Origin of the sequence: Mesorhizobium sophorae, assembly GCF_002270415.1 — a bacterium.
Classification (GTDB): Bacteria; Pseudomonadota; Alphaproteobacteria; order Rhizobiales; family Rhizobiaceae; genus Mesorhizobium; species Mesorhizobium sophorae.
This window is the reverse complement of record NZ_NNRI01000011.1, coordinates 1-57,671: the sequence shown is the minus strand read 5'-3', so window position 1 is coordinate 57,671 and position 57,671 is coordinate 1. Positions and strand designations below refer to the sequence as shown.

Here is a 57,671-nt window from a genome sequence, read left to right as displayed (position 1 = left end):
GGATTGTCGGAACAGGCTTCTTCGCCGACCACCATCGCCGAGGGATAGCGCTTGCGCAGCGTGGCGGTGATGAGGCGCTCGGCATTGACGTCGGCCTCGGTCACCAGGTCGGCGGCCGAGGTCTTCTGCCGGATGTCGCCCTCGCCCAACCTGCGAAAGCGCGGCATGATCTCGACCTCTGCCGCCTCGGCCAGAATGCCGGCCAGCCAGTCGATCGCGGTGTCGTCAAATGTCATTGGAAACATCTTGCCTGGTGGTGAGGGTGTCGTTGAGAGCGGCGAAGTCGAACAGTTTTCTGTCGAGCAGGTGCGACGGCCTGGTGTTGGACAGCGCGCGGATCATGGTGTCCTTGCGGCCGGGCATGCGCTTTTCGATATCCTCGAGCATCGCCTTCATTGCGTTGCGCTGCAGGCCTTCCTGACTGCCGCAGAGATCGCAGGGAATGATCGGGAACCGCATCGCCGCGGCGAACTTCTCAAGGTCGGTTTCGGCGCAGTAGCTCAGCGGCCGCAGCACCATGACGTCGCCCTCGTCGTTGAGCAGTTTCGGCGGCATGGCAGCGAGACGGCCGCCATGGAACAGGTTCATGAAGAAGGTCTCCAGAATGTCCTCGCGATGGTGGCCAAGCACCAGCGCCGAGCATCCCTCTTCCCGCGCGATGCGATAGAGATGGCCGCGCCGGAGACGCGAGCAGAGCGAGCAATAGGTGCTGCCCTCGGGCAGCTTGTCGGTGACGACGGAATAGGTGTCCTGATACTCGATCCGGTGCGGTATGGCGTGGCTGTCGAGATAGTCCGGCAGGATGTGTTTGGGGAAATTCGGCTGGCCCTGGTCCAGGTTGCAGGCCAGCAAATCGACAGGCAAAAGCCCGCGCCATTTGAGATCGAGCAGCACGGCGAGCAGCCCGTAGGAATCCTTGCCGCCCGACAGCGCTACGAGCCAGCGCTGGCCGGGCTTGACCATCGAGAAATCCTCGATCGCCTGACGGGTGAGACGCAGCAGCCGCTTGCGCAATTTGTTGAACTCGACCGAGGACGGCACATCGGCAAACAGCGGATGGAACCCGCCTTCGCCGTCGGCAATCGGTTCAAGCGTTTCGATGTCTGGCAGCATGTTCATGGCATGTCGCTTTCGGTGGACACTTTGTTCGGAGCAATTCCGGGCGGAAAACCGGTTCCCACTTTTCCTGGAATTGCTCGGAGCGCCCGGATTAGCGGACATGGCAGACAAAGAAAAGGCCGCCTCGACGGGCGGCCTTTGGATGGTGTCGCAAAATGCGTCGCTTAGCGCGAATAGAATTCGACGACCAGGTTTGGTTCCATCTGCACGGCGAACGGAACGTCAGCCAGGCCGGGAATGCGCGAGAAGGTCGCGACCATCTTGTTGTGATCGGCTTCGATGTAGTCCGGCACGTCGCGTTCGGCCAAGCCCACCGATTCCAGAACGATGACCAGCTGCTTCGACTTTTCGCGGACTTCGACGACGTCGCCCGGCTTGCAGCGGAACGAGCCGATGTTGACGCGCTTGCCGTTGACGTTGACGTGGCCGTGGTTGACGAACTGTCGGGCGGCGAAAATCGTCGGCACGAACTTGGCGCGGTAGACGACCGCGTCGAGACGCGACTCGAGCAGGCCGATCAGGTTCTCGGAGGTATCGCCCTTGCGGCGATCGGCCTCTTCATAGACCTTGCGGAACTGCTTTTCCGAAACGTCGCCATAGTGACCCTTCAGCTTCTGCTTGGCGCGCAGCTGCAGGCCGAAATCGGAAAGCTTGCCCTTGCGGCGCTGACCATGCTGGCCGGGGCCGTATTCACGCTTGTTGACCGGGGACTTCGGGCGGCCCCAGATATTTTCGCCGAGACGGCGGTCGATCTTGTACTTCGCGGATTCGCGCTTGCTCATCGCATTCCCTTTTCAAAACAACACACCCGGAACCTCATGGTCCGGGTGAAGGAAACGCGCCCTCCTCTGGCCCCCGTTTTCGAGACCTGACAGGGTTTTCCCACGCAACGCGGCGGAAAACCCACGGGACACGTCATTTCAAACAAGATCGGAAACGACTAGGCATCCCGATCTTGCGCATACAAAACAACACCGGACATCGCTGCCCGGTGGTTGTGACGGCTGGTTAAACCGAGATTCATCCGGTGTCAAGCTTGTGACTGGCATAGGGCCCGGCGACGAGATACCCGTTTTCCCGCGTAGATGCAGTGCACTTTGGTGCAGCTTCCAGACGACACGCGACCAGGGTCAGCTGTCCGACTTCTTTTCCGGCAGTCCCTTGCGCTTCGTCTCGGCGAACTCCTCGAGCTGCTTTTCGCTCATCGATTCATACATTCCCTTCGAAGCGCCTTTGATCTCGCTCTTCTTGGTCTCGCCGCGCTTGGCCGACAAAGCGGCGCCGGCGGCTTTCTGCTGGGCTTTCGAGGTGGCTGGCATGGCTGTTTCTCCCTTTATTGCCTGGGAGAAAACGCAACGGCCCCGCCAATGTTCCTGATATCAGGCGACCGTCAGCCCGAACCCCTGCATCAGCCGGCTGGTGGCGAAATCCACCTTGCCGGAGGTGAAGACCGCAATGTCAGGCTCACCCACCGGCAATGGCCCGTCGACCGGCGCCAGCAGCGACATGGCGCGGCGGGCGATCGCTTCGGCCGGATCGATCCAGTCGACCGGCCAGGGCGCGGTCTTGCGCATGCGATTGGCCAGGAACGGATAGTGCGTGCAGCCGAGCACGACGATGTCGGTGCGGGCGCCGCCCTTCTCGACGAAGCAGGGCGCGATCTCCTGGCGGACGATCTCCTCGTCGACGAACCCCTCGCGCATGTAGATTTCCGCCAGCGGCGCCAGCCGGTCCGAGCCGACGAGCCGCACATGGCATTTCTGCGCCCATTTGCTGATCAGGTCGCGCGTGTATTGACGCTTGACCGTGCCGGGTGTCGCCAGCACCGAGACGAGGCCTGAGCGCGTGCGCTCGGCGGCCGGCTTGATCGCCGGCACCGTGCCGACAAAAGGGTGACCGGGAAATTTCTCGCGCAACGCGTCGATCACCAGTGTCGATGCGGTGTTGCAGGGGATGACCGAAATCTCGGGCTGGAATTTTTCCAGCAGCGCGCCGAACAGGCCAAGGATATGGGCGTTGAGGGCCGGCTCCTCCCAGGCGCCATAGGGGAAGGCGGCATCGTCGGCGACATAGACAAAGCGGCGGTCGGGCATCAGCACGCGCGCCTCGCGCAGCACGGTGAGGCCGCCGATGCCGGAATCGAACATCAGGATCGGCCGCTCAGTCATTGTCGGTTCCCTTTCCGCCGAGCGGCGGCATGTCGTCGTCCTTGCCGGTGCCGTCTGCCTTGCCTGCGAGGCGATCGCCTTCCGCCTTGCGGGCGCGCGCCACGGCCGCCGGCAATCGTCTTGGATCGTCGCCCGGGGAACCCTCGCCACGCGGCATCGCCGGTGAAAACCTGTCCAGCGACGAAATGATACCGCGCAGCACCTTCAGCTCCGGCTCGGCGAAACCGGCACGCGTCAGCACGGCGCGCAGATTGTCGACCATCTTCGGCTTCTTCGGCGCGGGGCGGAAATAACCGCGCGCTTCCAATGCGCCTTCGAGATAGGCGAACAGCCCGTGCAACTCTTCCTTGCTTGCCGGCTTCATGTCCGGGCCCGAAAAATTGGTTTTGGTCTCGTCTTCCAGGCCGGACTTCATCCACTCGTAGGACATCAGCAAGGCCGCCTGGGCGATGTTGAGCGAGGAGAAATCGGGATCGACGGGGAAGGTGACGATCTCGTCGGCAAGGCCGACCTCGTCATTGTAGAGGCCGAAGCGCTCGCGGCCGAACAGGATGCCGGTGCGCTGCCCCATTGCGTGACGGGTCCGGAGCACCCTGCCCGCTTCCACCGGGCCGCGCACGGATTTGAAGCCGTCGCGCTGCCTGGCCGTGGTCGCGAAAACAAAGTTCAGATCGGCGAGCGCCGAGGCCAGGTCGTCGAACACTTTCACGGCGTCGATGACATGGTCGGCGCGGCTGGCGGCCGCGCGCGCCTTCTCGCTCGGCCAACCGTCGCGAGGGTTGACCACGCGCAGTTCCGACAGGCCGAAATTGGCCATGGCACGAGCCACCATGCCGATGTTCTCACCGAGCTGCGGCTCGACGAGGATCATCGCCGGGCCAGCGGTCATGAGGCCGCGCTGAAAGTCCGTTCCTGTCATGTGTTCCTGGTGATTGCGTCACGAAGTCTCCGCGTCCTGCCACATCGATGCGGCTTTTTGAAGAGTTGTCGACCGCTTGGCCGACAAATAGCCTTGTGCCGTCCCCTCGAGAGATTGGCGGGATGTGGCATCGCACTCGTGCTCTCAGCCAAAAGGCATCCGACCTCGTTGCTGCGTGATGGCTCGACCTGGCGCCTCAAACCGCCGGCAAATGGAAACTGGGGTGCTCGCTGTTGCTATTGACGATATTTCCCATTTTTAGAAATCATCTACGATCCGAATGCATATTTATTTACGATGACGCATCGCGTCGGTGGAAAATCAAATTAGAAAAAGGTAATCTCCCGCCCGCTTGGGTTTTCAATGTGTATCGACGGTTGGTATTTCGAAGATGGAGTGTGTCCTGCACGCTCCCGTCATTTATTTATGCCCCAAGCATTTCGACACGGGTTTCCATGGCCGACGAGGGCGTTGGCCAGATCCAGGAGGGGCAAATGAAAATCGTACGGTTTTTCCTTTCACTCGCCGTGTTGCTTGCAGCGTCAATCTTCCTGATCGCGCCAGCTTCGGCGCAAGCGACACGCACGTGGGTTTCCGGCGTTGGCAACGACGCCGATCCGTGCAGCCGGACCGCACCTTGCAAGACGTTTGCCGGTGCCATCTCGAAGACAGCGACGGCCGGCGAGATCAACTGTCTCGATCCGGGCGGCTTTGGCGCGGTCACCATCACCAAATCCCTCACCATCGACTGCAGAAACACTGAAGCCGGTGTGCTTTTTACGCTCGGCACGAACGGCATCATCGTCAACGCCCCCGCCGGCTCGATAGTGCATCTCCGCGGCCTCGATCTAGACGGTGTAGGCACAGGCGCCGACGCCGTGCGTATGCTTGGTCAAGGTCAACTGCATATCGAGGACTGCAACATAGAGCGGGTGACCAGCAATGGCGTCGAATTCGCCGCCAACGCGAACAGCGAACTCTACATAAGCAACACGCGGATAGCTGAGGCAGGCGCCGAAGGTGTTCTTATCAAATCGTCCGTGGCTGCTGGTATCAACGCCATCCTTTCAAGAGTGGAAATCACCAACAGCGGCAGCGGCATTCTTATCGACGGCACGGGCAACACCGTGGCCATGAACCTGACGCTGACCAACAGCCTGATCAGCGGCAACACCGGCAACGGCGTGGTGGTCAAATCCGTCGCAGCGGCATCGCCGGTGCGCGCGACGATTACCGGCAACACGATCAGCGCCAATGCCGGCGCCGGCGTCAACGCCAACGGTGCGGCTGCCAGCGGCAACGGAAGCGCCATCGCCTTTCTCGGCGGATCGACGATCTTCGGCAATGTCACCGGGGTCAGCAATACCGGGAGCGGCGCCGTCCAGTCGTTCAAGAACAACATGATCGCCGGCAACGTAACCGACGGCACACCGCTCACCGCCTTCCCGGGCCCTGGCGGTACGCCGCTGCAATAAGCGACGACAGCCTGCGCGGTAGCGTGAACAAAGGCGATGCCGGCTGCCCTCAAGGGATAGGCGGCATTGCCTCTTTGTTCCCGACTGCCATAGCAGGAGCCTGCGTCTTCCGCTGCCCGGTTGCACCGCTCGACCTGGCGGCCCAAGCCGTCGACAAATGGACCCGCCCTGTGCTCGGTGCCGGCATTGACGATATTTTCCATTTGTAAAAATCATCAACGATCCGAATGTATATTTATTTACGATGACGCGTCGCGTCACTGGAGAATCAAATTAGAAAAAGGTAATCTCCCGACCGCTTGGGTTTTCAAAGTGTATCGACGGTTGGTATTTCGAAGATGGAGTGTGTCCTGCACGCTCCCGTCGTTTATTTATGCCCCAAGCATATCGACACCGGTTTCCATGGCCGACGAGGCGTTGGCCAAATCTAGGAGGGGCAATTGAAAATCTTACGGTTTTTCCTTTCACTCGCTGTGTTAGCTCTGGCGTCAGCCTTCCTGATTGCGCCAGCTTCCGCGCAAGCGACGCGGACGTGGGTTTCCGGCGTTGGTGACGACGCCAATCCGTGCAGCCGAACCGCACCGTGCAAGACGTTTGCCGGTGCCATCTCGAAGACGGCTACGGCTGGCGAAATCAACTGTCTCGACCCGGGTGGCTTTGGCGCGGTCACCATCACCAAATCCATCACCATCGACTGCAAAACGACGGAAGGTGGTGTGCTTGCGTCCCTCGTGAACGGCATCATCGTCAACACGCCCGTCGGCTCGGCGGTGCATCTTCGCGGCCTCGACATAGACGGTGTAGGCAATGGCCTCGACGGCGTGCGGATGGTTGGGCAGGGTCAGCTGCATATCGAGGACTGCAACATAGAGCGGATGGGCGGCAACGGCGTCGAATTCGCCGCCAACGCCAACAGCGAACTCTACATAAGCAACACGCGCATAGCCGAGTCAGGCGCTGAAGGCGTTCTCATCAAATCGTCCGTGGCTGCTGGTATCAACGCCATCCTTTCGAGGGTGGAAATCACCAACAGCGCCAGTGGCATTCTTGTCGACGGCACCGGCAATACCGTTGCCATGAACCTGACACTGACCAATAGCCTTATCAGCGGCAACACCGGCAACGGCGTGGCGATCAAGTCCGTCGCCGCGGCATCGCCGGTGCGTGCGACGATGACCGGTAACACGATCAGCGCCAATGCCGGCAGCGGTGTCAACGCCAACGGTGCCGCTGCCAGCGGCAACGGAAGCGCCATCGCCTTTCTCGGCGGATCGACGATATTCGGCAATGTTACCGGGGTCAGCAATACCGGGAGCGGCGCCGTCCAGTCGTTCAAGAACAACATGATCGCCGGCAACGTAGCCGATGGCACGCCGCTCACCGCCTTCCCGGGCCCTGGCGGTGCGCCGCTGCAATAAGCGACCGCCGCTTCCGCGGCAGCATGAAACAGGCGATGCCGGCTGCCCATCAGGGGCAGTGCGGCATCGCCTTTTTTTGTTCGATTGCCAGAGCGGTTCCCCGTTTCACGGAAACGCCGAACCGCTCTATCTTTTTGTTTATCGCAATTCCCTGAGGGAAAGCGCTACGCGCTTTTCCCGAGAAAATCGCTCCACACTTTTCCTGGAATTGCTCCGGCAGCAGCCTGCGTCTGCATCGTCCCGGTTTGCACCGCTCTGATCGCTTTGCTATAGGCGAAGTCCCTACTCTGGCGAGGTCTGCCCCGCCATCACCCAACTGTTGAACGAGGCATTCTTTCCATGGCGAAGATCAAGGTGGCGAACCCGGTCGTCGAACTCGACGGCGACGAGATGACCCGCATCATCTGGCAGTTCATCAAGGACAAGCTGATCCACCCTTATCTCGACCTCAAGCTTGAATATTATGACCTCGGCATCGAGCACCGCGACGCCACCAACGACCAGGTGACCATCGATTCGGCCAACGCCATCAAGAAATACGGCGTCGGCGTGAAATGCGCGACGATCACGCCCGACGAGCAGCGCGTCGAGGAATTCAAGCTGAAGAAGATGTGGAAGTCGCCGAACGGCACCATCCGCAACATCCTCGGCGGCACCATATTCCGCGAGCCGATCATCATGAAGAACGTACCTCGTCTGGTGCCCGGCTGGACCAAGCCTATCATCGTCGGCCGTCACGCCTTCGGCGACCAGTACCGTGCCACCGATTTCCGCTTTCCCGGCAAGGGCAAGCTGACGATCAAGTTCGTCGGCGAGGACGGCAAGGTCATCGAGCACGATGTCTACGATGCGCCGGGCGCCGGCGTCGCCATGGCGATGTATAATCTCGACGATTCCATCCGCGAGTTCGCCCGTGCTTCGCTGAACTACGGCCTGCTGCGCAACTATCCGGTCTATCTCTCGACCAAGAACACCATCCTCAAGGCCTATGACGGGCGCTTCAAGGACATCTTCCAGGAAGTCTATGAGGCCGAGTTCGAGGCCGAGTTCAAGTCGAAGAAGCTCTGGTACGAGCACCGGCTGATCGACGACATGGTGGCGTCCAGCCTGAAATGGTCCGGCGGCTATGTCTGGGCCTGCAAGAACTATGACGGCGACGTCCAGTCCGATACCGTTGCGCAAGGGTTCGGTTCGCTTGGCCTGATGACCTCGGTGCTGATGACACCGGACGGCAAGACGGTGGAAGCCGAAGCCGCGCACGGCACCGTCACCCGCCACTACCGGCAGCACCAGAAGGGCGAGGAGACCTCGACCAATTCAATCGCCTCGATCTTTGCCTGGACGCGCGGCCTCGCGCACCGCGCCAAGCTCGACGACAATGCCGAACTGAAGCGCTTTGCCGAGACACTGGAAAAGGTCTGCATCCAGACGGTCGAGAGCGGTTTCATGACCAAGGACCTGTCGCTGCTGATCGGCCCCGACCAGCCCTGGCTCTCGACCACCGGCTTCCTCGACAAGATCGACGAGAACCTGCAAAAGGCGATGGCCTGACCAGGCAAGACCCGGGAGGGGTATATGGGCAAGCCCGTCGTCTACGGCGCGGACTACAGCGTCTATGTGCGCATCGTGCGGCTCGTGCTCGAGGAGAAAGGCATCGACTACGGACTTGTGCCGGTCGATGTCTTTGCCGCCGAGGGCATTCCCGCCTGGTATTTCGAGCATCACCCGTTCGGCCGCATTCCGGCCTTCGAGCATGACGGGTTTCGCCTTTTCGAGACGAGCGCGATTGCGGGCTATGTCGACGAAGCCTTTGACGGGCCGGCGCTGCAGCCGAAGGATCCGCGCGGCCGTGCGCGGATGAACCAGTTCATCGGCATGCTCGACGCCTATGCCTATCGGTCGATGGTCTGGGATGTCGCCGTCGAACGGTTGGAGAAGGAGGCGCCCGACGAGGCGCTGATCGCAAACGGGCTTTCGCAGGCGAGCAAGGCGCTTCAGACGCTCTCCGCATTGAAAGTGCGAGGGCCATGGTTGCTTGGCGACCAGCTGACGCTGGCCGATCTGGATGCGGCGCCGATCATCGGCTATTTCGTCAAGGTCGCCGAAGGGCAAAAGCTGCTCGCCCAGTTCCCCGAGATCCAGGCCTGGTGGGACCGGATCGCTGCCCGTCCAAGCTTTGCCGCGAGCGGTCCTGCGGCCTGATCAGCCTGCGCCTGCTGTTCAATCCGGCCGGTTGTTCATTTCGGCCGCCGTTCATTCCGGAAGATAGATTTCCGCCTTCATGAAGGTCTTGGCGCGACCCAGGATCAGCACGCGATCGCCGGCCAGTTCACACAAGAGATGCCCGCCGCGCTGTGAGCACTGGAAGGCCGACAGGTGGGTCTTGCCGAGTTTTTCAGACCAGTACGGCACCAGCGTCGCATGAATTGAGCCGGTCACCGGATCCTCGGGAATGCCGGCTCCGGGAACGAAATAGCGGGAGACGAAGTCATGCGTTTGGCCGCGCGCGGTAATGACAAGGCCGAGCGGGTGAAAAGCTTCGATCCTGAGCAGATCGGGAACGAAGGACCGGACGGATTGCTCGTCGGCAAGCTCGACGAACAGGTTCTCAAAATTGCGAAAGCCCGCAACCGGATGCGGCGACAATATCTCCTGCAGCGCCAGCATGGTTTCGCCATCGACAGGCTGCGGCGGAAAGCATGGCAGATCGAGCTGGTAGGCGCCTTGCCGCTGAGAGACCCGCAACTCGCCCACTCGCGTGGAAAAGGCCATGTCATCGGCCACATCGTGTTGCGAGGCCAGCACATGCGCGGTCGCCAGGGTGGCGTGTCCGCAGAAGTCGACTTCATGAACCGGTGTGAACCAGCGCAAGTCCCACCCCTTGCCGTTCGGCCGCGCAAAGGCGGTTTCGGCGAGATTGTTCTCGTTTGCGATCGCCTGCATCACCTCGTCCGCCAGCCAGTCCTGCAAGATGAGGACGGCAGCGGGGTTGCCCTGAAAGGCGCGCTCGGCAAAGGCATCGACCTGGTACATGGTCAGCGTGGGCACATCATCCTCCAAAAAGACTGATCGCCGGCCGGGCGACCATCAGCCAAACGATGGCAAGCACGGCAGCGAAAGCCGGAAAGCCGCAAGCAAACCAGATGCGAAAAAGGCGCTTTTCCTCGACGGGCAGCGGTCGATTTTCGACGGCCGCCTGTCGCGCCAGATTTCGTATCCGAATCTGGATCCAGACCACCGGCAGCCAGAACAGACCCGTCACGACATAAAGCAGCAGCGACAGTACAATCCAGCCCTCGGACAGCGGCCACCCCAATGCCCGAGCAAGCAACACGCCGGAGATAGGCTGCACGACGACCGCGGTTGCCGTGAATATGGTGTCGGCGACGACAACCGTGCCCGCGACATGGGCGACGAGCTCGGCGCGACCGGTGCGCTGTGCCATCAGCATGAAGAAGGCGATCCCGGCGCCGGTGCCGAAGAGAACCGTGGCGCCAATGACATGCGTCCAGCGCAGTATGTCGGCCCAGAGGTTCATCGCTCGTCGAGGACCGCCAGCGCCACAAGCACCAGGCACAGCATGGGGATCGTCTTGACCAGCGGCCCCAGCGGCGCGAGCCATAGATCGGGAACGAGAAGCGTCGACGCCGCCAGATAAAACAGCGTGACCGCAATCATCGCCAGCAGCGCTGGCCGTGCCAAAGGTCGGACCAGAACCGCCGCGCCGGCAAGGATATCCGCAGCACTGCCGGCAAGAACAGACATGTCCGCCAAATTCGCCGACACGCCGCGTGAAACAAGAATGGAAGCGGCCTCGTCTTGCCGGATCAGGCCGATGATGCCCGAAGCAAGCCAGAACAGGGCCAGGCAGCCGAAGATGACGGGTTTTGCCAGCCAGAGGCGCGCGAACCATCGCTCCTGGATATGGGCCGGCATGGCGGCCAGCGTTGCTTCCAGCGGCTGCAGCGGACGGCCACAAATCTGGTTCCATGGCCCGGCATTGCCGGTCACGCCACGCGCCAGCGCGGCAAGGGCTGCGCTGCGCAAAGGCGATCGCCAGCCAAGGAGGCCGAGGCCATCGGCGGTCGCGGCAGCAAGACGGCCGACAACGGCCGGCACCGGTACGACCTTCGCCTGCGGCAGGCCAAGCCATGCCCGAAAGGCCAGGAGAACATCGGCGAGCGGCCTGGCCTGCACCTCGACGAGATCGACAGCAGTACGGGGCGGCAGCGATCCGGCGACCGCGCGCGAGACCGCTTCAGCAACGTCGGTGACCGCCACGGTCTGGATCGGCTGGCGCGACATGACAGCAGGGATAAAAGCGGGGAAAGCCGCAAGGGCGCGCAAAAGGGCTGTCCCGCCATAGGCGGCGGGCGCGATCACCAAACCCGGGCGCAGGATCGTCCACTCCAGCGAAGAGCTTGCGACAGCCCTGTCGCCCTGCGCCTTGCTGTTGAAGAAAGGGTCGGTGGAGGAGAAGTCGGCGCCGATCGCGGAAATCTGCGCAAAACGGCGCACGCCGGCCTGTTCGCAAGCCGCGACCAGCGCCATCACCGAATGCCGGTGGATGGCGTCGAGGCGATCGCGCGGGCCGTCCTGCAAGGCGCCTGCCGCATTGACGATTGCATCCATGCCGGTGACCACCGGCAGCCAGTCCTCGGCGGCAAGCAGCCGCGACATGTCGGTGGCGATCCAGCGCACCGCCGGCCAGCGCCGCTCGGCATCCACGACATCGCGACCAAGGCCGGCCACATGATGACCGTCGCGAAGCAGACGGCCGACGACGGCTTCGCCGATCAGACCGTAGCCGCCAAGGACGAGCACCTTCATGCAGGGACTTTCAGGCTGCCTCCAGCGCCGCCTTGACCGCGGCGATCGCATCACCGGCTTTCGAGGCGTCCGGGCCACCGGCTTGCGCCATGTCGGGCCGCCCGCCGCCGCCCTGACCGCCCAGTGCTGCGGAGGCCACGCGCACCAGATCGACGGCGCTGAAACGGCTTAGCAGATCATCGGTGACAGCGACCACGACGCTCGCCTTGTTGTCGTCGCCGGCGCCGACGAAGACGACGACGCCGGAACCGAGCGAGCTCTTGCCGGCATCGGCCAGCGGCTTCAGATCCTTCGGCGAAACACCCGAAACCGCCTTACCGAGGAAGCCGACGCCGGCGACAGTCTCGTTCTCCGACGGTGCACCCGCAGCGGCTCCGCCGCCCAGCGCCAGTTTCTTGCGCGCTTCGGTCAGTTCCTTCTCGAGCTTCTTGCGCTCGTCGAGCAGCGCCTCGACGCGCGCCGGCACGTCGGCCGGCGAGATCTTCAGCGTCGCGGCCACCGATTTCAAACGCCGGTCCTGCTCGTCGAGATGCTTGCGCGCGGCCTCGCCGGTCAAAGCCTCGATGCGGCGCACGCCGGCGGCGACCGCGCTGTCCGACACGACACGCACCAGACCGATATCGCCGGTCGCCCTGACATGCGTGCCGCCGCAGAGTTCGACCGAATAGGGCCGGTTGGCCTTGGCGCCATGCAGGCCGGTGCCCATCGACACGACGCGCACTTCATCGCCGTACTTCTCGCCGAACAGCGCCATGGCGCCCTCGGCAATGGCATCGTCGACCGACATCAGGCGCGTGCTCACCGGGCCGTTCTGGACGACGATCTCGTTCGCCATGCGCTCGACCTCTTCGAGATCCTCGGGCGAAATCGGCTTGTTGTGCGAGATGTCGAAGCGCAGTCGTTCGGGCGCAACCAGCGAACCCTTCTGGGCGACATGGCTACCCAGCACCTCGCGCAGCGCCTCATGGATCAGATGCGTCGCGGAATGGTTGGCACGCAGCCTGGAGCGGCGCGCATGATCAACCTTCAGCTCGACGACCGCGCCGGTCTTGACCGTGCCGCTGGCCACCTTGCCGATATGGACGAACAGGCCATCGGCCTTCTTCTGCGTATCGGAAATCTCGATCGAGAAGCCTTCGCCTGACATCACCCCGGTGTCGCCCATCTGGCCGCCGGACTCGGCATAGAACGGCGTCTGGTTGACCACCACGGCAACTGCCTCGCCCTTGCTTGCGCTGTCGACGGTCTTGCCGTCCCTGACCAGCGCCTGGATGAGGCCTTCCGCCTGCTCGGTCTCGTAACCGAGGAATTCGGTGGCGCCCGCCTTCTCGCGCACCGGGAACCAGATCGTCTCTGTGGCCGCGTCGCCGGAGCCTGCCCAGTGAGCCCGCGCCTCGGCCCTCTGCCGTTCCATGGCATTGGTGAAGCCGGCCAGATCGACCGAGATGCTGCGCTGGCGCAGCGCGTCCTGCGTCAGATCGAGCGGGAAGCCGTAGGTGTCGTAGAGCTTGAAGGCCGTCTCGCCATCCAGCATGTCGCCGGCGCCCAGTTTTTCCGTCGCCTCCGAAAGCAGGCCGAGGCCACGCACCAGCGTCTTGCGGAACCGCGTTTCCTCGAGCTTCAGGGTCTCGGTGATCAACTGCTCGCCGCGCACCAGTTCCGGATAGGCCTGGCCCATCTCGCGCACCAGGGCCGGCACCAGGCGCCACATCAAGGGATCGCGGGCACCGAGCAACTGTGCATGGCGCATGGCGCGGCGCATGATGCGGCGCAGCACATAGCCACGGCCTTCGTTCGACGGCAGCACACCGTCGGCGACCAGGAAGGACGACGAGCGCAGATGATCGGCAATGACGCGGAAGGACGCGACCGTCTCCTTGTCGGGACCGTGCCCGATGGCGGACGACGCCGCGTCGATCAGGTGACGGAACAGATCGGTCTCGAAGACGCTTTCCACCCCTTGCAGGATGGACGCCATGCGCTCCAGGCCCATGCCGGTGTCGATCGACGGGCGCGGCAGGTCGATGCGCTCCTCCTTCGTCACCTGTTCATACTGCATGAACACCAGGTTCCAGAATTCGAGGAAACGGTCGCCGTCTTCCTCCGGGCTGCCGGGAGGGCCGCCCCAGATGTGGTCGCCGCGGTCGATGAAGATCTCCGAGCACGGCCCGCACGGTCCGGTGTCGCCCATCGCCCAGAAATTGTCCGAGGTCGCGATGCGAATGATGCGGTCGTCGGAAAACCCGGCGATCTTCTTCCAGAAGCCCGCCGCCTCGTCGTCCGTGTGATAGACGGTGACCAGCAGCTTGTCCTTGTTCAGCCCGAATTCCTTGGTGATCAGGTTCCAGGCAAGCTCGATGGCGCGCTCCTTGAAATAGTCGCCAAAGGAGAAATTGCCGAGCATCTCGAAGAAGGTCAGATGGCGCGCGGTGTAGCCGACATTGTCGAGGTCGTTGTGCTTGCCGCCGGCGCGGACGCTCTTCTGCGCGGTCGAAGCGCGCGAATAGGGCCGCTTCTCCAGGCCGGTGAAGACGTTCTTGAACTGCACCATGCCGGCGTTGGTGAACATCAGCGTCGGATCGTTGCGCGGCACCAGCGGGCTCGACGCGACGATCTCGTGACCCTCCTTGCGGAAGTAGTCGAGAAAAGTCGACCGGATCTCGTTCACGCCACTCATGAATGCTGCCTTTTCGAGAAAACCGCCGGCAAACCGGCGGAAAATGGGCTCAGGGTCTCAAAGAGCGTCGCGCTGAAAACGGATTCAGTCGACGCGCTTCAAGTTTTTGCTTCCATGCATGTCGCTGTCCCAAAACCGCTGCGCACTTTTGGGCGACATCCATAAGAAAATAGACTTGGCCTTTTAGCGGTCGCACCGCACCCTGTCCAGAAACACGGAATTGGTCCAAATCGCGCGCTTGCCGACCATCGGCGCCGGCCGCAAAACGAAAAACCGCCGGCTCGAAAGCCGGCGGTTTGGAACGCAAAAAACACTGAACTCAATTACATAAGCTTGAGATAATAGAACAGGATTATGGCCGATCTTCGGCCGGCATCCTGTGCACGAAGTTGTTACATCGCGCCGGATTCCTCCTCGAAGCCGTCGTCGCCGCTCTCCGCGCCGCCATTCTCGAGGAATTTCTCGGCGATCAACCCGGCATTCTGCCTGAGCGCCAGTTCGATCTCGCGCGCCGTGTCGGGATTGTCGCGCAGGAACAGCTTGGCATTCTCGCGGCCCTGGCCGAGACGCTGCGAATTGTAGGAGAACCAGGCGCCCGACTTCTCGACCACGCCGGCCTTGACCCCGAGGTCTACCAGTTCGCCGGTCTTGGACACGCCCTCGCCATACATGATGTCGAACTCGACCACCTTGAAGGGCGGCGCCAGCTTGTTCTTGACCACCTTGACGCGGGTCTGGTTGCCGACGACCTCGTCGCGATCCTTGACCGAGCCGATGCGGCGGATGTCGAGGCGGACCGAGGCGTAGAATTTCAGCGCGTTGCCGCCCGTCGTGGTTTCGGGCGAACCGAACATGACGCCGATCTTCATGCGGATCTGGTTGATGAAGATGACCATGGTGTTGGAGCGCGAGATCGAGGCGGTCAGCTTGCGCAGCGCCTGGCTCATCAGGCGGGCCTGCAGGCCGGGCAGCGAATCGCCCATCTCGCCTTCGATTTCGGCGCGTGGCGTCAGCGCCGCGACCGAATCGACCACCAGCACGTCGATGGCACCGGAGCGCACCAGCGTGTCGCAGATTTCCAGCGCCTGCTCACCCGTGTCGGGCTGCGAGATCAGAAGGTTTTCCAGATCGACGCCAAGCTTGCGTGCATAGACCGGATCGAGCGCATGCTCGGCATCGACGAAGGCGCAGATGCCGCCCTTCTTCTGGGCTTCCGCAACAGTGTGCAAGGCAAGCGTCGTCTTGCCCGAGCTTTCCGGCCCGTAGATTTCGATGATGCGGCCGCGCGGCAGGCCACCGACGCCAAGCGCGATGTCGAGGCCAAGCGAGCCCGTCGGCACGGTTTCGATCTCGACGACCTGCTCGTTCGCGCCGAGCCGCATGATCGAGCCCTTGCCGAAAGCCCGCTCGATTTGCGACAGCGCCGCATCCAGAGCCTTTGATTTGTCCACCGCTTTGTCCTCTACTAGCCGCAAAGAATTCTGAGCCATGATACATCACCCCTTGGTCGTCAATGAAGGCCGGACAATCCGTAATCCCTGCCTATTTGTACCTTTTTTGTTCTCGTTTGGCAAGAGGGTTCAAGTATCTGAAAGGCAATCACTATCCGTATTTGTTCTTTTTTTGTCCTGAGAATCACATCAGGAGCGCACCTCGCATTGGGCCAGACCGCATACTCGTTTCGATCCGCCGAATCGCCTGCCTGCGTGCGAAGCTTCTTCACGCAGCCTAGCGCTTGTGCGGCTGGAATAACAAAGGTCATATCGCCGGCATGGTGAAATCTCCAAGAATCCTGGCCGTGGGCGGCGCCCATATCGACCGCCGTGGGCAGGTGTCCGGCGCTTATGTGCCGGCCGCGTCCAATCCCGGCACGATGCGCGAGGATGTCGGCGGCGGCGTCTTCAATGCCTTGCGCAGCGCGGTCCGGCGCGGCGTTTCGGCCTCGCTGCTGTCGGTGCGCGGCGGCGATGCCGCTGCCGATACGGTTTCACGGGCCATCGGCAAAGCGGGGATCACCGACCTGTCGGCGGTGTTCCTCGATCGCACGACGCCAAGCTATACGGCGCTGATCGACAGCGAGGGCGAGCTGATCGTCGGCTTTGCCGACATGGCGCTCTATGAGCTGGCGTTTCCCAAGCAGGTCAGGCGCTCCAAGGTGCGCGAGGTACTCGCCGCTGCCGATGCCGTCTTCTGCGACGCCAACCTGCCGACGGCGGCACTAGAGAGGCTCGTGGCACTCGCCGCCGGCAAACCCGTCTTTGCCATTGCCATTTCGCCGGCCAAGATCGTGCGCCTGAGGCCGGTGCTCGGCAATCTGGCGGTGGTCTTCATGAACCAGCGCGAGGCGGTCGCACTTGCCGGCCTGGACAGTGCGGCCTCCGGGCAGGACATCGTCGACGGGCTGAAACGTGCCGGGCTCAAAAGCGGCGTGGTGACAGCCGGCGGCGCTCCGATGCTGGGCTTCGATGAAGCCGGCGCCTTCTCGATCCTGCCGCCGACGCCAAGAAAGGTCACCGACGTCACCGGCGCCGGCGATGCGCTGGCGGGAGCGACGGTCGCTGCCTCGCTTCGCGGCATGCCGTTGCGCGCGGCCCTGCGCGAAGGCATTGCCGCAGCGACGCTGGCCATCGAAAGCGCCGACGCCGTTCCCGATTTCACCACGGCTGATTTCGCCGAGGCGCTGGCTCTTGTGCCGGATGCGCAGGAAGTGGCATGAGACCGGCCAGTTCATAGTGCCGGAGTGTTTTCGCGCGTCCAAGTGGAGGCGCATCGCTCCGGATTGGAGATCAGGATGACACCAGAAACCGCCCGTCCCTTCATCGATATCCATGCGCCGGTTGCACAGGCCTTGGCCGCCGGGCGGCCGGTGGTGGCGCTGGAAAGCACCATCATCACCCATGGCATGCCCTACCCCGACAATGGCGCCATGGCGGCCGATGTCGAAAAGATCATCAGCGACGGCGGCGCCGTGCCGGCGACGATCGCCGTGGTCGGCGGGCGCATCAAGATCGGGCTTTCGGACGGCGAGCGCGAGTCCCTCGCCATGACCGGCGATGCCATGAAGCTGTCGCGCGCCGACCTCGGCTTCGCGGTGGCGCAAGGGCGCACCGGCGGCACCACCGTCGCCGCAACGATGATCGCGGCGCATATGGTCGGCATCAAGGTGTTCGCCACCGGCGGCATCGGCGGCGTGCACAAGGGTGCGGAAAAGAGTTTTGACATTTCCGCCGACCTTGACGAGCTGGCACGCACGCCGGTCATCGTCGTGTCGGCCGGCGCCAAGGCCATCCTCGACATCGAAAAGACGCTGGAAGTGCTGGAAACGCGCGGCGTGCCCGTGGTCGGCCATGGCTGCGAGACGATGCCGGCCTTCTGGTCGCGGCATTCGCCCTTCCGCGCGCCGCTGACCTTGCACCGACCGGAAGAGATCGCGCATTTCTACCAGACCCGGCAGGCGCTGGGGCTCGCCGGCGGCATGCTGATCGCCAATCCGGTGCCCGAAAACCACGAAATCCCCGCCGAAGAGATGGCCGGCTATATCGAGGCCGCGCAGAAGGCGGCCGAAGCGCTCAACGTGACCGGCAAGGCGGTGACGCCGTTCCTGCTGTCGAAAATCCTGGAACTCACGGGCGGCAGGAGCCTGAAGACCAACATCGCGCTGGTCGAAAACAACGCGCGGTTGGCGGCGAAGATCGCGAAGGCGCTGTAGTTCGCCACGAGGGCTATTTCCCCGCCCGCCGCCCGGCCTCATAGGCGCGGCGTGCCCAGAGCGTCATCTCGTCGGGATCATCAAAAGCGCTGTCGGGAATGTTCCAGTAGGGCATGGAGACGAGCTTGCCGTGGCGGGAGCCGATATAGGTCCATTGCCGGCAGCCGGCGGCCTCGAAGTCCGGCGCGCTTTGCTCGTCGGCCTTCAGCATCAGTTCGCCGCGCAGCACGACGGCGATGATGACACCGTCGAAATAGATGCCCTTGCCGCCGAACAGTTTGCGGATGCTGACCGGACCAAGGCCCTCGAACAGTTCGGCGATGCGTTCGTTGTCCATGCCGCGATCATGTCACCGGCATTTGACATTGTCATCGCGCAACCAAGATCATGCTGACAGATTGAGAACATCCGTCGGAGTCGTTTTGTCATGCCGCTTCTGCTCAAAGGGTCCTGCCGCTGCAATGCCGTCCGTTTCGAGGTGGAGAGCCACACGCCGGCGCCGTTCATGCTGTGCTACTGCTCGATCTGCCGCAAGCAGCAAGGCGGCGGCGGCTTCGCCATCAATCTCGGTGCCGACAACGAGACCCTGAACATCAAGGGCAAACGAAACCTCGGCGTCTACCGGGCCGAGATCGATGACGACGAGCATCCGCGTTGCGAGATATCGACCGGCGAGCGCAATTTCTGTCGCAAATGCGGGTCGGCACTGTGGCTCTACGACCCCACCTGGCCGGAGTTGGTGCATCCCTTCGCCTCGGCGATCGACACCGATTTGCCGGAGCCGCCGAGCCGGGTGCATCTGATGCTGAAATACAAGGCCAACTGGGTCGAACCCGTGATCGGCAAGGGCGACAGGACGTTCGACGTCTATCCGGAGGAATCCATCGCCGACTGGCACAAGCGAACGGGCATGTGGGTAGACTAGCGTTCGTCGCCCTGGCGAGGGGAAATCTCAGGCCGAGGCGCGTGCTTCCGCGAGAGCCTTCAGGTCAGCCGGCTTCAGTTCGACGGATTCGCCGCAGCCGCAGGCCGAACTCTGGTTCGGGTTGTGGAAGGTGAAGCCGGTGCGCAGCGTCGTCTGCTCGAAATCCATCTCGGTGCCGAACAGGAAAAGGGCAGCCTCCGGCGCCACATAGACATGGGCGCCATCACGCTCGATATGGTCGTCCTTGGTGTTGGGTTCGGTCACCAGGTCGACCGTGTATTCCATGCCGGCGCAACCGCCCTTCTTGATGCCGAGGCGAATGCCATGCGCGTTTTCGCGGGTGGCGACGATCTCGCGCACCCGGTCGGCGGCCTTTTCGGTCATCGTGATGACGGCAAAGCGTCCCATCTGTTCTTTCTCCATTCCGTGCAGGTTCAAGGCCTGCCGAACGATTCCTCACCTAAAATGGTGAAGTTTTACCACTGGCGCAAGGGCGCCAACCTTTGTGAGGCTAGTACCAGCCGACCGCGACCTGCGCCTCTTCCGACATGCGGTCGGGTGACCATGGCGGGTCGAAGGTCATGTTGACCTCGACACCCGACACGCCTTCAACGGCGCCGACTGCATTTTCCACCCAGCCGGGCATTTCGCCGGCGACCGGGCAACCCGGCGCAGTCAGCGTCATGTCGATCTTGACGGAGCGGTCGTCCTCGATGTCGATCTTGTAGACGAGGCCAAGCTCGTAGATGTCGGCCGGGATTTCCGGGTCGTAGACCGTCTTCAGCGCCGAGACGATGTCGTCGGTCAGCCGCGCCAATTCGTCGGCGGGAATGGTCGAAGCAGACACCACGCTGTTGGCGGCGGCTTCCGGCGTGGTTTCGGCAGCGATGCTCACATCATCCATGGTCGTCACCCAAAAAACTTGCGCGCTTTTTCAAGCGCCTCGGCCAAAGCGTCGACTTCGGCCCTGGTATTATACATGCCGAACGATGCCCTGCATGTGGAGGTTACGCCAAAGCGTTTCAACAGCGGCTGGGCGCAATGCGTGCCGGCGCGCACGGCAACGCCTTGCCTGTCTATCACCATCGACACGTCATGGGCGTGAATGCCCTGCAGTTCGAAGGAGATGATGGCGCCCTTGCCGGGCGCGTCGCCGAAGATGCGCAGCGAGTTGATGGCGCGCAGCCGCTCATGCGCATAGGCCTTGAGGTCTTCCTCGTGCGCTGCGATGCGCTCGCGGCCGATTTTTTCCATGTAGTCGAGCGCAGCACCGAGCCCGATCGCCTGCACGATCGGCGGCGTGCCGGCCTCGAAGCGATGCGGCGGCTCGTTGTAGGTGACGATGTCCTCCGTCACCTCCTCGATCATCTCGCCGCCGCCCATGAACGGCCGCATGCCAGAGAGAATGTCCTTCTTGCCGTAGAGCACGCCGATGCCCGACGGACCGTAGACCTTGTGGCCGGTGAAGACGAAGAAATCGCAGTCGAGATCCTGCACGTCTACGGCCATGTGCACGGCGCTCTGGCTGCCGTCCACGAGGACCGGAATTCCACGTGCATGCGCAATGCGCACGATCTCCTTGATCGGCGTCACCGTGCCTAGCGCATTCGACATCTGGGTGATGGCGACCAGCTTGGTGCGATCGGTCAGCCGCTTCTCGAACTCCTCGATGTGGAAGACGCCGAGATCGTCGACCGGCACCCAGACCAGTTTGGCGCCCTGCCGCTCGCGGATGAAATGCCACGGCACGATGTTGGAGTGATGCTCCATGATCGACAGCACGATCTCGTCGCCCTCGCCGATGTTGGGCATGCCATAGCCATAGGCGACCGTGTTGATCGCCGAGGTCGTGTTCGAGGTGAAGACGATGTTGTCGGTGCTTGGCGCGTTCAGGAAACGGCGCACCGTCTCGCGCGCCTTTTCATAGGCGTCTGTCGCCGCATTGGACAAGAAATGCAGGCCGCGATGGACGTTGGCGTATTCCTGGGAATAGGCATGCTGGATAGCGTCGAGCACCGCCTGCGGCTTCTGCGCCGAGGCGCCATTGTCGAGATAGACCAGCGGTTTGCCGTAGACCTCACGCGACAGGATCGGGAAGTCGCGGCGGATAGCCTCGACGTCATAGGGGATGTTTTCGACTTTCTGGTCCATCGTCTGTCTTTCGATACCCGGGCTCCTGCGTCAGCCGGCCCTTCGCTATGGCTCCGGGCGTTCGTCGCTCAAAAAGCCAAATCGTTGGCTTTTTGTCGGCTACGCCGACCGCGCCTCACCCATGTGTCACAAACCAGTCGTCGAGCTTCGCTTCGAGCGCGTCGACGATCGTCTCGTCGTCCAGTTCCTCGATCACCTCGGCGACGAAGGCTTTGACCAGAAGGCCGCGCGCGGTCTTCTCGTCGACGCCGCGCGCCATCAGGTAGAACAGATGGTCGTGGTCGATTTCGGTGACCGTCGCGCCATGGCCGCAAACCACGTCGTCGGCGAAGATTTCAAGCTCCGGCTTGGTCGAGAACTCGCCATCGTCCGACAGCAACAGCGTGTTGCAGGCCATCTTGGCGTTGGTCTTCTGCGCGTATTGGTGGACATTGATGCGGCCCTGGAACACGCCCCGCGCCTTGCCCGTCACCACGTTGCGGATCACTTCCGTCGAGGCCGTATGCGGCACGGCGTGGTCGAGCACCATGGTCACGTCGGTATGGGTGTCGCCGGCCAGAAGATTGATGCCGCGCAGTTTGAAGTCGGCGCCTTCGCCCGTCGTCCTGACCATAACCTCCTGGCGCACCAGCCTGCCGCCGGCGTTCATGACGAACAGCGTCAGTTTCGCATTCTTGCCGATATGGGCCTTGAACTGCGCCAGATGTGTTGCCGTCTCCGGCTGCTCCTGGACGATCAGCCACGTCACCTCGGCGCCTTCGCCGAGCACGAGCTGGCTGACCGAGCTCGTCAGTGCCGCGCCCTCGCCGGCCTGACGCTCGACGATAACGGCCTTGGCGCCAGCGCCAACACGCGCCATGAGGCGCACATGGGTCTGGCCGCCGGCCTGCAGGTTCTGCAGTTCGATCGGCTTTTCCAGTTCGGCGCCGTCGGCGATGTCGACAAAATAGCCGTCGGCGACGAAGGCGGTGTTCAGCGCGCCGATGGCGTCATCGCTGCCATAGGGATCGAGCCCTGGTGCTACGCTGCCGTCGGTGAGTTTTTCCGACAGGCGCTGCACGGTGACGCCTTCGACGGCCGGCGTCTTCGCGTCGGACTTCCCGTTCAGGATCGCCAGCACGGCGGAGCCTTCCACGATCGGTGCGACAGCCTTGGTCATGGCGGCCGGATCGAAGTCCGGCACCGCGTTCAACAGGCGGCGCAGATCAGTGTAGTGCCAGGATTCGATACGCCGTGTCGGCAGGCCGTGCTTGATCGCTTCGATGGCGTCGTCGCGCTTGAGCATCACCGCGCCGTCGCCCGGCAGCAGCGACAGCCGGTCGCCGAACGCGTCGATCAACGCTGTTTCGGCCGGTGTCCGCTGGGGCTGAGTGTGCATATTCATCAGTTTGACCTTGCCTTCTGGCATCTCACGCGGCTTCGCCGATCACGCCGGCATAGCCATTGGCTTCCAGATCCAGCGCCAGCGACTTGTCGCCGGACTTGATGACCTGGCCCCTGTAGAGCACGTGCACCGAGTCAGGCACGATGTGTTCGAGCAGGCGCTGGTAGTGGGTGATGACCAGGAACGCACGGTCGGGCGCACGCAACGCGTTGACGCCATCCGAAACGATCTTCAGCGCATCGATATCGAGGCCGGAATCGGTCTCGTCGAGCACGCAGAGCTTCGGTTCCAGCAACTTCATCTGCAGGATCTCGGCGCGCTTCTTCTCGCCGCCCGAGAAGCCGACATTGAGCGGCCGCTTCAACATCGCCATGTCCATGCTGAGCGAGGCGGCGGCTTCCTTCACGCGCTTCAGGAATTCCGGGATCTTCAGCGGCTCTTCCCCACGCGCCTTGCGCTGCTCGTTCATCGCAACCTTCAGGAATTCCATGGTCGCTACGCCCGGTATCTCCATCGGATACTGGAAGGCGAGGAAGATGCCGGAAGTGGCGCGCTCGGCCGGATCCATTTCGAGGATCGACTGGCCGTTGTAGAGGATGTCGCCCTCGGTCACCTCATAGTCCTCGCGACCGGCGAGGATGTAGGACAGCGTCGACTTGCCCGAGCCATTCGGCCCCATGATCGCGGCGACCTCACCGGCTTTCACCGTCAGGTTCAGGCCACGGATGATTTCAGTGCCGTCATCGACGATGCGGGCGTGCAGATTTCTGATTTCAAGCATTCTTTGTTTCCTGAATATTTGTCCGGTCAGCCGACCGAGCCTTCAAGCGAGATCCCGATCAGCTTCTGCGCCTCGACGGCGAATTCCATCGGCAGTTGCTGGATGACGTCCTTGACGAAGCCGTTGACGATCAGCGCGATCGCTTCCTCTTCGGGAATGCCACGCTGCATGACGTAGAATTTCTGGTCCTCGGAAATCTTCGAGGTCGTCGCTTCGTGCTCGAACTGCGCCGTCGAATTCTTGGCTTCCATGTAGGGGACGGTGTGCGCGCCGCACTGGTCACCGATCAGCAGGGAATCACAGTTGGTGAAGTTGCGGGCATTGGTCGCCTTGCGGTGCGCCGAGACCTGGCCGCGATAGGTATTCTGCGAGAAGCCGGCGGCGATGCCCTTGGAGATGATGCGGCTCGACGTGTTCTTGCCGAGATGGATCATCTTGGTGCCGCTGTCGACCTGCTGGTAGCCGTTCGAGACGGCGATCGAATAGAACTCGCCGCTGGAATCGTCGCCGCGCAGGATGCAACTCGGGTACTTCCAGGTGATGGCGGAGCCGGTCTCGACCTGCGTCCACGAAATCTTCGAGCGGTCGCCACGGCAGTCGCCGCGCTTGGTGACGAAATTGTAGATGCCGCCCTTACCTTCGGCGTCGCCGGGGTACCAGTTCTGCACCGTCGAATATTTGATCTCGGCATCGTCGAGCGCCACCAGTTCGACGACCGCGGCGTGAAGCTGGTTCTCGTCGCGTTGCGGCGCCGTGCAGCCTTCGAGATAGGAGACGTAAGCCCCCTCCTCGGCGATGATCAGCGTGCGCTCGAACTGGCCGGTGTTCTTCTCGTTCATGCGGAAATAGGTCGACAGCTCCATCGGGCAGCGCACGCCCTTGGGCACGAAGACGAAGGAGCCGTCGGTGAACACGGCGGAATTCAGCGTGGCGTAGTAGTTGTCGGAGGTCGGCACGACCGAGCCGAGATATTTCTTCACCAGTTCCGGATGCTCGCGGATGGCTTCCGAGATCGAGCAGAAGATGACGCCGGCCTGCGCCAGCTCCTTCTTGAAGGTGGTGACGACGGAGACGGAATCGAAGACCGCATCGACGGCGACGCGGCCCGACTTGTAGACATTGTCGCTGACTTCCTCGAGTTCCGAGGCGTCGGTCTTCTGCACGCCGGCCAGAATTTCCTGCTCCCGCAGCGGGATGCCGAGCTTCTCATAGACCCTCAGCAGTTCTGGATCGACATCGCTGAGCGACGTCGGGCCGGGCGTGCTCTTCGGCGCCGCGTAGAAGTAGATGTCCTGGAAATCGATCTTCGGATAGTGAACGCGCGCCCAGGTCGGCTCGTCCAGCGTCAGCCAGCGGCGATACGCTTCCAGGCGCCATTCCAGCATCCAGGACGGTTCGTCCTTCTTGGCCGAAATGAAACGGATGATGTCTTCGCTGAGGCCCTTGGGGGCCTTGTCCATCGCGATTTCAGTCTGGAATCCGTATTTGTATTGGTCGACGTCGATCTTTCGGACCCGATCGATCGTGTCCTGCACAGCAGGCATATGCGTTCTCCATCCACGCCGGGGTCAAGGCCCGACAGTTTTCAAACTATGGCACCGCCAAATGAACGCCGAAGAGGCATTCGCGGCAGCGTAAGTTCCATATAGTGCGTTTTGACCGGAAATTCACCCGTCCAGCATAAAACGCACGGCTCTACCAGACCGAAGGCCTGTCTATGTCCGGCCGCTGCTCATGCGGCCCTTTCCCTACTCGCCCGACGTGCGGCGATTGCCGCCAGCGCGGTGCGAAACAGTTCGATGTCCTCAGCGCCGGTCGAGGCACCGATCGACACGCGCAAGGCGCCAAGGCAGTCGCCGTATCCCATGGCTTTCAGCACATGGCTCGGCCCGACCTTGCCCGACGAACAGGCGGAGCCGGCCGACAGCGCCACGCCGGCCAGATCGAAGGCGATCTGCGCGGTTTCGGCTTTGATGCCCGCAATAGCGAAGAATGTGGCGTTGGCAAGCCTTGGTGCGCCGGTTCCAAAGATTTCCGCATCCGGCACCAGCATTTTCACGATGGCCTCGATCTCGTCGCGGCGCTGCCGCACCGTGTCCATCGACCGCAGCCCTTCGAGCGCCTTGCGTGCCGCGGCGCCAAAGCCGGCGATGGCGGCAAGGTTTTCGGTGCCGCCGCGATGGCCTTTTTCCTGGCCACCGCCATTGATCAGCGGCTTCGGCATCATCAGATCGGAGGCGGCGACGATGGCGCCGACGCCCTTGGGGCCGCCGATCTTGTGCGAAGACAAAATCAGATAATCGGCGTAACCCGATGATAGATCGATCGAAACGCGTCCCGCTGCCTGGACGGCATCGACGACGAGGACACCGCCCGCAGCCTTGACGACCGGGGCGATCCGATCGATCGGCTGGATGACGCCGGTCTCGTTGTTGGCGGCATGGATGGCGACCAGCGGCAGGCCCTCGGCCTTGTCATGACGGGCGAGTGCGGCTGCCAACGCGTCGAGATCGGCGATGCCGTCGGCATCGACGCCAATCCGCGTCACCTGCGCTGCCGGGAAGCGCCCGCCATTCAACAGGCAGGGATGATCGGCCTCGGACACGTAAAGACGGCTCATGCGCACGCTGCCGCGCCCCATCTGCCAGTCTGATGTCAGCAGCGTCGAGGCCGCTTCCGTCGCGCCGGAGGTGAACACGACATGCTCGGCCTTGGCGTTGACCAGTGCCGCGACATCTCGCCTTGCGGTCTCGATCAGGCGCCGTGCGGCGCGCCCTTCGGTGTGGACCGATGACGGGTTGGCGGCGACATCAAGTGCGGCGACCATAGCCTCGCGCGCCGCGGCAAGCAGCGGCGCACTGGCATTATAGTCGAGATAGGCGCGCATTCCGGCCATTTTCGTCCGTTTGGTTCCCGTCAGAAGCCATTCCGCTGTCGTATCGCGTTATTTCCTTGAAATTCCAAGGCGAGCCGTCCTATTTACGCGGCTTGCGGCGCGGGTGGCCCGGCTCGACGTCTGGCCACTCAGTTTTGAACAATTCTAAACTAGCTTCTAAGAAGACGCTCGCCCTGCGTCAAGGCCAGAGGAAGACACGTTCCGGGCGCCGCGCATTCGTATTACCCAAGTGGAGTATTTCATGCCTGAGGTCATTTTTACCGGTCCTGCCGGCCGCCTGGAGGGACGCTACCAGCCTTCCAAGGAAAAGAGCGCGCCGATTGCCATCGTCCTGCACCCGCACCCGCAATTCGGCGGCACGATGAACAACAAGATCGTCTACGACCTCTTCTACATGTTCCAGAAGCGGGATTTCACCACGCTTCGCTTCAATTTCCGCGGCATCGGCCGCAGCCAGGGCGAGTTCGACCATGGCACCGGCGAGTTGTCTGATGCGGCGGCGGCACTCGACTGGGTGCAGTCGCTGCATCCGGATTCCAAGAGCTGCTGGGTCGCCGGTTACTCGTTCGGCTCCTGGATCGGCATGCAGTTGCTGATGCGCCGGCCGGAGATCGAAGGCTTCATCTCAATCGCGCCGCAGCCCAACACCTATGATTTCTCGTTCCTGGCGCCCTGCCCGTCGTCGGGCCTGATCATCCATGGCGATGCCGACAAGGTGGCGCCGCCGAAGGATGTGCAAGGCCTGGTCGACAAGCTGCACACGCAAAAGGGCATCACCATCACGCAGAAGACCTTGCCCGGCGCCAACCATTTCTTCTCCAACGATGCCGACCTGCTGCTCGAGGAATGTGCCGACTATCTCGATCGCCGGCTGGCCGGCGAGCTGTCGGATCCGCGGCCGAAGCGGCTGAGATAGGCAGGGAAGCGGGCAGCGATGTACGAGCCTCCTCATTTCAGGGAAACACGGCCGGAGATCCTGCACGGACTGATCCGGGCGCATCCGCTCGGCCTGTTGATTTGCAACGGAGCCGAGGGGCCGGTCGCCAATGCCATCCCGTTCCTGCTCGACGCAGACGTGCCGCCGAACGGCAGGCTGCGCGCCCATCTGGCGAAGGCCAATCCGCAATGGCAGCTGTTGGCCGACAATCCGGCGTCACCGGTGCTGATCGTCTTCCAGGGCACCGATGCCTATGTCACGCCGTCCTGGTACGAGACCAAGCGCGAGACCGGCAAGGTGGTGCCGACCTGGAACTATGCCATCGTGCAGGTGCGCGGCACCGTCAAGGTGATGGATGACCAGGCCTGGCTGGCGCAGCAGATCGCCGACCTGACCGCGTCCCAGGAAGGCACCCGCGCCGCACCCTGGGCGGTGACCGACGCGCCGGCGCCCTTCATCCAGTCGCAGATCAAGGGCATCATCGGGCTGGAAATCGAGATCGCAGAAATCCACGGCAAGTGGAAGGTCAGTCAGAACCGGCCGGTCGCCGATCGTGTCGGCGTTGCGCAAGGGCTCGAAAGCGAAGACCACAAGTCACCCGACATGGCCCGCCTGGTAAGGTCTTATGGCGGGCTGGGCGGCGCCTAAGCTCAGCTTCGGCCCAAACCCTGGTGCTCAGCCAGCCTTGCTTGTCGGGCCGATCAGCCGAAACGTCTTCTTGCGGACCGGCAATCCCGACCGTGCCGGACGAAAGATGAAGCCGAGCCTGGCAAAGACCAGTCCGCACGCCAGCGCGAAGGCGCAGCCGAGGCCGAAGCCGGCGACGGTGTCGCTGGGATAGTGCGCGCCGACGAAGACGCGCGTCGAGGCAATGCAGGCGGTGATCGCCAAGGCGATATACCAACGCCGGGGAAACAACAGCAGAGCGACCCCGAACACGGCGCCCATGGTCGTGGCATGGCCGGACGGGAAACCGGCGAAGCGCGCATCGAAGGCAAAGGGATGAAAGGCCAGCACGCCAAAATCGTCGAAATAGAGCGGGCGAGCCCGACCGATCGCATATTTCAGCACATTGACGGCCAGGCCGGACAGGCCGGCGGCGCTCAGCACCAGAAAGGCCAGGCAGGTCCAGTTGTAGACCAGCATCAGCGAGCGCCTTGAAAGGCTTCGCCAATCCGTCAGGTTCGCGGCGACGAGCAAAAGCGCTGATGGAATGAGATACCAGCCACCGAGGCCGAACTGGGTGAAAAAATCGGCCAGGTGGACGAACCCTGGCGACCACTGGCCATGAAGTATCCCGGCCGGGGTGTCGAGGCGAACAAACGCCGCCGCCGTCAGCAAGACCCAGACCAGGCCCCAGACCGGCCAAACTATGTTCGGGTACCTGGCGGGACGAGCGGCAAAGCGCTTTCTTGCGATCTGCATCGTGTCGCGAAAATTGTCGAGGGATCGGCGCCCCACCCCAAGGAGCATACCGGAAACGGAAGGGCGCGATTTCACCAGCATAGGAAATTCGAGCCTGTCATCGACGAGCCGTCATGGCGCCACACGATAGAGACCGAGCGAAAGTTTGTCTCCCGACGAATAGTTGAGGCCGTCGATCAGGGCAACGCGGTTCACCGATTTGCCTTGTGCCGCCAGCAGGCCAGTCAGTTTCTGCTCGTCCTCGACCGATGCCAGTGCCAACGCGCAGGCCGGATCGGTAAACAGATGCCTGGCGACGCCCTCGACATTGGTCAGCACCGTTTTCGTGCCGACCAGGAACACCAGGCTCGGTTCCTGAAATCGCGACGAGGCCAGCACGGTGGTGTCGCAGGGCTTGTTGGCGCGCACCGCCGCCTCGATGGCCGGGCTCAGCCAGATCGGCTTCAGCGAAGGCGCTATGACGCCGAACAGCAGCGCATAGGTAATGCCTGCGCAAACGGCGATGGCACCGATGCGGCGGAGCGGCACTTGCAACTGCCGCGAAAAGGCGAAGTAGCCGGCGCCCAGTGCTGCCGCGGCGGCCGGAATGCTCCACCATGAGAACGTACCTGTGAGGTAGATCGGCGCGCCGACGCAGACCGCGGCCAGGCCGAGACTGACCACGGCGAGACCAAACGCCGTCGACCACCACAACCAGTCCTGCCAGCGCCTGAGCGGCGCATTCGCCTCCTGCGGCGACAGCGTCAAAAGCCAGCCGATCAGCAATGCCATGCCGGGATAGGCCGGCAGGACATAATGCGGCAGCTTGGTCGGGATCAGCTCGAACACCAGCCAGAACGGAATGTACCAGGCGAGGCAGAAACGCAGCCTCGGATCGTCGCGCAAACGGTTCAGTGCCTGGAGCCCGGCGCCGACCGCGATCAGGCCGAAAGGCCACATGAACAGCGAATAGGTCAGCATGTAGAAGCCGGGTGGCAGGCCATGCGATTCCTCGCCCGACGCGACCTTGCCGATCATGTCCTTGCCGACGGCCTGCTGCAGGAAGGCGCCGCCGCTCTTCCAGGTGATCAGCGCGAGCCAGGGCAGCACGATCAGCACGACGAGCGCCAGGCCGCGCCCCACCTTGAGCTTCGACAGCCAGCGCCCGTCACGCTCGAAGGCGAACAGCACGGCGATGGTGAGTGCCGACAGCAGCGGCGCAATCGGGCCCTTGATGAGGATCGCCGCGCCTTGCGCAATCCAGAAGATCCACCAGAGATGGCCGGCCACAGGTTGGTTCCGGCGCGACGCCAGATAGATCTGAGCCAGCGCGCCTTGCGCCGCAACGCAACAGGCCAGCAGCATCGCGTCGGTCTTGGCGTCGCGGCCTTCGAAAGCGGTGGCGAAGATCGCCGCCATGACCAGGCCGGCGGCGATGCCGGCATTGGCCCCGAACAGATTGGTGCCGGTCCAGGCGATCGCCAGGACAGCAATGGCAATGCCAAGCGCCGAAACCGTGCGATAAACCCAGATCGGAGCGGCAGCGCCCTCCCCGCTCAGCGCCACGGCCGCCGATTGCAGCCAGTAGATGCCGATCGGCTTCTGGTAGCGCGAGGCATCCTGAAAGCGGATGTCGACATAGTCCCCGCTCTCGGCCATCTGCTTGGTGGCCTGGACGAAGCGCGACTCGTCGCGGTCGATCGGCGGCATCGACGCCAGCCCCGAAACCGTCATCACTAGGCTGAACAGGAAGAGAAGGATGTAATTCCTGTTCACCGCCATATCCCGGCCTCTGTGACGAATTTTGATTGATATGCCACGCTGCTCAATCGATCGCTGTTCAATCGACCTTGCTCATCGCGGTCTTGCGCTCGTTGGCGATCAGCCAGAGATTGCGGATGTAGATGAACAGGCCCATGGACTGGCCGGCGATGAACACCGGATCCTGACGCTGGATGGCATAGATCAGCAGCAGGCCGCCGCCGAAGAGGGAAAAGAACCAGAAGGCGACCGGCACCACGCTGCGCTTGGCTTTTTCCGAGGCCAGCCACTGCACGACGAAGCGCATGGTGAAGAAGAACTGCGCAACGAAGCCGAGCAGGATCCACGCATCGAACTGCTTGATGAATACCTGGTGAAGCCAGGTCACCAATTCCTGAAGCACGTTAACCACGGCTGATTTCCTCTACTTTAGGCATTCTGCGGCGCCGGCGGCGCAGCCACCAGACACCGGCGAGATCGAGAACCCCCTGCAGGCCGCGATCGAAAATGCCGTAATTCGACTTGCCGTGCCGGCGCGAGCGATCGATGACATCGCAGTGCACGACGCGATAGCCCTCCTGGATGACCAGGGCCGGAACGAAGCGATGGGTGCCGTCGAAGAACGGCAATTTGCGCAGGATATCGGTATGGACCGCCTTGAGGCCGCAGCCGGTGTCGCGCGTCTCGTCATGCAGGATGGCATTTCTCAGCCAGTTGGCGAAACGTGACGCCAGTTGCTTGACCTTGCTGTCACGGCGCTTGAGACGCTGCCCCTGTGCGGCGCCGTAATCGGGGCCGGCCTCTACAAGCGCATCGATCAGGACCGGAATGTATTGAGGGTCGTTCTGGCCATCGCCGTCGATCGTGGCGACGATGCTGCCACGCGCCGCCCAGGCGCCCGAGCGCACTGAAAGGCTCTGGCCAGCGGATTTCCGGTGCCGCAATTCCCGTACTGGAAACGGGCGAAGTGCTGCCTGCGCTGCGAGCACCGAAGCGGTGTCGTCGGTCGAGCCGTCGTTGACGATGATCAGCTCGAAGTCGCGCCCGGCCATGGTGGCCTCGATCTCGTCGATCAACAGCGGCAGATTTGCCGCCTCGTTCCTGCAAGGAATGACGATGGATATCAATGCGTCCGGCATGTCGCGTCGGGGCTCTGTCGTCGGATATGGCATTTTGTGGATGCCGTGCGGTGCCGCTCGAGGTCGTGGACTGCAAGAACCTTTGGCGCGGCGCCTCATTACGCCAGCCGAAACGATGAAGCAAGCATTGGGCCGATGGTCTCAGACTTCATCCGCGCGGACCGCAAAACCGGATTCCACTTTTGCTGATCGCGAACCCCTGCCTGGCGCGCGATCAAACGCAAAACCGGATTCCACTTTTGCTGATCGCGCTTGGGTGCTAAACGCGCCCGTTCATGCACGCCACGCCCGGGCCAGATTGGCCGGACGCTTTCGGGAAACACAAAATGCCTGCCTTCAAGTCCGATTTCCTGCGCACGATGAGCGAGCGCGGTTTCATCCACCAGACTTCGGATGATGCCGGCCTCGACAATCTCTTCGCCACGGAGACGGTGACGGCCTATATCGGCTTCGACGCGACCGCCAAAAGCCTGCATGCCGGTTCGCTGATCCAGATCATGATGCTGCACTGGCTGCAGCAGACCGGTCACCGGCCGATCGCGCTGATGGGCGGCGGCACCTCGATGATCGGCGACCCGTCCTTCAAGGACGAGGCACGCAAGCTGCTGACCCCGCAGGACATCGACGACAACCTCGCCGGCATCCGCCGCAACTTCATGCCGTACCTCAAATTCGGCAGCGGGCCGAACGACGCGGTCATGATCAACAACGCCGACTGGCTGATGGAGATCAACTACGTCAATTTCCTGCGCGACGTCGGCCGTCACTTTTCGGTCAACCGCATGCTCGCCTTTGATTCCGTCAAGCTGCGGCTCGATCGCGAGCAGTCGCTGTCGTTCCTCGAATTCAACTACATGATCCTGCAGGCCTATGATTTCGTCGAGCTCTACAAGCGCCTCGGCTGCCGCCTGCAGATGGGCGGCTCCGACCAGTGGGGCAACATCATCAACGGGATCGATCTCGGCCGCCGCATGGAGGACGCGCAGCTCTATGCGCTGACCACGCCGCTGCTCACCACCTCATCGGGCGCCAAGATGGGCAAATCGGCGTCGGGCGCGGTCTGGCTCGATGCGGAGATGCTGAGCCCCTACGAGTTCTGGCAGTACTGGCGCAACACCGAGGATGCCGACGTCGGCCGCTTCCTGAAACTCTACACGACGTTGCCGCTGGACGAGGTCGCGCGGCTGGAGCAGCTCGGCGGATCCGAGATCAATGAGGCCAAGAAGGTCCTCGCCACCGAGATCACGGCCTTGCTGCATGGTCGCGCGGTCGCGGAACAAGCCAGCGAGACGGCGCGCAAGACGTTCGAGGAAGGCGCGCTCGCCGAATCGCTGCCGAGCGTCGAGGTGGACAAGGCAGCGCTTGGAGCCGGCGTCGGCGTCCTGTCGCTGCTGGTGACAGCCGGACTGGCGGCGTCGAACGGCGAGGCGCGGCGGCATGTGCAGGGCGGTGCGGTGCGGTTGAACGACCAGCCCGTCAGCGACGAGCGCCGGCTGGTGACGCTTCAGGATTTGAGTCCGGAAAACATCGTAAAGCTTTCACTCGGCAGGAAAAAACACATTTTGGTGCGGCCGGTCTGAGATCGGCCACCGGTATTTCTCACCGGTATTCGAAGATCGACCTGAAGATACCGGGTGCGATCACCGACAGCGGGTTGATATCCAGCACCGGCTTGTTGGCATTGCCCTTGAGCCGATAGGTGACGCCAATCAGGCCGCGGTCGCGGCCATTGCCGAGAAGGGCGCCAACGATGGGCAATTCGCCGAAGATGCGATTGAGGCCATAGACCGGCATGAACGTGCCGGTCATGTCCATGTTGTTGTCCTGGTCATAGAGGGTGCCCTGGAACGTGGTGCCGATGCGGGGGCCGCGCAGCACGCCATTGGCCAGTTTCACATAGCCGCTGCCCTTGTCGATCTCGGCGTAGCCGCGTTCGAACTTGACCCGCGAGGTGTCCAGGTTGCCCTTGACCGCCTGGTTGAGGCTGCGGCTGTCGCCGGCCGGCGTGGTCGAGACGATGGAAGCCAGTTTCGGCTCATTGACCACGAAGAAGTTGCTGGTATCGACCTTGCCCCTCAGCGATCCGTCGCTCGGCCCCGCCAGCGCCAGCGTGATCGCTCCGCCTTCCATATGCTCGTAGATGTTGAGGAACCGAAGGATGGCGCCAGCGTCCGCGGACTGCATGTTGAGCGTGCGCTGGCCGGCGCCGGTGGTGTTGCTGATGGTTATAGCGGCACCCGAACTTGCCGTGGCGCTGACCTTCAGCCCGTTCACGCGCGAACCGGCAGCGCTGTAGTCGAGCTTCAGGTTGGAAAGTTGCTCGTCGTGGAACCCGGTCAGCTGATCGACATCGGCGCTGACGGAAATGGCATCGGAGCCGGTGGTCTTGGTTGCCGTGTCGACATCCGAGGTGAACTGCTTGATCAGCGAGCGGGCATCCAGCGCGTTGCCTGATATGTCGACCGCATAGCCCTTGCCGGACCGCTTCACCGACACCGCGACATCGTCGCCCCGGTTCAAGGTCACCTTGCTGAACTTCGCGGAAGACAGGGCGCCATTGACCAGCACGATGTCGCCTTCGATGGAGAAGGTTTTCCCGTCGAGATCGAAATCGGACAGCGTCGTGGTGTCGCCGGACTTGGTCATGACGAATGTGACTTTGGCGGGGACCCCCGCCCCCTTGCTCCAGCCGGCCCAGGGGATGTCCAGCCTGGCGTTGGTCAGGTCGGCCGAGACGTTCTGGTCGCCGCTGCCGCTCTTGTCGATCGCGACCTTGACCGTTCCGCCAAGCAGCGGCGTCAAGCCGGGCATTGCGGCGGCACGGATCTTGTCGTCGAGCACCAGGGCTACCTTGCGGCTGGGCGGCGGTCCGTCATCCCGGAGTGGCTCGATCAGGTCGAGTTCGGCCGGAATGCCGTTCAGTGATGCCTTGGCCGAGATCACCGCCTTCTCAGGGTCGACGGTGATCGACCCGTCGGCATCCGCCACGGTCTGCCCCTCGAACGGCTTGGCCAATGACATGCCGCTGTAGTCGAGCGACACCAGCCAATTGAGCTTCGAGGAGTCGACGCCGGACTGCAACGGAATGTCAGCCCTGACATGGCCGGTGACGCTGCCCGACAGATCTTCCGGCAAAAGGCCGACATGGCGCATGGCGTTGATCGGCTCGTAGGAGGCGAGTTCGGCAACGGCGGAGGCGTCGCCCTCGACATCGATGTCGAGCGCGCCGATAACTGGCGGGTGGTTGGCGGCCTTGACCGTCAGCGTGCCATTGCTGGCCGCGACGGTGCGGCCGCTGGGCATGTAGACGGTGCCCGAGGACAGGGAGACGTCGACATCATTGCCGTGGAAACCGACAACGCCGACAGCGTCGCGTATCGGCGGAATGCGGCCGGCCGTGTCAAAACGCGATCCCTCGATCTGGAAGCGGCCGAACACCTCGTCGGCGGACAGCGGCACGCCATTGCCGAGACGGTTCGGGACGACGTGGAACTGGAGGTTGGCGTCGACGACGCGGCCGCCAAACAGATTGGCCAGCACCCACAGCCGGGCGTTGCGTGCCGAAAACCATGGCCAAAGCTGCTTGACGTGAGAGACCTGCATGTTGTGGACGTTGAACGCCAGGTTGATCCCCGGCGCCTTGCCGTCGACGAACTCCACGGCGGCGGTGCCCAGCACCTCGCCGGAGGAGGCGGAGCGAAGCGCGATCTGCTCGGCGACCAGCCTGTGGCTCACCGTGTTGTAGACACCGGCAATCCGGGCGAGGAAGGTGAGCGCTGGCTCGGGCGAGTCCGAAGGCGCCAGCGAGGAACCGTCGCTGGTCAGGTCATAGCGATAGGCCGGTTCCTCGCCGGCCGCTCCGGTTGCCGGCTTCGGCCCGATCGAGCCGGCGAAATCGAATGTCGACCGGCCGGTCTTCAGCAGCAATCTGTCCACCTGGACCTTGTTGCTGCCCGCAACCAGCGTGGCGTTGACGTCGACGTCCGCCGGCAGCAGCCCGCGTGTGCCGAGATCGAGGATGGAACCAGTCGATGACAGAGCGGCCGTCAGCCGCGATGCATTCGTGCCGGACCCTTCCGATCCCGTCAGCTTCAGCGCCACCGCACCCAGTTTTCCCGCAGCGGCCGTGGTGTCGGTGACGCCCGTGACAACACTGGGATCAGCCAGATTGATGCTCGCGTCCAGCGCCGTCACGCGGCGTGCGGCGATATCGCGGGTGGCGGTAGCAGCAATAGAAACCGCCCTGCCGTCGACATTGATTTGCGACGAAAACTGCATGCCGCCCGGTCCCGACTGCACGACGGCGGCGTCGGTGACTTTGACCCGTTTGATCGTTGCGGTTTCGGGCAGTACGAATTCGACATTGCGAAGATCGATCTGGCGCATCGAATCTTCGCGCACGGCGTCGAGCGCGCTGTGAACGTTGGCGAACACCGCAGCCGTCAGTTTCTCCGGATCGACGAGGCCATCCTGATTGCGCAGGCTTGCTGCCCAGTCACCGCCGGACGGCATCGCCGCCACGACGATGTGCGCATCGGATATCCTGGCGCTGGTCAGCCGCACTTCCCCGCGCAGCAGCGGTATCAGGCGCACGCCGAAGCGCACGCGGCCCGCATCGGCCATCGGCTTGCCGTCGGCGGTCTTCAGGCTGACGTCGCTGACCTGCAACGCAATGAAGCTCGATCCATCAAGGGTGATGCGCGCCGGCCCCACCGAAACATCGACATCGACGCCGGCCAGCTTCTCGATGGCGGTTTCCGCTTCCGCGCGAAGCCGCTCGGATCCAACGCCGGACGCACCGACCAGATAGACAGCGACTGCCGCCAACAGGACGAGGCAGGCGAAACCGGCGAACACCCTTGCCAGGATGCGAAAGCCGCGTCCGATCCGCGCCTGACCCAGCGGCGGCACGCGGCACGCGGAGGGGAAGGCCCCCAGGTCGGTGATCTCATCCCGCCTGAACCGGATCTTCTCGTGCTGCGGTTGCTCCTGATCCACGCAATTTTCCGTTGTACGAACTCGATCGTGGACGAATCCCCGCTCGACACTATATCGGTGTGGCTTGGCGCGTAACCACAAACAAGGGCATCGGTATGGCTGACCTAGACGTAGGCGATATCGCGCCGCAATTCGACCTGCCGCGGGACGGCGGCGGATCGCTCAGCCTTGCCGCATCCTCCGGCAAGCCCATTGTGCTCTATTTCTATCCGCAGGACGACACAACAAGCTGCACGCAAGAGGCAATCAGCTTTTCGCAACTGAAGCCGGAATTCGAGAAGGCCGGCGCGGTGGTGATCGGCCTGTCGCCTGATAACGTCAAAAAGCACGACAAGTTCAAATCGAAATACAGCCTCACCATCGACCTCGCCGCCGACGAGGAGCGCAAGGTGATCGAGGCCTACCATCTGTGGGTTGAAAAATCGATGTATGGCCGCAAATACATGGGTGTCGAGCGGGCAACGTTCCTGATCGGCCGCGACGGGCGGATTGCCAGGATCTGGCGCAAGGTCCGGGTCAAGGGCCATGCCGAAGAGGTGCTCGCGGCTGTCCGCGCGCTTTGAGATCTTCGTCGGCACAGCCAACTGCCCGCAACCCCATGCCCGCCTGACGCGCAATCGTTACTGAAAAGTCCGCAGCGCAAAGCTTTGTTAACCTTAATAATGTGTAGTCAAGCTGTCGTGGTGTCGTAAACGAAAGCTTGGTCCCGTGAAGGCAACCGGTCAGTCAGCAGTCTTCGGCAGGCGCAAAGAACCTCACACGATCATCATCGCCCGGGGCAATGAGATCAGGCACTTCACGATCCGTCCCTGGCTCGCGGCCTTCGTCGGCTCGGCGCTGGCGGCCATCGCCATCGGCTACCTGCTGGCCACCTCCTATCTGGTGCTGCGCGACGACCTGATCGGCGCCACCACGGCGCGGCAGGCACGCATGCAGCAGGCCTATGAAGATCGCATTTCGGCGCTTCGCGCCCAGGTCGACCGCATCACCAGCCGCCAATTGCTCGACCAGCAGCTGATGGAAACCAAGGTTAGCGAACTGCTTGAACGCCAGAGCCAGCTCAGCCAGCGTCATGGCCGCCTCGGCCCGCTGCTCGAACGCGCCGAGACCGAAGTCGGAGCGGCGCCTGCCGAGGATCCGGTGGCGGCCGGCAAGCCGGACAAACGCGCCGAGGTGACCGGCAGCATCAAGCCGCCGGCGCAGACCTACGCGGTCGCCAGCCTGGGCGCCGATCTCGGCGCCGGCGACACCCGGCCATTCTCGTTGTGGTCGACCCGCTCCGATCCGCTGCCCAACGATTCAGCCGCCGATCGTGCCGACCGACTGTTCGTGTCGATCAAGCAGTCGCTGAAATCCATCGAGAGCGACCAACTGACCCGCATCAGCACGCTCGCCGACAACGCCTACAAGAGCGCTGACGCGATCACGCAGGCACTTGAAGCGGCGGGCCTGCCGGTTGACAGCGATTTCGGCAAGAACGAGAGCGACGTCGGCGGACCGCTGATCCCGCTCGACAGTTCGATGATGTTCGACAGCAAGGTCAAGGAACTGGACGAGGCGCTGGACACGCTCGACCATCTCAAGAAGGAAGCCCGCCAGCTGCCGCTGACCAACCCGGCTCCGGGTCATTCCGTCACCAGCCCGTTCGGCGTGCGCACCGACCCGATCCTCGGCACCGCGGCGCTGCATTCCGGAATGGATTTCAGGGCGCCGATCGGCATGGCCGCAAAGGTCACCGCGCCCGGCGTCGTCACCAAGGCAGGCTGGAACGGTGGCTATGGCCGCATGGTCGAGGTCGACCACGGCAATGGTTTTGCGACGCGCTATGGGCATCTCAGCGAAATCGACGTGACCGTGGGCGAGAAACTCGATGCCGGCGCCGTCATCGGCAAGACCGGCAGCAGCGGCCGCTCGACCGGCCCGCATCTGCACTACGAAGTCCGCCACAATGGCGAAGCCATCGATCCGCTGCGCTTCCTCACGATCGGCAAGAAGGTCGCCCAGTATCTCTGAGCCGCGCAGGCCCTGAGCTGATTGGCCCAATACCTCCGAACTCCCATCTGCCCCGCTTCGCAAGCAACCCGGCGAGCCGAGGCAACGCCATCCATGCCGCCTGACTGCCGGACGATGGCGCCCCTGAAATCATCCACTGGTCAAGCCCTCGTTCCGAAGGACCGAATGCACGAATTATTTTTGAATTCCATTTGACTGAATAAATAAGCGGTGCGAAGCTGAGCTCTCCTAAGGGGCGCACGTCATGGCACTGCGGGGGACCAATCAGGAGTTCGGGCGGCCGTACAACCGGCGCATCGTGCTTGAATCCATCCGCCTGCAGGGACCAATCGCCCGCGGCGAGATCGCCAGGCGCGTCGGGCTCACCGTCCAGACCGTGTCGACCATCGTTCGCGAACTCGAAGAGCAGGGCTACATCCTTTCGCTGCGCGAAGAGCCGAAGGGTCGCGGCCTGCCCCCGGCGACCCTGCGCCTCAATCCCGAGGGCGGCTATGCCGTCGGTATCCACATCACTCCGTTCGGCATCAGTGCCGCCTTGATCAATCTGAGCGGCGACGTGATCGAGAGCACGTACCGCGAAGCCCCGAGCGCGACGCCCGACCACGCCTTCGACCTGATCGGAGCAATGGTGGTTGAATTGACCAGATTGCGGGCTGGCGGGCGGGTCCTCGGGGTCGGCCTCGCCCTGCCCGGCCCGTTCGGCGTCGAGTCCATGAGCTTTGTCGGCCCCACCACCATGACCGGCTGGAAGGATGTGGCGCTGCGTGAGCGGTTGGCGGCTTCGACCGGACTGCCGGCCTTTTTTGAAACCGACATGGCGGCGGCCGCCATGGGCGAGCGCCTCTACGGCCTCGGCGCGCAATTTTCCGAATACTATTATCTCTATTTCGGCGTTGGTTTGGGCGGCGTCATGGTTCATGACGGCAGCGTGTTGCGCGGCGCCTGGGGAAATGCCGGCGAGGTCGGGCACATTCCCGTCGTTCCAGGTGGCGAGGCTTGCCCCTGCGGCAACAGCGGTTGTCTCGAAAGGTACCTGTCGCTCGAGGCGCTCCGGCGCTGGAATGGCAGCGAGGCCGATTGGGTGGCGGAAGTCGCCGCGATCTTTCGCAATGCCGTCGCCATCATCGAGAACCTGTTCGACCCCGAGACCATCATCCTCGGCGGACTGGCATCCACCGACCTGCTCGAACGGCTGGCCGGTTCAACCGAAGGCCTGCACAACTCCGTCTCGGCGCGAAAGGACCGCACGACGCCGCGCGTCATGGTCGCGCGGGGCGGGCAGCATTCGGTGTTGCGCGGCGCAGCCGCCCTTGCGGTTTCCGGGGTGCTGTCGCCGCGCTTCGGCCAGATCTTCACGGCTGAACGCGAACGCGGGCGCGATCTTCTGAAAACCGGAGGAATTGCGGCATGAGCGAACCTCTGCTGGTGCTCGACAACGTCACCAAGAACTATGGCGCGATCGAAGCGCTGAAGGGGATCAGCTTCTCGATCGGCAAGGGCGAGGTCGTGGCGCTGCTGGGCGACAATGGCGCCGGCAAATCGACACTGGTCAAGATCATCGCCGGCGGGCTGGAGCCGACCTCGGGGCGCATGCTGTTCGAGGGCAAGGAGTTCCTTGCCAGGTCGCCGGCAGAGGCCAAGGCGGCGGGCATCGAAACCGTCTATCAGGACCTGTCGCTGTGCACCAATGTCGACGTGGTCGCCAATTTTTTCATGGGCCGCGAGATCACCAGGAAGGTTCTTGGCATCCCCGTGCTCGATGAGCGCGCGATGGAGGCCGTCGTCGAAAAGGCACTGGCTAGCGCGGGCACGCGCATTCCTTCGCTGCGCACCAATGTCGAGCATCTCTCCGGCGGCCAGCGGCAGGCCATCGAGCTCAACCGGTTCGTGCATTGGGGCGGCAAGCTGGTGCTGCTCGATGAACCGTTCGCCGCCCTCGGCGTCGAGCAGACGCGGCGCGGTCTCGACATGATCCGCCAGGTGGCGAGCCAGGGCATCGGCGTCGTCATCATCACCCATATCATGCAGCAGGCCTTCCAGGTCGCCGACCGGATCGTGGTGATCCGCCAGGGCGTCGTGGCGGGCGATGTCGCACGCAACAAAACAAGTCCCGATGCGGTGATCAACATGATCACCGGGGAGACGCTTGCCGGTGCCGGACCGGCGGGCTGAGGGACAAAGAGGGGTCCGGCTCAACAGGAGCGAACGACATGAAGCGAATACTTCTTGCTGTCTTCGGTATCCTGGCACTGGCCTTTGCCACGCTTATGCCGGCATTCGCCCAGTCCAAAGGTACTGTCTACTACATGGTGCCGACACTGCTCGACGAGTTCCAGACCGGCTCGGTGAGCGCCCTGGAGCTGTTCCTGAAGCAGGTCGGCTATGAGATGAAGGCGCTGAACGCCGACAACAAGACCGACGCCCAGCAGTCGCAGATGAACGACGTCATTGCGCTGAAGCCGGCGGCGATCATCCTCGCCGCCGTCGATTTCAATGCGCTGAAACCGTCGATCGAAGCCGCACGCGCCGCCGGCATTCCGGTGGTCGAGTTCGACCGCCAGATCACGTCGACGCCCTCCGACTTCACCTCGGTCGCAGGAACGGTCGAGATCGGCTACGTCGCCGCGGACCAGGCCGAGAAGCTGCTCAAAGCCAAGAACGGCGCGGTGAAGGGCAAGGTCCTGCAGGTGCTTGGCGACCCTGGCGATCCCTATACGCTCGACATCCAGAAGGGCTTTGAGGAGAAGCTGAAGGCGTTTCCCGACGTCAAGATCATCTCGCTTCCAGCCATGCAATGGGAAGCCAGCAATGCCGGCACCATCGTCGCCGACCAGATGCTTGCCAACCCCGACATCGACCTGATCTTCAGCCATGCCGCTCACCTGTCGGTGGCTGCCGTCGCCTCGCTCGAGGCCGCCGGCAAGAAGCCGGGCGACGTCATGCTGATGAGCTCGAACGGCGCTCCGGTCGGCCTCGACCTGATCCGCAAGGGCTGGCTCAATGTCGAAGTCGAGCAGCCGCTCTACGCACAGGCGGCGGCTGTTGCCATGTTCATGGACAAGATCGTCAAGAAGGAAGAGATCAAGCCCGGCGAATACGACGTGCTCGGCTTGAAATCGACCGTGACCAAGGAAGCCTGGGGCCCGAACATCAAGATCCCCGGCGCCGCCATCACCAAGGAAAATGTCGACAACCCTGCCTTCTGGGGCAATCAGAAGCCGTCGACGGAGGCCATCAAGTCCGTCGAATAGGCCCGTCGCATGAAACGCCCCGGGCCATCTCGGCCCGGGGCCAATCCTCTGCAATTCCAATCGCGCATGATCCCTTGCGGAAATCGAATTGATTTCAGGGGGATGCGCCAGCCGGATCAGCCCATGAACCCCCGCACGCGCCACGCCCTGGAGTTCGTCCTCGACAACCTCGTCTGGTTCATGCTGCTGTTCGTGCTGGTGGTGTTCTCCATCTTCATCCCGAACTATTTCCAGCTCGGCATCTTCGCCAACATCATCGAGGCGTCGAGCGTTCTCGGCGTCATGTCGATCGGCCTGGCGCTGGTCATCATCGCCGGCCACATGGACCTGTCGGTCGAATCCGTCGCAGCGCTCAGCGCCATGGCGGTCGGAATCCTGTTCTGCTCGTCGGGCATAGGCCTTGGCGTGCAACTGCATCCGGAATGGCTGATGGTTCCGGTCTCGCTGCTGCTGGCGGTTGCCGTCGGCGGCCTCATCGGCGCCTGCAACGGCTATCTGGTGGTGCGGGTGAAGATGAGCGCCTTCATCATCACGCTGGCGTCCTACATCTGGGTGCGCGGCCTGGTGCTGGTGATTTCGGGCGGCCGTTCGGCGCAGGATCTTGCGCCAGCCATCCGCTGGTTCGGCATCCAGCGCCTCGTCGGCCTGCCGCTCACCGCCTGGATCGCGATTGCCTGTTTCGTCGTCTTCTCGCTGATCATGGCGAAGACACCGTTCGGCCGGCATCTGGTGATGATCGGCGGTAACGAGACGGCGACCTTCCGCGCCGGCATCCGGGTGAACCGCAACCTGATCATCGCCTTCGTGCTGGCCGGCGCCATTGCCGGCCTTGCCGGCTGGCTGCTGGCGATCCGCACCTCGGGCGCCACCGCCAATCTCGGTGTCGGCCTTTTGTTCAACGCCTTCGCCGCCGTCGTCATCGGCGGCGTCAGCCTGAAAGGCGGTGTCGGCACCCTGCCCGGCGTCTATGCCGGTGTGCTTTTGCTCTCGGCGATCAACACGGCGATCAACCTGATGGGCCTGCCGGCCAATTACACCCAGGTGATCCATGGCCTGCTGGTGCTGGCCGCCGTGCTGCTCGACGCTTTCAAGCAAACCATTCGCCAAAGACTGGCATGACAGGACGGCTCGCATGACCGCACGACTAGAAGGCAAGGTGGCGCTGATCGTCGGCAGCGCCCGTGGCATCGGCAAGGGCATCGCGCGGCGCTTCGCCGAAGAAGGCGCAAAGCTGGTCCTCGCCGATACCGAGCTCGAAGCCGGGCAAGCGACGGCGGCCGAACTGGGCGTCCCCTTCATCGGCACCGACATTTCGTTGATGACCGAGGCCGAGGCCGCGGTGGCGCTGGCGCTCGAACACCACGGCCGCCTCGATATCGTCGTGCAGAATGCCGGCATCTATCCCTGGCAGCTGATCGAGAACACCAGCACCGACGACTGGGACCGCGTCATGGCGGTCAATCTGCGCGGCACCTTCAATGCCACCCGCGCCGCCCTGGTGCCGATGAAGGCGCAGCGCTACGGGCGCATGCTCTACACCTCCTCCATTACCGGCCCGCACGTGACCAGCCCCGGCCACGGCCACTATTCAGCCAGCAAGGCCGGCATCAACGGCTTCATCCGTGCCGCGGCACTCGAATTCTCCGGCTACGGCATCACTGTCAACGGCGTCGAGCCCGGCAACATCCTCACCGAGGCGATCGAGCTGCATCGCGGCGCGGCCTATATCAAGAACATGGAAGACTCCATCCCGCTCGGCCGTCTTGGCAGCCCGCGCGACGTCGCCAATGCCTTCCTGTTCCTCGCCTCCGACGATGCCAGCTACATCACCGGAACGACCATTGTCGTCGATGGAGGGCAATTGCTGCCCGAGGGCAACGACTTCCGGCTCCTGCCGCCTTGATCGCTGCGCCCCGCGGCGCTCCGAAGCGGTAGTGCTTCCTCGGAAGACTTCGCGGCTGTCCAACAATACTGTTGAACTCGAATTGCGAGGCACTTCGCTGGTGCCGAACAGGATGACCCTACGTCTTTATATCAGATGACTCTAATGCAACCGTAGGATACAGTTTCCGTTGGGGAAATGCCAAACAACGGGAGGACCAAATGGCTGTCATCAACGGAACCGTCGGCAACGATATCAATCCCGGCGTTCAGGACCTGGTCGGCAACGACACCATCAACGCATTGGCCGGTGACGACTTAATTTTCATGGCGATTGGCGGCAATGACCAGGTGAATGGAGGGGACGGGGAGGATGACATTGTCTACGAGGCTTACACAAATGGCCTGACCATCAACATGCAGACTGGTGTCGTCACCGACGGCTTGGGCAACACCGACACGCTCAACAGTGTCGAGGCGGTGAACGCCAGCTACTTCGCAGACAACATCACGATGCGAAATGACGGCTTTTGGGCGTATGCCCGGGCGGGCAACGACATCATCCATCTGGGATCAAACGGCGGTATGATACTGCCGGGAAGCGGCACCGACACCATCATTGGCGGCGCCGGCAACGATTTGGTCTCCTACAGGGACGACGGTTTCGACTATGGAAATGACGTCGATGGCGGCGGCATCATCGCCCATGGTGCCACGATCAATTTGACAACCGGCGTTGTAATTGACGGCTGGGGCTTCACGGATACCCTGACCAGCATCGAGTATGCTGAAGGCACCCAGTTCGCCGACATCATCACCGGCACAAGCGGCAGCAACTATCTTGCCGGCGACGAGGGCAATGACACGCTGGACGGCAAGGCTGGTGCCGACGCCATGCAAGGCGGGGCCGGCAACGACACCTACTTCGTCGACAATGCCGGCGATATCGTCGATGAGAGCACGACCGGCGCCAACGGCACCGATATCGTCAATGGCTATATCTCGATCAACCTCAGCGATGGAAACCACTTCAAGGGCAATATCGAGAACGTCGCACTGCGCAGTGCGGCATCGATCAACGCCACCGGCAACAGCCTGGCCAATGCGCTGACCGGCAATTCGGGCGTCAACACGCTGACCGGCCTCGGCGGCAACGACACGCTGGACGGCAAGGAAGGCGCCGACACCATGCAAGGCGGCATCGGCGACGACACCTACTATGTCGACAATGCCGGCGATCACGTGATCGAGCTCAACGGCCAGGGCACCGACAATGTGCAGGCCTATGTCAGCTTCAGTCTTTCCGGCCAGGAGCTGGAGAACCTGGCGTTGCGGAGCGGCGCCTCGATCAACGGCACCGGCAATTCGATAGCCAACACCATCACTGGCAACAGTGGCAACAACGTCATCGACGGCCTTGGCGGCGCCGACACCATGAGTGGCAGCACCGGCAACGACACCTACTATGTCGACAATGCCGGCGATCACGTGATCGAGGCCAGTGGTCAGGGCTCTGACACGGTCAACAGCGCGATTTCCTTCAATCTGTCAGGCCAGGAACTGGAAAACCTGACGCTGATCACCGCGGCAAACATCAACGGAACTGGCAATGCCCTCGCCAACGTTCTCAATGGCAATTCCGGCGTCAATACGCTGATCGGCCTTGAAGGCAACGACACACTGGACGGCAAGGGTGGTGCCGACACGATGCAGGGCGATCTCGGCAACGACACCTACTATGTCGACAACGCCGGCGATCATGCGATCGAAGCCAGTGGCCAGGGCACCGACAATGTGCAGGCCTATGTAAGCTTCAACATGGGTGGCCAGGAGTTGGAGAATCTGGCGCTGAGAGGTGCTGCATCGATCAACGGCACCGGCAATTCCTTTGCCAATGTCATTACTGGCAACAGCGGCAACAACGTCATCGACGGCCTTGGCGGCGCCGACACCATGAGTGGCAGCACCGGCAACGACACCTACTATGTCGACAATGCCGGCGATCACGTGATCGAGGCCAGTGGTCAGGGCACTGACACGGTCAACAGCGCGATCTCCTTCAATCTCTCAGGCCAGGACCTGGAAAACCTGACGCTGACTGGATCGGCGAACATCGACGGCACCGGCAATTCCATTGCCAACATCATCACTGGCAACAGTGGTGTAAATACACTTTTGGGCCTCGGCGGCAACGACATCTTCAGAGGAGGCCTCGGCAATGATGTTATGGATGGTGGAGATGGTCTCGACACGGCCGACTACAGCAACCAAACCTCTGCCGTTGCCGTAAGTCTAACCAAGTCCGTTGACGCTCAAGTCACGATCGGCGGGATCGCGGAAGATACTATTCGCAACATCGAGAACGTCACCGGCGGCAGTGGTGGCGACACATTGAACGGCGATGGTTTCGTCAACATTCTCATCGGCGGCGGCGGCAACGATACAATAAGCGGCAAGGACGGGAACGACACGCTCATTGGCGGAGACGGAAATGATATCATCAACGGCAATTCAGGCGACGACAGGCTGATTGGCGGACGTGGAAATGACACGATGAATGGCAATTCCGGCCTTGACACGGTCGACTACAGTACCGACGTCAGCAGCGGCGCCATACATGGTATCCTCGTCAATCTCTGGGGAGTCGGCTCGCAACTGGGGTTGGCAGCCGATACCGCAACGGATTCGTTTGGGAATACGGATACCGTAGCCACTATCCGCAATGTCACCGGTACGCAGTTTGCGGATCAGATATATGGCGGCGAGCATGACAACACCCTGACTGCCGGCGCGGGCAACGACATCCTCGACGGCCACCTGGGCAACGATACACTGATCGGCGGAACTGGCAGCGACATTTTCCATTTCCATACAGCGCTCGACGCCTTGACCAATGTCGATACCATCACCGACTTCTCGGTCGCCGACGACACCATCCAGGTCGACAATGCGATCTTTGCAGCGCTTGGCGGCAATGGCACGCTGACGGCGGACCAGTTCGTCAAGAACACCACCGGCCTTGCCGCCGACGGCAACGATCACATCATCTACGAGACCGACACCGGCTGGCTCACCTATGACAGCAACGGCAGTGCGGCGGGCGGTTCCACCCACTTCGCCACGCTGGCCGCAAACCTGGCACTGACCAACGCCGATTTCGTCGTGGTGTAGGGAGTCACGAAAACAGCCCGCCACATGGGGCCCGCCACATCAGGACTGTGTGACGGGCTCCCGTTCCCAGCGGGGGTTGTGCGGTTGCTGGCTCCAGAGCAGTTCACCGTTTCACGGAAACGGCGAACCGCTCTGACTCTTTGTTTTGACGTAATTCCCTGAGGGAAAGCGCTGCGCGCTTTTCCCGGGAAAACCGTTTCACACTTTTCCTGGAATTGCTCCAGGGGAAGCGCCGGCGCCTCACGCTTTCATTGAAGAAATCTGGCGTGCGATGACGGGGTCGACCCGTTCCTGTTCCTCACCTCCGACGCTGCCAGCTACATCACCGGCACGACCATCGTCGTCGATGGCGGACAATTGCTGCCCGAGGGCGACGACTTCCGGCTCCTGCCGCTGTGATCGCTGCGCCCTGCGGCGCTCCGAAGCTGTAAAGCTTCCTCGAAAAACTTCGCGGCTGTCCAACAATACTGTTGAACTCGAATTGCGAGGCACTTCGCCGGCGTTGAACAAGCTGACCCTACGTTCTTTGCATGAGATGACTCTAATGCAACCTTCGGCTACAGTTGCCCATGGGGAATACCATACAGCGGGAGGATCAAAATGGCAGTCATCAACGGAACCGTCGGCAACGATATCAATCCCGACATTCAAGACCTGATCGGCAACGACACAATCAACGCATTGGCTGGTGACGACTACATTCGCATGGCGATTGGCGGCAATGACCAGGTGAATGGAGGGGACGGCATCGACGTCGTTTTCTACGAGACTTACTCAAACGGCCTGACCATCAACATGCAGACTGGTGTCGTCACCGACGGCCTCGGCAACACCGACACGCTCAACAGTGTCGAGTCCGTGAACGCCAGCCACTTCGCAGACAACATCACGATGCGAAATGACGGCTTTTGGGTGTTTGCCCGGGCAGGCAACGACATCATCCATCTGGGATCAAACGGCGGCACGGTGTTCGCGGGAAGCGGCACCGACACCATCATTGGCGGCGCCGGCGAAGATATGGTTTCCTACAGGGACGACAGCCTTGACTATGGAGTTGACGTCGACGGCGGCGGCATCATCACACATGGTGCCACGATCAATTTGGCGACCGGCGTAGTAACTGACGGCTGGGGCTTCACGGATACGCTGACCGGCATCGAGGATGCCGAAGGCACCCAGTTCGCCGACACCATCACCGGGACAACCGGCAGCAACTATCTCGCGGGTGACGACGGCGCCGATACTATCAATGGCGGCGTGTCGGCGACCGTGGACGATTTCGATTTCTTGAGCGGCGGCAACGGCAACGACACCTTGACGGCGGTTGCCGCTACCGTGTCGGGGGACCAGGGCAATGACAGGATCATTGCACAGACCTCCGGAAACACGGACATCGACTATGTCGAACTCCTCTATGCCGGCGCGACGACTGCCATCGTGGCCAACCTCACGGCACAGGCTCGCGCTGGCCTTGCGGCCGGATCGAATGCCATCGGTTTTGCCATCGCAGATGGGCAAGGTGGTGTCGATCGCGTATCCGGCATTCATGCCATCGACGACACCGCCTTTGGCGACACGTTCATCGTCGATGCCTCCTATACCAACACATTCGGCGGCTACATGGATTTCTATCTCGGCGCCGGGAACGATGTTGTAAGGTTCCTGGCCGGCACGGAGGGAGGCCGGGTCAACTACAACGGAGCGGGCGGCGCGGTTCTGGTCGACCTGCAGGGCGGCTATGCCCACGACATGGACGAGAGCAATCTCTTCATCGGCTACGACACATTGGTCGGCGTGAACAACGCGCGTGGAACCGCGTTCAACGACGGGCTTTATGGCAACGCGGCTGACAATCAGCTGCGTGGCCGTGGCGGCAACGATGTTCTGATGGGCCATGACGGCAACAACACGCTCTGGGGCGATGAGCGTGATGGTTCAAGCGACCTGAGTTACGGCAATGACTCAATTTACGGCGAAGGCGGAAACGACACGTTGAATGGCGGCCGGGGAGCCGATCTTCTGGATGGTGGCACAGGCGCCGACATCATGCGTGGAGGTGGCGAAAACGACACCTACTATGTCGACAATGCAGGCGATCAGGTCATCGAGCTCAACGGCCAGGGCATCGACAATGTCCAGGCCTATGTCAGCTTCAACCTCTCCGGGCAGGAACTGGAGAACCTGGCGCTGCGCAGCGGGGCTTCCATCAATGGCACCGGCAATTCGATCGCCAACATCATCACCGGCAATTCGGGCAACAACGTCATCGATGGCCTCGGCGGCGGCGACACGATGAGCGGCAGCACCGGCAACGACACCTACTACGTCGACAATGCCGGTGATAAGGTGATCGAGCTCAACGGCCAGGGCACCGACAATGTGCAGGCCTATGTCTCCTTCAACCTGTCGGGACAGGAACTGGAGAACCTGGCGCTGCGAAGCACCGGCAACATCATCGGCACCGGCAATTCGATCGCCAATGCCATCACCGGCAATTCGGGCGCGAATGTCATCAACGGCCTGCTCGGTAACGACACGCTGTCCGGCAGCACCGGCAACGATACCTTTGCCTTCACCACGGCGCTCAATGCCTCGACCAATGTCGACCGCATCACCGACTTCTCGGTCGCCGAGGACACCATCCAGGTCGACAACGCCATTTTCGCGGCGCTTGGCGGCAACGGCACGCTGACAGCGGACCAGTTCATCAAGAACACCACCGGCCTTGCCGGCGACGGCACCGATCACATCATCTACGAGACCGACACCGGCTGGCTCTACTATGACAGCAATGGCAGTGCCGCTGGCGGCTCCACCCATTTCGCCACGCTGGCCGCCAATTTAGCGCTGACCAACGCCGATTTCGTCGTGGTGTGAGTAAAACAAAAATAGGCCGCCCCGGCGTGAGCCGGGGCGGCGACGGGTTTCCCTGCAGAAAAACCTGAAGCGTAATCATCGTCATTGCGTTTGATCGTGGCGAGAATGGCGAGCTATTCCCGGCGTTCAGGCCAGCCGATCAACAGAGCGAACAACGTTCGATACGGACGGACGGCAGGGTCCCCTTGCCGGCACGAAATATTGCGAGAAAATTTCGGCGACATCGGCCAGATACAGAGCGCACATAGACCGCATCGCTGTAGCTACCAGAAGAAATTTTAAAGTGGCACCGATCATGGATGCCACGCCAGTGCTTTGGAGAACAAATGTCTGTCCTCAACGTCGCCACAACACATGATTACGTCCCAGACGATCTGGCCAATATTACTGCAATCAATTTCACGGGGCCGACATATGCGGGGGCAATTTTCAGCGCTAGTCAATTTGGCCCGGGAAAAATCTCAGATTCGGTCGCCATCAACGGCAACGATCATGGCGACGAGATCCATGTGCGCCTGATCGCTGGAAACAGTTTTTCAGCGCAGGCATGGACCTTCAGCGGCTGGAACCCTCCAAGCGCTGCGATTAATTTCCTGGGCACCAGCGGCGCGGACACCGTCACCGGTTCGAGCATGGTGGATACCTTCTACACCCGTGGTGGCGTCGACATCATCCATGGCGGCTTCGGCGACGACTTTTTCTTGTTTCAACCAGCAGATGCGGCCCGCGCCGGTTCGACCTTTGACGGCGGAGCAGGTAACGACACCATTGATCTCAATGGGGGCGCCGGGAGCTTCTACGATTTCTCCACCTCGACTTTTACCCAGATGGAAATATTGCGTTCGATAAGCTTCGATTTTACGGCCATTTTTGGTTCACAGCAAATCGGCGCTGGCCATATCAATCGGGTTGTCGGCAACACCGCGAACACCCAGGTGCTGAGCGTCAACGGCACAAATATCGATCTTTCAGGCGTGACGTTCGACCATTGGGGCGGCGCTCACCAGACTATCGACCTGAATGGCAACGCAGGTAGCGATCACCTGATCGGTTCGGGTCAAAATGATCTGCTTGACGGGGGCATCGGGTCCGATTCCATGGTAGGTGGCGCCGGCAGCGACACTTATTATTTCGATGATACCGGCGATAGCGTCGATGAAAGCACCGCCGGCGCCAACGGCACCGATACCGTCAAAGGCTATATCTCGATCAACCTTGGCGATGGCAACCATTTCACAGGCAATATCGAGAACGTCGCGCTTCGGAGCGCCGCCTCGATCGACGCCACCGGCAATAGCCTGGCCAACACGCTGACCGGAAATTCCGGCAACAACGTACTGGACGGCAAAGGCGGCGCCGACACGATGAGCGGAGCGCAAGGCGACGACACCTACTTCGTCGACAATGCCGGCGATATCGTCAGTGAAAGCACCGTCGGCGCCAACGGGACCGATATCGTCAACAGCTATATCTCGATCAGTCTCAGCGATGGCAATCACTTCACGGGCAATATCGAGCACGTCGCACTGCGCAGTGCGGCTTCGATCAACGCCACCGGCAACAGCCTGGCCAATGCGCTGAACGGCAATTCGGGCGTCAACACGCTCACCGGCCTGGGCGGCATCGATACGCTGGACGGCAAGGAAGGGGCCGACACCATGCAAGGCGGCATCGGCAACGACACCTACTATGTCGACAATGTGCCGGGGATCACGTGATCGAGCTCAACGGCCAGGGCACCGACAATGTTCAGGCCTATGTCTCTTTCAACCTGTCGGGACAGGAGTTGGAGAACCTGGCGTTGCGCAGCTCGGCTTCGATCAACGGCACCGGCAACTCCATTGCCAATATCATCACCGGCAATTCGGGCGCGAATGTCATCAACGGCCTGCTCGGCAATGACACGCTCTCCGGCAGCACCGGCAACGACAGTTTCTGCCGTTGCTGTCATAGGTAAGCCAGCCGGTGTCGGTCTCGTAGATGATGTGATCGTTGCCGTCACCGGCAAGGCCGGTTGTGTTCTTGACGAACTGGTCGGCGGTCAGCGTACCGTTGCCGCCAAGCGCTGCGAAGATCGCATTGTCGACCTGGATGGTGTCTGCGACCACCGAGAAATCGGTGATGTGGTCGACATTGGTCGAAGCGTTGAGCGCCGTGGTGAAGACCAGTGCGGCAGGCGGCTCAATCCATTTCGCCACGCTGGCCGCCAACCTCGCGCTCACCAACGCCGATTTCGTGGTGATCTGAACGCGGCTTGTGCGCAATCCCAACAACGCACCATGTCGGCGACCTCTGAGTTTGTAGCGATCTTCACCGCGCTCACCGAATTCCGTTCATGTGCCAGTAGGCGATGCCGGCTGCTGGCCATTCCCACCACGCCGGCAACGAAAGGGAACAAGCCATGCCTATCGGACGCATCGGACAGGACTTCATCGTCAATTCGACGACAACAAACAGTCAGTACAGCCCCGTGATCACAGCGCTGGCCGACGGCCGCTTCGTGGCCACCTGGCAGTCCACTGATACCGGCGACGGCGCTGGCAGCTGCATCCGTGCCCACATCTATAACGCCGACGGTTCAGCGGCCGGCAGCGACTTCATCGTCAATTCGACAGCAACGAGCGATCAATCTAACACCGCGATCACGGCGCTGGCCGATGGCCGCTTCGTGGCCACCTGGCAGTCCGGTGACACCGGCGACGGCGATGGCTATTGCATCCGCGCCCGCGTCTACAACGCTGATGGCAGTGCGGGCGGCAGCGACTTCATCGTCAACTCGACAGCAACTGGCTATCAGTCCAGCCCCGCAATCACGGCGCTGGCCGATGGCCGCTTCGTGGCCACCTGGCAGTCCTACGACGCCGGCGACGGGAGCAACAGCTGCATCCGCGCTCACATCTACAACGCCGACGGTTCAGCGGCCGGCAGCGACTTCATCGTCAATTCGACAGCAACGAGCGATCAGGCTAGCCCTGCGATCACGGCGCTGGCCGATGGCCGCTTCGTGACCACGTGGGAGTCCCACGAAACCAGCGACGGCGACGGCAATTGCATCCGCGCCCGCATCTACAACGCCAACGGTTCAGCGGCCGGCAGCGATTTCATCGTCAACTCGACGACAGTGGGTGATCCGTATAGCCCCGCGATCACGGCGCTGGCTGATGGCCGCTTCGTGGCCACCTGGCAGTCCAATGATGGCAGCGACGGGGAAGGCAGCTGCATCCGCGCCCGCATCTACAACGCCAACGGCTCAGCGGCCGGCAGCGACTTCATCGTCAATTCGACGGCAGCGGGTAATCAGTATAACCCCGCGATCACTGTGCTGGCCGATGGCCGCTTCGTGGCCTCCTGGCAGTCCAGTGATACCGGCGACGGCGACGGCAGCTGCATCCGCGCCCACCTCTACAACGCCGACGGTTCAGCGGCCGGCAGCGACTTCATCGTCAATTCGACGACAACTGGCCCTCAGTATAACTCGGCAATCACGGCGCTGGCCGATGGCCGTTTCGTGGCCACCTGGGAGTCCAGTGATACCGGCGATGGCAGCGGCAGCTGCGTCCGCGCCCAGATCTTCGACCCGACCATCTTCGTCGGTACGGCCGGCAAGGACATCTGGCAGGGCAGCAATGTCTTCGCAGACCATATCAATGGCGGCACCAGCGCTGACACGCTGTCGGGTCTTGGTGGTGACGATACGATCAGCGGCGATGCCGGCAACGACATGCTCGACGGTGGCGCCGGCAGCGACAAGCTGTTTGGTGGAGCCCATAACGATACACTCAACGGTGGCGCCGGCGCCGATCTGATGAGCGGCGGCACCGGCGATGACACCTATTGGGTCGACAATGCCGGTGACCATGTCATCGAACTGAATGGCCAGGGCATCGACAACGTGCAGAGCACCATCTCCTTCAACCTCTCCGGTCAGGAGTTGGAGAACCTGGCGCTGCGGACCGGCGCCTCGATCAACGGCACCGGAAATTCCATTGCCAACGTCATCACCGGCAATTCGGGCGTCAACATCCTGATCGGCCTTGGCGGCAACGATACGCTGGACGGCAAGGAAGGCGCCGACACCATGCAAGGCGGCATCGGCAACGACACCTATTATGTCGACAATGCCGGCGACCATGTCGTCGAGGCCAATGGCCAAGGCACCGACAATGTGCAGGCCTATGTCTCGTTCAACCTGTCGGGCCAGGAGCTGGAGAACCTGGCGCTGCGGACCGGCGCCTCGATCAACGGCACCGGCAATTCCATTGCCAATGTCATCACCGGCAATTCGGGCGCCAACGTCATCAACGGCCTCCTCGGCAACGACACGCTGAGCGGCAGCACCGGCAACGACACCTTCGTCTTCACCACGGCGCTCAACGCTTCGACCAATGTCGACCACATCACCCGCTTGGCGGCAACGGCACACTGACGGCGGCGCAGTTCGTCAAGAACACCACCGGCCTTGCCGGCGACGGCAACGACCACATCATCTACGAGACGGATACCGGCTGGCTCACCTATGACAGCAACGGCAGTGCGGCTGGCGGCTCAATCCATTTCGCCACACTCGCCGCCAACCTCGCGCTCACCAACGCGGATTTCGTGGTGGTGTAAGCAAGGCAACGCAAACAGCCCGTCACCTCGGCCCGTCACATCAGGACTGTGTGACGGGCTCCCGGCGCCAGCGACGGCTATGCGGTTGCTGGCGCCAGGGGAGTGCTGGCGCCACAGGGCTTTTGATTGAAGAAATCTGGTGGGCGATGACGGGCTCGAACCGCCGACATCTTCGGTGTAAACGTATAGCTACCATATCCCGCAAGTTCCCGTCAGATCATCGATTGATTGTTTTTACTAAGGTTTTTACGACGAGGCATCTTTCCAAATCACCTGAGTTCCCATACTAGCTGTTGCTAGGCTGTAGCTAGGGCGGTAATCTGTGCCTCTTAACAAAACTGACATTGACGATATGCCTGCCGATTCCACACTTTGGGATTCTGGGCGCGGGTCAGTTGCGGGCTTCGGGGTTAGACGGCAGCGCAAGCACCCGACGTTCTGCCTGAAATACAGCCAGAGCGGCAAGCAAAGGTGGCTTACGATAGGCCGCTATGGATCTCCTTGGACGGTTGATCAAGCACGGACTGAGGCCAAGCGGCTGCTCGGTTTAGTCGCGGCAGGAGAAGATCCGGCAGCCGATAGGGATCGCCCCAAGCCGCCAACTATGGGCGATCTCTGTGATCGGTACATGGAGGTTGCCGAGGCCGGGGCTATCCTGACGCGCTTTAGTCGGCCGAAGAAGCAATCGACCCTCTCAATCGATAGAGGCCGCATCGACCGCCACATCAAGCCTCTAATTGGAACCGTTGCAGTTACGGCGATCGACGGCCGGGCTGTCAAACGTCTGATTGAGGACATCACTGTCGGCAAGACGAAAGCGCGCATAAAGACCAAGCCGCGAGGCAGAGCGAACGTCACGGGGGGCGCGGCCACCGCTGCCCGTGTCGCGGACTTGTTGTCCGGCATCATGACGTGGGCGGTGGACGAAGGTTTCATAGACCGAAACCCAGTGCACAAAGTACGGCGATTTCGAAGCGAGGCTAAACAGCGTTTTCTCGACGCAACGGAGCTTGGTCGGCTCGGCACTGTGCTTACTAGAGGCAGGGATGCGGAAGACAAAGAAATCCATCCATACGCTCTCTCCATCATCAAGTTGCTTTGTCTCACTGGATGTCGGATCGGAGAGATTACAGGGCTTCGTTGGACCGAGCTTGACACCTCTCTTAGCTGCCTGAGACTCGCCGATACAAAGACGGGTAAGAGCCTCCGGCCAATCGGCGGGGCTGCACTGGCTGTCTTCAAGGTCCAGCGTCGCGTGGCAGGTAAGTCGTTTGTGTTCCCCGGCTCAAAGGGGAACGCTGCCTATCAAGGTATCGGCAAAGAAGCTCGGCGAATCTTTGCAGCTGCTGAAGTTGAGAACGCGACGCCGCACAGTCTGCGTCACACGTTCGCGTCAGTCGCTTCTGGGCTGGGGTACTCGGATGGCACGATAGCGGGATTGCTTGGGCACAAAGGCAGAGGAGTCACCTCACGATACGTGCATCTGCCGGACAAGGCGCTCGCTTCGGCTGCCCAAGCTGTCAGCGCCGATATCGCCGCAGCCCTGTCACGACCTAGAACAATTCCGGCGATTGAAGTAGCTCCTGTCGATCAAGCTGTTGAGAAGACCTAAAGGTTTGATTTTAAACCGATTCTTGACAATGGGAAAACATTCCTGTATACTGTCGGCGGCCAGTTGCGTCGTTTGGCGCGGCTTGGGTCAGACGCTAACAGGAGCTCGAAAATGCCTTTGACAGATCGACCCGACACGCCGTGTCGGCACCACGCACAGCACACCGCAAGGGGCCATCTGGCCCCTTTGTCATATCTGGAGGCAGGCCAATGAATGTCGCCTCCGAGACCACGCGCTCGCTAATCGTTTTCGGCAGGGATGACTCCCGCAAGCCCCACGCTTCCGTGTTCCTGCTACCCGAGGTCGAGGCCGCGGAAAGCGCTGCAAGGCTGATGGGGATGCATTCGCACCGCGTTGAGCCCGGCGAAGCACCCGAGATCGTCATGCGCCTTCCGGCTGGCAAGCTGTTCGACAGCGGCAAGGCTTTCGTGCCGTTCGTTAAGGCCGAAACTTATCAGCGCATCGCAGCCCTTGCGGGCGTCGCTGACGAGCGCGACGGCGGGTCGGGCGACGACAAGGCCACCAATAGCCCCGAAAACGCCTCAGCGGGCTCGCCTGAGGCCGTGGCGGGCCATGGCGGGGGCGACGGTGGCGCTGGCGGTAACGGTAGCGACCTTTGGGCAAAGCTGTCCGTCGGCGACATGGTGCTGGCGTCAGAGGGGCCCGATGAAGGATATTTCGAAGCCCGGATTATGAAGGCGAAAGCCAAGGGCATCTACACCCTGAAGTTCAGGGATTACCCAGATTCCCCGCAGATCGACCGCAGCTACTACCAGCTCGGCCTGATCCACCCCCGCCAGCTGGCGAAGAAATAATCGGCCTTACCAACGGGCCGGGTTCGTCCTGGCCCGTCACCCCCTCAATCACACGTTCCATTAGGAGGACCCACCCAATGACATGCTCAACAGAGCGCGTCGGTCGGCTGTCAGCGGCTGACAGAACCGCGCGTATTCGGACCTTAAACGACCAGCTGCGCCAGACGGGCGCTGGCGGGCGCATGGTGATGACCGCCGGTGTCGCCGCACTGCCTGCCCAAGAGATCGGCGCCATTCTTTTGGCCATCGCCAACTTCGACGCATTCGACGAGAACAACGATCCATGGGGCCAGCATGATTGTGCCCTCCTGCACGTCGGCGATCGGCAGTTGTTCTTCAAAATAGACTACTATGACCGGGCGCTCGTAAACCTATCGCCGGACCCGGCCGACCCCACCGTCACGATACGCGTCATGACGGTGATGCTGCCGGAGGAATACTGATGCTGGCACACGCCCCTTTGCCGAAATCATTTGCCTGCCTTCCGACCCGCCCTCAGAGATTTTGGTCGTTCGCTACCGTCAGGTGGAACAAGCAAAAACTCGGCTATGTCAACGCCCAACGCGGAGGCCAAGCGATCAAGCAGATCGACAGATGGATTGAACTTTTGGGTTTCAATTTCGCTGATAGTCCCACGATCAACTCCTGCGTCGAGAGAGAGGCTTTCCTGACTGATCCGCTTTGCGGCTCGAATACGTCGAAGATTCCATGCAATGCGGCTACGTCCATCCATGCGGAAGACGCGACCA

The 57,671-nt window shown here is 62.1% G+C and carries 51 protein-coding genes and 2 pseudogenes (1 of these 53 running past the window's edge); 28 read left to right on the top strand and 25 right to left on the bottom strand.

Annotated features, from left to right (window positions below; translation table 11 throughout):
• The 6 genes from CGZ66_RS16865 to CGZ66_RS16840 all read right to left on the bottom strand — a co-directional run.
• On the bottom strand, positions 1 to 236 hold the 5' end (the start) of the coding sequence (locus tag CGZ66_RS16865; RefSeq protein WP_095085424.1) for an inositol monophosphatase family protein. Its footprint begins 592 nt before the window's first position; only the first 236 of its 828 coding nucleotides appear in the window; it begins with the start codon at positions 234 to 236; the stop codon falls past the left edge of the window.
• Complete coding sequence (gene ttcA / locus CGZ66_RS16860) at positions 226 to 1,119, bottom strand: tRNA 2-thiocytidine(32) synthetase TtcA (RefSeq protein WP_095085421.1); 894 nt, start codon at positions 1,117 to 1,119, stop codon at positions 226 to 228. Before ttcA ends, CGZ66_RS16865 begins: the two co-directional genes overlap by 11 nt.
• A 164-nt stretch (positions 1,120 to 1,283) precedes the next feature.
• Positions 1,284 to 1,901 carry a 30S ribosomal protein S4 gene (gene rpsD / locus CGZ66_RS16855; RefSeq protein WP_095085417.1) on the bottom strand — a complete coding sequence of 206 codons (618 nt, stop codon included), beginning with the start codon at positions 1,899 to 1,901 and terminating at the stop codon, positions 1,284 to 1,286.
• 348 nt (positions 1,902 to 2,249) lie between these two features.
• Positions 2,250 to 2,438, bottom strand: coding sequence for a DUF3008 family protein (locus tag CGZ66_RS16850; protein WP_095085414.1), 189 nt, complete (start codon positions 2,436 to 2,438; stop codon positions 2,250 to 2,252).
• Between the two features lie 60 nt (positions 2,439 to 2,498).
• Entirely contained in the window at positions 2,499 to 3,287 is a 789-nt protein-coding gene (murI, locus tag CGZ66_RS16845) for a glutamate racemase (RefSeq protein WP_095085411.1), read from the bottom strand.
• Entirely contained in the window at positions 3,280 to 4,206 is a 927-nt protein-coding gene (locus CGZ66_RS16840; RefSeq protein ID WP_095085408.1) for an RNA methyltransferase, read from the bottom strand. Before CGZ66_RS16840 ends, murI begins: the two co-directional genes overlap by 8 nt.
• 233 nt (positions 4,207 to 4,439) lie before the next feature.
• On the opposite strand from CGZ66_RS16840, the gene CGZ66_RS16835 reads away from it, so the two are divergent.
• The 4 genes from CGZ66_RS16835 (at position 4,440) to CGZ66_RS16820 (ending at position 9,301) form a co-directional block, all read left to right on the top strand.
• Complete coding sequence (locus CGZ66_RS16835) at positions 4,440 to 5,681, top strand: right-handed parallel beta-helix repeat-containing protein (RefSeq protein WP_245331130.1); 1,242 nt, start codon at positions 4,440 to 4,442, stop codon at positions 5,679 to 5,681.
• A 440-nt stretch (positions 5,682 to 6,121) separates the two neighbouring features.
• Entirely contained in the window at positions 6,122 to 7,099 is a 978-nt protein-coding gene (locus CGZ66_RS16830) for a right-handed parallel beta-helix repeat-containing protein (protein ID WP_095085405.1), read from the top strand.
• 339 nt (positions 7,100 to 7,438) lie between these two features.
• Positions 7,439 to 8,650, top strand: coding sequence for an NADP-dependent isocitrate dehydrogenase (locus CGZ66_RS16825; RefSeq protein WP_095085403.1), 1,212 nt, complete (start codon positions 7,439 to 7,441; stop codon positions 8,648 to 8,650).
• Between the two features lie 24 nt (positions 8,651 to 8,674).
• Entirely contained in the window at positions 8,675 to 9,301 is a 627-nt protein-coding gene (locus tag CGZ66_RS16820) for a glutathione S-transferase family protein (RefSeq protein WP_095085401.1), read from the top strand.
• A gap of 51 nt (positions 9,302 to 9,352) precedes the next feature.
• Here the strand turns inward: CGZ66_RS16820 and CGZ66_RS16815 are convergent, their stop codons facing one another.
• The 5 genes from CGZ66_RS16815 to recA form a co-directional block, all read right to left on the bottom strand.
• Entirely contained in the window at positions 9,353 to 10,147 is a 795-nt protein-coding gene (locus tag CGZ66_RS16815; RefSeq protein ID WP_245331129.1) for a PhzF family phenazine biosynthesis protein, read from the bottom strand.
• Between the two features lies 1 nt (position 10,148).
• Positions 10,149 to 10,637, bottom strand: a complete 489-nt coding sequence (locus CGZ66_RS16810; RefSeq protein WP_095085399.1) for a DUF2269 family protein — start codon at positions 10,635 to 10,637, stop codon at positions 10,149 to 10,151.
• Complete coding sequence (locus tag CGZ66_RS16805; protein ID WP_095085396.1) at positions 10,634 to 11,929, bottom strand: SDR family oxidoreductase; 1,296 nt, start codon at positions 11,927 to 11,929, stop codon at positions 10,634 to 10,636. The genes CGZ66_RS16810 and CGZ66_RS16805 overlap by 4 nt, the downstream gene beginning before the upstream one ends.
• A gap of 10 nt (positions 11,930 to 11,939) precedes the next feature.
• Positions 11,940 to 14,606 (bottom strand): alanine--tRNA ligase, encoded by a 2,667-nt coding sequence (gene alaS / locus CGZ66_RS16800; RefSeq protein WP_095085394.1) that lies wholly within the window; start codon positions 14,604 to 14,606, stop codon positions 11,940 to 11,942.
• A 392-nt stretch (positions 14,607 to 14,998) separates the two neighbouring features.
• The gene (gene recA, locus CGZ66_RS16795; protein ID WP_095085392.1) at positions 14,999 to 16,096 is read right to left on the bottom strand and encodes a recombinase RecA; all 1,098 of its coding nucleotides are present in this window, start codon (positions 16,094 to 16,096) and stop codon (positions 14,999 to 15,001) included.
• A gap of 281 nt (positions 16,097 to 16,377) precedes the next feature.
• Between recA and CGZ66_RS16790 the strand changes: the two genes are divergently transcribed.
• On the top strand, positions 16,378 to 17,322 hold the full coding sequence (locus CGZ66_RS16790; RefSeq protein WP_095085390.1) for a carbohydrate kinase family protein: 945 nt from the start codon (positions 16,378 to 16,380) through the stop codon (positions 17,320 to 17,322).
• Between the two features lie 75 nt (positions 17,323 to 17,397).
• Complete coding sequence (locus CGZ66_RS16785) at positions 17,398 to 18,315, top strand: pseudouridine-5'-phosphate glycosidase (protein WP_095085678.1); 918 nt, start codon at positions 17,398 to 17,400, stop codon at positions 18,313 to 18,315.
• A gap of 13 nt (positions 18,316 to 18,328) precedes the next feature.
• Here the strand turns inward: CGZ66_RS16785 and CGZ66_RS16780 are convergent, their stop codons facing one another.
• Positions 18,329 to 18,652: a TfoX/Sxy family protein gene (locus CGZ66_RS16780; RefSeq protein ID WP_095085387.1), complete on the bottom strand. Its 324-nt coding sequence runs from the start codon at positions 18,650 to 18,652 to the stop codon at positions 18,329 to 18,331.
• Positions 18,653 to 18,742: 90 nt separating this feature from the next.
• Between CGZ66_RS16780 and CGZ66_RS16775 the strand changes: the two genes are divergently transcribed.
• The gene (locus CGZ66_RS16775; protein WP_095085385.1) at positions 18,743 to 19,240 is read left to right on the top strand and encodes a GFA family protein; all 498 of its coding nucleotides are present in this window, start codon (positions 18,743 to 18,745) and stop codon (positions 19,238 to 19,240) included.
• A gap of 27 nt (positions 19,241 to 19,267) precedes the next feature.
• Here CGZ66_RS16775 and sufA read toward each other — a convergent pair whose 3' ends face one another.
• The 7 genes from sufA to CGZ66_RS16740 form a co-directional block, all read right to left on the bottom strand.
• On the bottom strand, positions 19,268 to 19,648 hold the full coding sequence (gene sufA / locus CGZ66_RS16770; protein ID WP_013895897.1) for a Fe-S cluster assembly scaffold SufA: 381 nt from the start codon (positions 19,646 to 19,648) through the stop codon (positions 19,268 to 19,270).
• A gap of 103 nt (positions 19,649 to 19,751) precedes the next feature.
• Positions 19,752 to 20,144, bottom strand: a complete 393-nt coding sequence (locus CGZ66_RS16765; RefSeq protein ID WP_095085383.1) for an SUF system Fe-S cluster assembly protein — start codon at positions 20,142 to 20,144, stop codon at positions 19,752 to 19,754.
• Positions 20,145 to 20,149: 5 nt separating this feature from the next.
• A complete protein-coding gene (locus CGZ66_RS16760; RefSeq protein WP_095085381.1) occupies positions 20,150 to 21,391 on the bottom strand; it encodes a cysteine desulfurase in 1,242 nt (413 codons plus the stop codon).
• 115 nt (positions 21,392 to 21,506) lie between these two features.
• Positions 21,507 to 22,775 carry a Fe-S cluster assembly protein SufD gene (gene sufD, locus CGZ66_RS16755; RefSeq protein WP_095085675.1) on the bottom strand — a complete coding sequence of 423 codons (1,269 nt, stop codon included), beginning with the start codon at positions 22,773 to 22,775 and terminating at the stop codon, positions 21,507 to 21,509.
• 25 nt (positions 22,776 to 22,800) lie between these two features.
• Entirely contained in the window at positions 22,801 to 23,556 is a 756-nt protein-coding gene (gene sufC, locus CGZ66_RS16750) for a Fe-S cluster assembly ATPase SufC (RefSeq protein WP_095085379.1), read from the bottom strand.
• 26 nt (positions 23,557 to 23,582) lie between these two features.
• Positions 23,583 to 25,100, bottom strand: coding sequence for a Fe-S cluster assembly protein SufB (sufB, locus tag CGZ66_RS16745; RefSeq protein WP_095085377.1), 1,518 nt, complete (start codon positions 25,098 to 25,100; stop codon positions 23,583 to 23,585).
• Between the two features lie 188 nt (positions 25,101 to 25,288).
• The gene (locus tag CGZ66_RS16740) at positions 25,289 to 26,452 is read right to left on the bottom strand and encodes a cysteine desulfurase family protein (RefSeq protein ID WP_095085375.1); all 1,164 of its coding nucleotides are present in this window, start codon (positions 26,450 to 26,452) and stop codon (positions 25,289 to 25,291) included.
• A 241-nt stretch (positions 26,453 to 26,693) separates the two neighbouring features.
• Here CGZ66_RS16740 and CGZ66_RS16735 point away from each other — a divergent pair, with 241 nt between their 5' ends.
• A complete protein-coding gene (locus CGZ66_RS16735) occupies positions 26,694 to 27,368 on the top strand; it encodes an alpha/beta hydrolase (protein ID WP_013532163.1) in 675 nt (224 codons plus the stop codon).
• A gap of 18 nt (positions 27,369 to 27,386) precedes the next feature.
• A complete protein-coding gene (locus tag CGZ66_RS16730) occupies positions 27,387 to 28,037 on the top strand; it encodes an FMN-binding negative transcriptional regulator (protein WP_095085373.1) in 651 nt (216 codons plus the stop codon).
• 27 nt (positions 28,038 to 28,064) lie between these two features.
• On the opposite strand, the gene CGZ66_RS16725 is transcribed toward CGZ66_RS16730, so the two are convergent.
• The 4 genes from CGZ66_RS16725 to CGZ66_RS16710 form a co-directional block, all read right to left on the bottom strand.
• Positions 28,065 to 28,814, bottom strand: coding sequence for a phosphatase PAP2 family protein (locus CGZ66_RS16725; protein ID WP_245331128.1), 750 nt, complete (start codon positions 28,812 to 28,814; stop codon positions 28,065 to 28,067).
• 111 nt (positions 28,815 to 28,925) lie between these two features.
• The gene (locus CGZ66_RS16720) at positions 28,926 to 30,575 is read right to left on the bottom strand and encodes an ArnT family glycosyltransferase (protein ID WP_167392137.1); all 1,650 of its coding nucleotides are present in this window, start codon (positions 30,573 to 30,575) and stop codon (positions 28,926 to 28,928) included.
• A gap of 58 nt (positions 30,576 to 30,633) precedes the next feature.
• Positions 30,634 to 30,966 (bottom strand): lipid-A-disaccharide synthase N-terminal domain-containing protein, encoded by a 333-nt coding sequence (locus CGZ66_RS16715; RefSeq protein WP_095085369.1) that lies wholly within the window; start codon positions 30,964 to 30,966, stop codon positions 30,634 to 30,636.
• The gene (locus tag CGZ66_RS16710) at positions 30,959 to 31,693 is read right to left on the bottom strand and encodes a glycosyltransferase family 2 protein (RefSeq protein ID WP_095085367.1); all 735 of its coding nucleotides are present in this window, start codon (positions 31,691 to 31,693) and stop codon (positions 30,959 to 30,961) included. The genes CGZ66_RS16715 and CGZ66_RS16710 overlap by 8 nt, the downstream gene beginning before the upstream one ends.
• Before the next feature lie 326 nt (positions 31,694 to 32,019).
• Between CGZ66_RS16710 and tyrS the strand changes: the two genes are divergently transcribed.
• A complete protein-coding gene (tyrS, locus tag CGZ66_RS16705; RefSeq protein ID WP_095085365.1) occupies positions 32,020 to 33,273 on the top strand; it encodes a tyrosine--tRNA ligase in 1,254 nt (417 codons plus the stop codon).
• A 19-nt stretch (positions 33,274 to 33,292) separates the two neighbouring features.
• On the opposite strand, the gene CGZ66_RS16700 is transcribed toward tyrS, so the two are convergent.
• Positions 33,293 to 36,691, bottom strand: coding sequence for a DUF3971 domain-containing protein (locus CGZ66_RS16700; protein WP_095085363.1), 3,399 nt, complete (start codon positions 36,689 to 36,691; stop codon positions 33,293 to 33,295).
• Positions 36,692 to 36,786: 95 nt separating this feature from the next.
• Here CGZ66_RS16700 and CGZ66_RS16695 point away from each other — a divergent pair, with 95 nt between their 5' ends.
• The 18 genes and pseudogenes from CGZ66_RS16695 (at position 36,787) to CGZ66_RS16610 (ending at position 57,365) form a co-directional block, all read left to right on the top strand.
• Complete coding sequence (locus CGZ66_RS16695; RefSeq protein ID WP_095085361.1) at positions 36,787 to 37,254, top strand: peroxiredoxin; 468 nt, start codon at positions 36,787 to 36,789, stop codon at positions 37,252 to 37,254.
• 145 nt (positions 37,255 to 37,399) lie between these two features.
• Positions 37,400 to 38,704 carry a M23 family metallopeptidase gene (locus CGZ66_RS16690; RefSeq protein ID WP_095085359.1) on the top strand — a complete coding sequence of 435 codons (1,305 nt, stop codon included), beginning with the start codon at positions 37,400 to 37,402 and terminating at the stop codon, positions 38,702 to 38,704.
• A 244-nt stretch (positions 38,705 to 38,948) separates the two neighbouring features.
• Positions 38,949 to 40,115 (top strand): ROK family transcriptional regulator, encoded by a 1,167-nt coding sequence (locus CGZ66_RS16685; protein WP_095085357.1) that lies wholly within the window; start codon positions 38,949 to 38,951, stop codon positions 40,113 to 40,115.
• Complete coding sequence (locus tag CGZ66_RS16680) at positions 40,112 to 40,876, top strand: ATP-binding cassette domain-containing protein (protein WP_027028608.1); 765 nt, start codon at positions 40,112 to 40,114, stop codon at positions 40,874 to 40,876. The genes CGZ66_RS16685 and CGZ66_RS16680 overlap by 4 nt, the downstream gene beginning before the upstream one ends.
• A 38-nt stretch (positions 40,877 to 40,914) precedes the next feature.
• Positions 40,915 to 41,955: a sugar ABC transporter substrate-binding protein gene (locus CGZ66_RS16675; RefSeq protein WP_095085355.1), complete on the top strand. Its 1,041-nt coding sequence runs from the start codon at positions 40,915 to 40,917 to the stop codon at positions 41,953 to 41,955.
• Between the two features lie 123 nt (positions 41,956 to 42,078).
• Entirely contained in the window at positions 42,079 to 43,074 is a 996-nt protein-coding gene (locus CGZ66_RS16670; RefSeq protein WP_095085669.1) for an ABC transporter permease, read from the top strand.
• Positions 43,075 to 43,087: 13 nt separating this feature from the next.
• A complete protein-coding gene (locus CGZ66_RS16665; protein ID WP_095085353.1) occupies positions 43,088 to 43,858 on the top strand; it encodes an SDR family oxidoreductase in 771 nt (256 codons plus the stop codon).
• A 200-nt stretch (positions 43,859 to 44,058) separates the two neighbouring features.
• Positions 44,059 to 47,007: a beta strand repeat-containing protein gene (locus CGZ66_RS16660; RefSeq protein WP_095085351.1), complete on the top strand. Its 2,949-nt coding sequence runs from the start codon at positions 44,059 to 44,061 to the stop codon at positions 47,005 to 47,007.
• Positions 47,008 to 47,280: 273 nt separating this feature from the next.
• Positions 47,281 to 47,406, top strand: a pseudogene (locus CGZ66_RS40800) (3-oxoacyl-[acyl-carrier-protein] reductase); the annotation flags it as partial.
• A 201-nt stretch (positions 47,407 to 47,607) separates the two neighbouring features.
• On the top strand, positions 47,608 to 49,884 hold the full coding sequence (locus CGZ66_RS16650; protein ID WP_095085347.1) for a beta strand repeat-containing protein: 2,277 nt from the start codon (positions 47,608 to 47,610) through the stop codon (positions 49,882 to 49,884).
• 326 nt (positions 49,885 to 50,210) lie between these two features.
• On the top strand, positions 50,211 to 51,602 hold the full coding sequence (locus CGZ66_RS16640; RefSeq protein WP_095085345.1) for a calcium-binding protein: 1,392 nt from the start codon (positions 50,211 to 50,213) through the stop codon (positions 51,600 to 51,602).
• Positions 51,599 to 51,841 (top strand): hypothetical protein, encoded by a 243-nt coding sequence (locus CGZ66_RS16635; RefSeq protein ID WP_095085343.1) that lies wholly within the window; start codon positions 51,599 to 51,601, stop codon positions 51,839 to 51,841. Before CGZ66_RS16640 ends, CGZ66_RS16635 begins: the two co-directional genes overlap by 4 nt.
• A 65-nt stretch (positions 51,842 to 51,906) precedes the next feature.
• Positions 51,907 to 52,131, top strand: coding sequence for a hypothetical protein (locus tag CGZ66_RS41535; protein ID WP_143748773.1), 225 nt, complete (start codon positions 51,907 to 51,909; stop codon positions 52,129 to 52,131).
• A 154-nt stretch (positions 52,132 to 52,285) separates the two neighbouring features.
• On the top strand, positions 52,286 to 54,310 hold the full coding sequence (locus tag CGZ66_RS16625; RefSeq protein WP_206073721.1) for a calcium-binding protein: 2,025 nt from the start codon (positions 52,286 to 52,288) through the stop codon (positions 54,308 to 54,310).
• 537 nt (positions 54,311 to 54,847) lie between these two features.
• Positions 54,848 to 55,069 (top strand): annotated as a pseudogene (locus CGZ66_RS41745) (Arm DNA-binding domain-containing protein); the annotation flags it as partial.
• Between the two features lie 54 nt (positions 55,070 to 55,123).
• A complete protein-coding gene (locus CGZ66_RS16620; RefSeq protein WP_245331127.1) occupies positions 55,124 to 56,107 on the top strand; it encodes a tyrosine-type recombinase/integrase in 984 nt (327 codons plus the stop codon).
• 209 nt (positions 56,108 to 56,316) lie between these two features.
• Entirely contained in the window at positions 56,317 to 56,922 is a 606-nt protein-coding gene (locus CGZ66_RS16615) for a hypothetical protein (protein ID WP_095085335.1), read from the top strand.
• Positions 56,923 to 57,104: 182 nt separating this feature from the next.
• Entirely contained in the window at positions 57,105 to 57,365 is a 261-nt protein-coding gene (locus tag CGZ66_RS16610; RefSeq protein ID WP_245331126.1) for a DUF3768 domain-containing protein, read from the top strand.
• Positions 57,366 to 57,391: 26 nt separating this feature from the next.
• Here CGZ66_RS16610 and CGZ66_RS16605 read toward each other — a convergent pair whose 3' ends face one another.
• Positions 57,392 to 57,655 carry a helix-turn-helix transcriptional regulator gene (locus tag CGZ66_RS16605; protein ID WP_095085666.1) on the bottom strand — a complete coding sequence of 88 codons (264 nt, stop codon included), beginning with the start codon at positions 57,653 to 57,655 and terminating at the stop codon, positions 57,392 to 57,394.
• Positions 57,656 to 57,671 lie beyond the last annotated feature (16 nt).

What these genes read in the sequence shown, in the direction of transcription:
- CGZ66_RS16840 (WP_095085408.1), bottom strand. Translation starts at nt 4,206, where the DNA reads ATGACAGGAACGGACTTTCAGCGCGGCCTCATGACCGCTGGCCCGGCG.
- CGZ66_RS16660 (WP_095085351.1), top strand. Translation starts at nt 44,059, where the DNA reads ATGGCTGTCATCAACGGAACCGTCGGCAACGATATCAATCCCGGCGTT.
- sufB (WP_095085377.1), bottom strand. Translation starts at nt 25,100, where the DNA reads ATGCCTGCTGTGCAGGACACGATCGATCGGGTCCGAAAGATCGACGTC.
- CGZ66_RS16725 (WP_245331128.1), bottom strand. Translation starts at nt 28,814, where the DNA reads ATGCAGATCGCAAGAAAGCGCTTTGCCGCTCGTCCCGCCAGGTACCCG.
- CGZ66_RS16810 (WP_095085399.1), bottom strand. Translation starts at nt 10,637, where the DNA reads ATGAACCTCTGGGCCGACATACTGCGCTGGACGCATGTCATTGGCGCC.
- CGZ66_RS16615 (WP_095085335.1), top strand. Translation starts at nt 56,317, where the DNA reads ATGAATGTCGCCTCCGAGACCACGCGCTCGCTAATCGTTTTCGGCAGG.
- CGZ66_RS16680 (WP_027028608.1), top strand. Translation starts at nt 40,112, where the DNA reads ATGAGCGAACCTCTGCTGGTGCTCGACAACGTCACCAAGAACTATGGC.
- CGZ66_RS16640 (WP_095085345.1), top strand. Translation starts at nt 50,211, where the DNA reads ATGTCTGTCCTCAACGTCGCCACAACACATGATTACGTCCCAGACGAT.
- rpsD (WP_095085417.1), bottom strand. Translation starts at nt 1,901, where the DNA reads ATGAGCAAGCGCGAATCCGCGAAGTACAAGATCGACCGCCGTCTCGGC.
- CGZ66_RS16670 (WP_095085669.1), top strand. Translation starts at nt 42,079, where the DNA reads ATGAACCCCCGCACGCGCCACGCCCTGGAGTTCGTCCTCGACAACCTC.
- alaS (WP_095085394.1), bottom strand. Translation starts at nt 14,606, where the DNA reads ATGAGTGGCGTGAACGAGATCCGGTCGACTTTTCTCGACTACTTCCGC.
- sufC (WP_095085379.1), bottom strand. Translation starts at nt 23,556, where the DNA reads ATGCTTGAAATCAGAAATCTGCACGCCCGCATCGTCGATGACGGCACT.
- CGZ66_RS16780 (WP_095085387.1), bottom strand. Translation starts at nt 18,652, where the DNA reads ATGGACAACGAACGCATCGCCGAACTGTTCGAGGGCCTTGGTCCGGTC.
- tyrS (WP_095085365.1), top strand. Translation starts at nt 32,020, where the DNA reads ATGCCTGCCTTCAAGTCCGATTTCCTGCGCACGATGAGCGAGCGCGGT.
- CGZ66_RS16675 (WP_095085355.1), top strand. Translation starts at nt 40,915, where the DNA reads ATGAAGCGAATACTTCTTGCTGTCTTCGGTATCCTGGCACTGGCCTTT.
- CGZ66_RS16820 (WP_095085401.1), top strand. Translation starts at nt 8,675, where the DNA reads ATGGGCAAGCCCGTCGTCTACGGCGCGGACTACAGCGTCTATGTGCGC.
- CGZ66_RS16775 (WP_095085385.1), top strand. Translation starts at nt 18,743, where the DNA reads ATGCCGCTTCTGCTCAAAGGGTCCTGCCGCTGCAATGCCGTCCGTTTC.
- murI (WP_095085411.1), bottom strand. Translation starts at nt 3,287, where the DNA reads ATGACTGAGCGGCCGATCCTGATGTTCGATTCCGGCATCGGCGGCCTC.
- CGZ66_RS16825 (WP_095085403.1), top strand. Translation starts at nt 7,439, where the DNA reads ATGGCGAAGATCAAGGTGGCGAACCCGGTCGTCGAACTCGACGGCGAC.
- CGZ66_RS16720 (WP_167392137.1), bottom strand. Translation starts at nt 30,575, where the DNA reads ATGGCGGTGAACAGGAATTACATCCTTCTCTTCCTGTTCAGCCTAGTG.
- sufD (WP_095085675.1), bottom strand. Translation starts at nt 22,775, where the DNA reads ATGAATATGCACACTCAGCCCCAGCGGACACCGGCCGAAACAGCGTTG.
- CGZ66_RS16740 (WP_095085375.1), bottom strand. Translation starts at nt 26,452, where the DNA reads ATGGCCGGAATGCGCGCCTATCTCGACTATAATGCCAGTGCGCCGCTG.
- CGZ66_RS16785 (WP_095085678.1), top strand. Translation starts at nt 17,398, where the DNA reads ATGACACCAGAAACCGCCCGTCCCTTCATCGATATCCATGCGCCGGTT.
- CGZ66_RS16650 (WP_095085347.1), top strand. Translation starts at nt 47,608, where the DNA reads ATGGCAGTCATCAACGGAACCGTCGGCAACGATATCAATCCCGACATT.
- CGZ66_RS16605 (WP_095085666.1), bottom strand. Translation starts at nt 57,655, where the DNA reads ATGGATGGACGTAGCCGCATTGCATGGAATCTTCGACGTATTCGAGCC.
- recA (WP_095085392.1), bottom strand. Translation starts at nt 16,096, where the DNA reads ATGGCTCAGAATTCTTTGCGGCTAGTAGAGGACAAAGCGGTGGACAAA.
- CGZ66_RS16710 (WP_095085367.1), bottom strand. Translation starts at nt 31,693, where the DNA reads ATGCCGGACGCATTGATATCCATCGTCATTCCTTGCAGGAACGAGGCG.
- CGZ66_RS16805 (WP_095085396.1), bottom strand. Translation starts at nt 11,929, where the DNA reads ATGAAGGTGCTCGTCCTTGGCGGCTACGGTCTGATCGGCGAAGCCGTC.
- ttcA (WP_095085421.1), bottom strand. Translation starts at nt 1,119, where the DNA reads ATGAACATGCTGCCAGACATCGAAACGCTTGAACCGATTGCCGACGGC.
- CGZ66_RS16625 (WP_206073721.1), top strand. Translation starts at nt 52,286, where the DNA reads ATGCCTATCGGACGCATCGGACAGGACTTCATCGTCAATTCGACGACA.
- CGZ66_RS16665 (WP_095085353.1), top strand. Translation starts at nt 43,088, where the DNA reads ATGACCGCACGACTAGAAGGCAAGGTGGCGCTGATCGTCGGCAGCGCC.
- CGZ66_RS16850 (WP_095085414.1), bottom strand. Translation starts at nt 2,438, where the DNA reads ATGCCAGCCACCTCGAAAGCCCAGCAGAAAGCCGCCGGCGCCGCTTTG.
- CGZ66_RS16695 (WP_095085361.1), top strand. Translation starts at nt 36,787, where the DNA reads ATGGCTGACCTAGACGTAGGCGATATCGCGCCGCAATTCGACCTGCCG.
- CGZ66_RS16790 (WP_095085390.1), top strand. Translation starts at nt 16,378, where the DNA reads ATGGTGAAATCTCCAAGAATCCTGGCCGTGGGCGGCGCCCATATCGAC.
- CGZ66_RS16610 (WP_245331126.1), top strand. Translation starts at nt 57,105, where the DNA reads ATGGTGATGACCGCCGGTGTCGCCGCACTGCCTGCCCAAGAGATCGGC.
- CGZ66_RS16765 (WP_095085383.1), bottom strand. Translation starts at nt 20,144, where the DNA reads ATGGATGATGTGAGCATCGCTGCCGAAACCACGCCGGAAGCCGCCGCC.
- CGZ66_RS16620 (WP_245331127.1), top strand. Translation starts at nt 55,124, where the DNA reads ATGGAGGTTGCCGAGGCCGGGGCTATCCTGACGCGCTTTAGTCGGCCG.
- CGZ66_RS16735 (WP_013532163.1), top strand. Translation starts at nt 26,694, where the DNA reads ATGCCTGAGGTCATTTTTACCGGTCCTGCCGGCCGCCTGGAGGGACGC.
- CGZ66_RS16730 (WP_095085373.1), top strand. Translation starts at nt 27,387, where the DNA reads ATGTACGAGCCTCCTCATTTCAGGGAAACACGGCCGGAGATCCTGCAC.
- CGZ66_RS16760 (WP_095085381.1), bottom strand. Translation starts at nt 21,391, where the DNA reads ATGGACCAGAAAGTCGAAAACATCCCCTATGACGTCGAGGCTATCCGC.
- sufA (WP_013895897.1), bottom strand. Translation starts at nt 19,648, where the DNA reads ATGGGACGCTTTGCCGTCATCACGATGACCGAAAAGGCCGCCGACCGG.
- CGZ66_RS16685 (WP_095085357.1), top strand. Translation starts at nt 38,949, where the DNA reads ATGGCACTGCGGGGGACCAATCAGGAGTTCGGGCGGCCGTACAACCGG.